Here is a 57,671-nt window from a genome sequence, read left to right on the forward strand (position 1 = left end):
TTTTGCTCGCTCTTGACGTACTGTCTCCGAATTTGCTATAGTTTTCGGGCATTGCAAATGCGCTACGGTGCCTGTAGTTCAGTGGTAGAGCGCCAGATTGTGGATCTGGTTGTCGTGGGTTCAATCCCCACCAGGCACCCGCTTTTATAAAAATTAATAAAAAAGACGCCGCCGATTGCCTGAACGCTCGCGGCTTCGAAATCCTTCCGAAAGCGTTTATAGCTCAACTGGATAGAGCAACGGACTTCGAATCCGTAGGTTGCGTGTTCGAGTCACGCTAAACGCAATTTTTCCACCCTGCACTGTCTTCGTCGCTTCCCGTCGCATTCGAGTGCCTGCAAAAAATCGCATAACGTACTTGCCATTTTATTTTATTTTTGCTATAGTTATAACATTCAGCCACTGTCGTGGATTGAGTACGGGCCATTAGCTCAGCTGGTAGAGCAACAGACTCTTAATCTGTGGGTCGTCGGTTCGAAGCCGGCATGGCTCAAGCCTTGTGTGAGATGAGAAGGCACGCACTCTTTATGCGAGAGTGGTGAAACGGCAGACACGCCGGATTTAGGTTCCGGTGCCTTACGGCGTAAGGGTTCAAGTCCCTTCTCTCGCAATTCCGATGCCTGAGGTGTTGCGACATACAGATTTGCGGGAATAGCTCAGTGGTAGAGCGCCACCTTGCCAAGGTGGATGTCGCGGGTCCAACTCCCGTTTCCCGCTCGAGTACCGAAGCTTACAGCGCCGGAAAACGCAAAGAATTATTTGCGGGAATAGCTCAGTGGTAGAGCGCCACCTTGCCAAGGTGGATGTCGCGGGTCCAACTCCCGTTTCCCGCTTAAAAGTAAAAGCGATTCGGAGCAATCTGAATCGCTTTTTTTATTCGTACGGAGATTACTGGTAAGGAGCGAAGCGTGGAACTCAAAAAAGAATTCACCGACCTTGAAAAATCGGCGGTAAAACTCACCGTCACCGTTTCACAAAAAGACGTCGCGGCCGCATACGCGGAAACGCTCGGCAAATATCTAAAGCAGGCGCAGATTCCTGGCTTCAGAAAAGGCCACGTGCCGGCGAATATTCTCGAACGCAAATTCGGAGAGGGCATCAAAGCCGATACGGTAAGCGATATAATCGACAAAGCGCTCAACGAAATCTTTGAAGACGATGCGGAAAAGGCAAACCGTCCGCTCCCCTACGCTCAGCCCGTCATGGAAAAAATGCCGGAACTCGACGCTGCCGAAGATTTAAGCTTTTCTCTCACCTATGACGTGTATCCCAAAGTCGACGTCAAAAACTTTTCGGGCATTACGATAAAAGAGCCGCAGGTCGTAATCGGCGACAAAGAGATCAATGAAGAGCTCAAAGCCGTGCAGGAGCGCAATGCGGTCGTCATCGACAAAAAAGACGACGAAAAAGTCGAAAAGGACAATATCGTTACGATCAATTATGCCGAACTCGACGAAAACGGAAACGAAATCGCAGGGACAAAGCGCGAAGATTTCGTCTTTACGGCGGGATCGAACGGTACGTTGTACCGCATCGACGACGACGTCATCGGCATGAAAAAAGGCGAAACGAAAACGATTACGAAAACCTACGCAAAAGACGACAAAGACAAAACGCTTGCGGGCACGACGAAAAAAATCGGCGTAACGGTTACCGCAATCAAAATACGCAACCTTCCCGCACTCGACGACGAACTTGCGCAGGACGTGAGCGAAAAATACAAAACGCTCGACGACTTAAAAAAAGCCATCATAAAAAATATGGAAAGCGCGAAGGAACGGCGTATCGGAGAAATTAAAAACAACGAACTGCTTTCCCGGCTTGTCGAAAAAAATCCCTTCGATATCCCTTCTTCCATGCTCGACACGGAACTCGAAAACCGCTGGTATTCGATGGCGCAGCAGTTTCAGACGACGCCGGAACAGCTTGAAAAGATGTTTTCGTCGGCAAAACAGACGAAAGCCGATATACTCAAAGAGTGGGCGCCCGCAAGCGAAAAAATGCTTAAAAGCAGAATTATCGTAGACAATTTGATCCGCGCGCGCAATATTTCCGTTACGCCCGAAGATGTCGAAGCGCGCTATAAAGAAATCGCCGACAAGGGCGGCATAAGCGTCGACGAAGTGAAAAAGCACTACGAAGACGCAAAAGCAAAAGAATACCTCATCGACGACACAAAAGAGCAAAAACTCTACGACGAACTGTATAAAGAGGTGAAAACGGTAAAGGGAGATGCGATATCGTTCGCCGATTTGTTTAAAGGGGAAAGCAACTGAACCCACGCCGCCTCGTTTTTTTAGTATATTGTAGTAATACAGGATGTGACTATGAATGAACGGATGAACACGCTCGTCCCCTCCGTCATCGAGCGGAGCGGAAACGTCGAGAGATCCTATGATATTTTTTCACGGCTGCTCAAAGACAGAATTATCTTTATCGACGGGGAGATAAACGACGTTACGGCGGACTTGGTCGTCGCGCAGATTCTCTTTCTCGAATCGGAAAATCCCGATAAAGACATCAGCATATACATAAACAGTCCCGGAGGATCGGTTACCTCAGGTCTTGCGATCTACGATACGATGCAGTACGTCAAGTGCCAAATCCAGACGATCTGCATGGGACAGGCTGCAAGCATGGGCGCAATCCTCCTTGCAGGCGGTACTGCGGGAAAAAGGTTCGCCCTTCCCTCTTCGCGCGTTATGATCCACCAGCCGTGGGGCGGAGTGCAGGGACAGGAAAGCGACATTTCGATTCAGGCAAAAGAAATCGTGCGTTTAAAAAAATTGACGATCGATTATTTTGCGCATCACACGAAAAAAACGCCCGAACAGGTTGCTTCCGATATGGAACGCGATTTTTATATGTCGGCCGAAGACGCGCTTGCGTACGGCATCGTCGATCACGTTATGCCGGGGAGAAAAAAGCAATGAAACGATTCGGAAGCGACGCGCAGTTTTGTTCGTTTTGCGGCAAACCCGCAGACGCATCGCGTCATCTCGTAGGAGCGCCTTCAGGCAATATCCACATCTGCAATCAGTGCGTCGCCGTCTGCCAAAGCATGCTCGATCAGGAAGAAGGAGAAGTCGCGCCGATTACGATGAACGACGTCCCTACTCCGAAAGAATTCAAAGAATATCTCGATCAATATGTCGTCGGACAGGACGAAGCAAAAAAAACGCTTTCCGTCGCCGTTTACAACCACTATAAGCGCATGTCGGTTCCAAAAAGCATGCGCAAAGACGACGACGTGCTCATCGAAAAATCGAACATACTGCTCATGGGGCCGACCGGAAGCGGAAAGACGCTGCTTGCGAAAACGCTCGCGCAAAAACTCAAAGTACCCTTCGCCATCGCCGATGCGACGACACTCACCGAAGCGGGTTATGTCGGAGAAGACGTCGAAAACGTGCTTTTAAAATTGATAAACGCCGCAAACGGCAACATCAAAGCCGCCGAGCGCGGTATCATCTTTATCGACGAAATCGACAAAATTTCGCGCAAAAGCGAAAATACGTCGATCACGCGCGACGTGTCGGGCGAAGGCGTACAGCAGGCGCTTTTAAAAATCATCGAAGGTACGCACGCGAGCGTTCCGCCGCAGGGAGGACGCAAGCACCCGAATCAGGAGATGATCGATATCGACACGACAAACGTCCTCTTTATCTTGGGCGGCGCTTTCGTCGGTCTTGAAAAGATCATCGAACAGCGCACTGCAGAGCGCGCAATGGGCTTCGGCAGCAACGTCGGTATGATGAACGAAGAAGACCGCATGAACCTGCTCAACCGCTGCACTCCCGACGACCTCGTCAAATTCGGCATCATCCCCGAACTGATCGGACGGATGCCTATCACCGTCGCACTCAAAGAGCTCACGCGGGACGATTTGGTGCGCATCCTCACCGAACCGAAAAACGCGATCACAAAGCAGTTTCAAGCATCTTTCGCCCTCGACAACGTCAAACTCGAATTTACTGATGAAGCGATCGGGGAAATCGCCGACGAAGCCGTCCGCCAAAAAACCGGCGCGCGCGGACTTCGCAGCATCGTCGAAAAAATGCTGCAGGATATCATGTACGAACTCCCGTCGATCAAAGACCGCGAGCAAAAAAAGCTCGTCGTTTCGAAAGATATCGTGCAAAATAAAACCCATCTCGACGTAGGATCTCTTTTGACGGCGTAGATGTAAAGCGCAGACGATCGCATCGCCTGGAAAGCGCAGACGATTTATCGCATTATCCGCGACTCGCATTTCATCATATTGTCCGCGAATCGTACTGCGTTTTCATATACGAAAATCGCATATATCTTTTACAATTTTCATTTCTATCTTGACATAATTAGCGGTTTTTGTCAGAATAAAAAAACCGCACGAACGCCGATTTTGCGGACGGTATATCCGCTGCGGCGCGATGATTATTTTACGGAGTAAACCCGATGAACACGAGTAAAACGATTGAAAAGATCAAATCACTTTTTGAAAAAGATGCGGCGGAAAAGCTGCCGCATAATATACCGCTTTTGCTTCGCTCCCGTGCCGAAGCCTATCCCGACTATACGTTGCAAATCGTTAAAAACGAAGTCGGCGAATACGAGCACTACAGCTACAAGCGCGTTTACAACCGCGTCGTCGAAACGGCGTGCGCGCTGCAAAAGATCGGCGTAACGCGCGGAGCCTTTGTCGGTCTCATGTGCGACAACCGGCGCGAATGGTTTATCCTCGATCACGCGATTTTGTCTCTCGGCGCAACCGATATTCCCCGCGGACTTGATTCGACGGGAACCGAAATGGCCTTCATATTGAATTTCATCAAATGCGAAATCTGTATTTTTGAAAATCAAAAGCAGCTGCAAAAGCTCTTCGACTGCGGAGTTGACGTGCCGACGCTGAAGACGGTTATCCTCATCGATTCGCCTACGGACGATGAGATAAAAAAACAGGCGAAAGCGCGCGAAATCAAAATTTGGAAATACATCGATCTTGAGGACAAAGGACGCCACGCTTCCGAAAAAGAGCGAAAAGCGGTTGAAGCTGAAATGGATAAAACGGGCGCCGACGAAACGGCGACGATCATCTTTACGTCGGGAACGACAGGAACTCCCAAAGGCGTTATGCTTACGCACGACAACTATATCGCGCAGTGCGAAGTGGTAAAGCTCGCCCTTCCGACGACGAAAGACGAAGATATCTGGCTGTCGGTGCTTCCCGTATGGCACAGTTTCGAGCGCGCGTTTCAATATTTTATCGTCGCGCTCAAAAGCAGCATCGCGTATTCGAAACCGTCGGCCGCTATCATGCTTTCCGATATGGCGAAAGTTCATCCGACGTGGATGTGCGGTGTCCCCCGCCTGTGGGAATCGCTTGCAAACGGTATTTTCCGCCAGATGAAAAAAGAAAACAGCGTTACGCAGTTTTCGTTCAACCTTGCGATCAAAATCGGAAAAGCGTTTTCGTGGGCGAGCGACCGTGTGAGGGGCCGTGTGTGCCGCTACAGAAACGGCACGCGCATCTTCGACGTTTTATACGGCATCGTTCCGTTTATCCTGCTCGCCCCGTGGTACGGTATCTGCAAAGTCGTCGTCTTTAAAAAGATCCGCGCAGTGCTCGGCGGTCACATGGTCGCGGCGATCTCCGGAGGAGGAGCGCTGCAAAGCGATATCGATTCGTTCTATCACGCGATCGGTTTCAATCTGCTCGAAGGCTACGGCATTACCGAAGCGGCTCCCGTCCTTTCGGTGCGCAATCCTTTAAAGCCGCGCTCCGGCTGCGTCGGCGTCGTATTCCCTGCGGCCGAAGTGCGCGTCGTTTCGCTCAACGAAGACGGCTCGCTCGGTACCGAAGCGCTTCCGCCCGGCAAAAAAGGCATCGTCGAAGCGAGAGGCCGCCAAATCATGAAAGGCTACTACGAGCGTCCCGATTTGACGGCTCAGGTTATCGATAAAGACGGCTGGCTCAACACGGGCGACATCGGCATGATGACGCAGGACAACGAAATCAAAATCACGGGGCGCGCAAAGGATACGATCGTATTGCTCGGCGGAGAAAATATCGAACCCGCGGTTATCGAAGCCTCTCTTTTGAACAGCCCCTACATCGAACGCGTCATGATCGTGGGGCAGGATAAAAAATATATCGCAGCCCTCATCGTTCCGGCAAAAGACGTGCTCACCGAGTGGGCGAACACCTCTCTTGTCATGTACAGTTCGTGGGAGAGCCTGCTTGAATCGAACGAAGTGCAGATGTTTTTCCGCGAAGAGATCGAGCGCCGCGTAAACGAAAAGACGGGCTTCCGCACCTGCGAGCGCATCAACCGTTTTGCGCTGCTTCCGAACAGCTTTGAAGCCGGAAAAGAAGTCAATGCAAAAGGCGAAATGATGCGCTATAAGATCACGAAGATCTACGCAAAGGAAATCAAATCCCTTTTTGCGTAAAACGACTGCCGCCTACAAAATATCTTTTGCCGCCTGAGCTCCGGCGATTCTTCCGAAAATGAGGGCTGCGGAAAAATTTGCGCTCGTATCGGTGACTTCGCCAGCAGCATAAGCACCGGGAATAATCGCGCCGCCGGCATCGAGGCACTGCGCGTTTTCATTGCACACGACGCCGCCCTTTGTCATGTGAATGGCGGATTTGATATTCAGCGCATAGTACGGACCTGCAGCATTAAACGGACGCGAGGGTTGTTTTTTGCGCAGCGCGTCTTCAATTTCGCCGGCGGCGGCTCTATTGTAGTCGTTCACCGTTTTAACAAAATTACCTTTGTTTACGCCGATTTTTTCAGCCAGCGCTTCCATCGTATCGGCTTTGACGCCGAGTCCTTTTTTAATATGATCGCCGATACGGAACGAAAAATCGACCATCCCCTGATCGAAAATCATCCAGCAATTTTTACCCTCTTGTTTGAAAATATCCAGTCCTCGCGCAAGACCGTAGGCAACGAGTTCGTTTGTAAAACGCTCACCGTTTTTATTTACCAAAATATAATCGTATTTTTGCGGCGCAACGCGCTCACCGGTAAGTTCGCGACCGTGACTGATCATAAAGCCGAACACAACGGTTTTATCCATGTGACCGAGCTGAAAACCGTGTTTTTCAAAAAGCGGAACCATATCGCCGGTTGCGCCGATCTGATTGGATGAACGAAGCTTTGCCGTACCCACCGGAGTATATTTTTCGAGCAATGCGGGATTTTGGCAAAAACCGCCCGTCGCGATGATAACCGCATCGGCCGTGATATCGTAGTATTCGTTTTTATGTTTTACTTTCATGCCTGCAAGGCGATTTCCTTTCATAATAAAATCGTATGCCGCCGTCTCCGTCCGCGTTTCGATGCCGAGAGAGGCGATGCGTTTTTCAAGACCGTCGAGTATTTCTTCGCCCGCATACGCATTCGATTCTGCCATGTGGTCGCGATACTCAAACACGTAATTCAAATCGATGCCCATCTTGCGGTACCAGTCGTCCATTTTCACCGTCATATTCGTTTCGGCCGCGAGTCGCGCTTCGGAATCCCACGCCGTCTTTTTGCGGGTTTCGAGAAGCTTTGCAGCGCTGTCTTCCCGCCCGATTTTTTTCTGTGCAAGGCTCGCCGCATGATAAAAAAGCACCATATCGAATTTGCCGTTACCGCCGGTGATTCCCTCTTTTTCGATTATTAAAATATCCTTTGCTGCGACGCCGCTTTCCACAGCGGAAATCGCCGCAGCTTCGCCTGCGGGGCCGGATCCGACGATGAGTATTTTTTTATGCACGGCCGGGAGGTCTTTGCGTTTTCCCGTATCGCCGCTTTTAAAAGCGACGGGGCCCACATCGGTGCCGGCTTTTTTCAGCGCAGCGGCGACTGCCGATTTAATCGAATACGAACTGAAACTCGCCGCGCTGACGCTGTCTACCTGCGGCGTTTGCGCTTTTAGGATACGGGATATGATTATCGGAAACGCACGCTTTTTGACGGGCGACGATTCGTGGTCGGAAACGATACGGATCGCGTCAATTGTTTTTTTCCCCGTAATATCGACTTCGACGACCATATCGCCGTTATACCCGTGCACGGTTTCGGTATACGTTACCGATCCGTCCTTTTTGCCGCCGCTTGCACCGAGCAGTATCAACGCCGCCAATGCAATCGGCACAACCGCATTCTTTTTCATCTTCTTCCTCCTTAATATCATACATATATACCGCATTTAACAGTAGCACATATTTCCGATATGTCAAGAATTTTCTAACGGTACGTTCAACCGAATTCTTTTTCGGTTTTCGCTTTAATCGATGTCGCATACTCCGTCGGCGACATGCCCGTTTCATTTTTAAACTGGCGTGAAAAATAATGGATCGACGAATAACCGAAATGAGATGCGAGTTCCGAAACGTTCATAACCGAATTGCGTATGAGCGTCTTTATCTCATCGATGCGCATACGCGTAAAGTATTTCATCGGGCCGCAGCCGAACCTTTTGGAAAAAATGCTTTTGAGCAGATCGTAGCTGACGTGTACGGTATCGCAGACTTCGTCGGAACGGAGCATCCGAAACATATTTTTCATAAAATAATCGAGCGTCGCTTTGACGATTTCGTCTTCGTACGATAAGCGCGCGTAAGAGCTCACGTGCGTCTGTTTGGCAGGCTCCCGTTCGATGTGCGTTCGATAGAGCGACAGCAAAAGCAGTTCGAGGTTGCTTACGATAAGCTGCGCTTCCCACGGAAAAGCCGCAGTCCGCGCTTCCATTTTCGGAACATAGGGATCATCGAGCGGAGTGGCGAACAGGCTCCGCGCGTGAGCGATGATTTCGGCGAGCAGCGACTGTTCCTTTTGCGTATACGAAAGCGTTTTATCTCTAAAAAAATCGATCGCACAAGACGCGCAGATAAACGAAATGACGATGACGTTCGGGGAGTCGATGCCGTTCGCTTTCAGCGCGTGGAATTCGTTCGGCTTGTGAAATTTGATCTGTCCGCGGCGAAGAAGCGACCAAGCTTTTCCGTTGTATATTTCGATTTCTCCTTTGTCGACGCAGACGAGTTCCCAAAAATCGTGACGTTCTCCCGCAAATGAAAACGTATTTCGGTATTCAAAATAATGGACAGTTACGATCGCATCGACGGAAATCAATTTTTGAGGATAAAACGGCGTATAGTATGCAGTGTTGTCGATATCCATAGTTCGATTATACATCGATTTTTCTAAAATAACAAATTTTACACCGTATTGTGCAAATACAACCGAAAATTCACATGATACACTTTTACAACTACGGTATTATCGAAAATTATATTTTCCGTTATACTGCATTTTGAGGTTTTCAGCATTTTCAACTAGGGGGATATATGAAAAAATCGGTTACAGCGGTATGTGCGGTTTTTATGTGCGCAGCGCTTTTTATAAGCTGCGGCGGCAAAAAAAACGAAAAGCTTGTATATTGGAGCATGTGGAACGAAGCGGAGCCGCAGGGTAAAGTCATTGCTGAAGCGGCTCGGGAATTCGAAAAAGAAACGGGTATCAAAATCGAAGTCAATTTCAACGGCAGAGAAATCAGGAAAACGCTTCAGCCGGCGCTCGATGCAGGGGAAACGATCGATATCTTCGACGAGGATATCGAACGGGTCGCCAAGACATGGGGAAAATACCTTTTGCCGCTCGATTCGTTTATCGATAAAAGCTATCCGACGACGGACGGTAAAGCGTACAAAGACGTCGTAAATACTCTGCTGCTTTCCGTTGCTCGTGAATTAGGCGACGGAACGGTAAAAAATATTCCGTACCAGCCTTCGACCTTTGTCACTATGTACAACAAAGACCTCTTTGCAAAGGCCGGCATCGCTTCTCCTCCCGCGACATGGGATGAAATGCTCGACGCGTGCGCAAAGCTGAAAGCGATCGGAGTATACGGTATCACCGTCGACGACGCATATATGGCAGCTCTGTTCGGCTACTGCATGGATCGCCTCGTCGGTAAAGACGCCGCGCTTGCAATGGTAAAAAACAACGATTTCACCGGACCGCAAGTGCTTGAGTTCGGAAAGATTTGGGAAAACATGGCGAAAAAGGGCTATATTATCCCAAAAGCCGCATCGAATATTTTTCCTGCGGGACAGGTTGAAGATATTGCGACGGGAAAGGCTGCGATGTATCTCAACGGAACGTGGCTTCCGAATGAAATCAAAGGGAATGCACCCGATATGAACTGGGGAGAATTTGCGTGGCCGGCCATCGCGTCAGCGGGCGACGGTATCGAAGCCAATCACTTCGGTTCGCAGAGTTTCGGCATCAATAAAGATTCAAAGCACGCCGAAGAAGCGTTTCGCTTTATCGTCTATATGACGACCGGCAAATGGGATGAAACTCTTGCATCCGAAAGCATCGGTATTCCCGTCGCAAACGATTCGGAGTGGCCGATGCAGCTTGCCGATGCAAAACTTATCGTCGATTCGACAACGAAGCGGCTTCCGTATGCGTGCGGCATGGAAGACAATTCCGACGTAAACGCAAAGATAAAAGAAAATTTTGCAAAGCTCATCGTCGGCACGCATACGGCGCAGTCGTTTGCGGATGCGATGACAAAATAATATCGGATATTTCCAGCATGCGGGAAGGCGTCGGCGATTCTGAAAGGGATAATCGACGCCGGCCTCAAAGTCTTTTTAGCCAGGATAATTTGCGATGCTCAAAAAAAATAAAACGATGATCGCCGTATTTTTAACTCCGGCGCTTATATGCTATGTGCTTTTCTTTTTATATCCGACAATCAGAACCTTCGTCATGAGTTTTTTCCGTATCGAAAGTATTTCCGATCCCGTTTCAACATGGAAATTTTTCGGTTTCGGTAATTATAAAAAGCTGTTTTCGACCCCTATTTTTTTGCAGTCGATGTACAATATCGCGCGCATTTGGTGTATCGGCGGGCTCGGTACGATGTTCATGAGTTTGCTCTTCGCTTTTATCCTGTCGAGCGGCATACGCGCAAAATCGTTTTTCAGAAGCGCCATATATCTTCCGAATGTCGTGAGCGCAGTCGCGATGGGAACGATGTGGATCAATTACATCTACAATCCGGATTACGGTTTACTGTACACGGTGCTGCACAAAATCGGCATTTTGGATGGAGCGGAAAAGATATTGTGGACGGGACCGGGAAACTTGTTTTGGAGTATGCTCGTCGCATACTGTTTCGGTATGGTCGGCTATCACATGCTCATCTTTATGAGCGGTATCGAGCAGATTCCGCGCGATTATTACGAAGCGGCGCTGCTCGACGGATGCAACGGCTGGCAGCGTTTTCTCCATATAACCGTTCCGTTTTTGCGCGGAGTCGCGCGCACGAACCTCGTCATGTGGACGGTGTATACCGTCGGCTTTTTCGTGTGGGGACAGCTGTTCAGTCCGGTAAATCTTTCGAACGATACCGTCGCTCCGATGAATTATATGTACGAACTCGTGTTCGGCTCTTCATCTTCGGCGAATACGGCACGCGATACGGGAGCGGGAGCCGCAATCGGCATTATCATGATGCTCATCGTTATCGTCGTGTTTTTGTTGACAAGCCGCATCGTTAAAAACGACGACACGGAAGTATAAGGGGAGGCGATACGATGTCCGAAGTTAATACATTGCATACGGGTAAATCGAATGTCGGAAAACGGTATTCCGTTGCTGCAGGGTATACGCTGGTAGGGCTTTGGGTTTTGTTTACGTTTATCCTTATCAGCTGGGTAGTTTTTGCATCGTTTTCGACGTCGCAGGAGATTTTCTCCGATCACATGTTCAAATTCGTAAGCGGTTTTCATTTCGACAATTACGTAAAAGCGTGGAGCACGCAAAGGGTTTCGGTGTTTTTTATGAACTCGCTTTTGTATACGCTCGCATCCTGTACGGCGATCGTCGTCATTTCCGCACCCGCAGCCTATGTGCTTTCCCGTTTTAAATTCAAAGGAAACGCACTGCTGCAGAATATGTTCGCTACGGGGCTCGGCATACCGCTCATAATGGTTATCATGCCGCTGTTCGGGCTCGTGTCGCAGCTGCATTTGACCAATAACCGAATCCTTATCATTTTTTTGTATACGGCGATGAATATTCCGTTCGGTGTGTTTTATCTTTCCGCCTTTTTCAGAAATTTGAGCCCCTCGTACGAAGAGGCTGCGGCTATAGACGGCTGCAATCCGATAGCGGCGTTTTGGATCATCATCTTTCCGCTTGCCCAGCCGGGCATCGTTACGGTGAGCATCTTTAATTTTATCACCGTATGGAACGAATATTTTATGTCGCTCATATTCGCAAACAGAACCGCCGTACGTCCCGTCGCCGTCGGTTTGTACAGTATGATTCAGTCGATGCGCTACACGGGAGACTGGGGCGGTATGTTTGCAAGCGTCGTCATCGTATTTTTGCCGACGTTTATTTTGTACCTGTTCCTCTCCGAACGGGTTATCGCCGGAGTTACGAGCGGCGCGATTAAAGGCTGATCGGTAAGGGGCTTATCGCTATGATATACGCTTCGACCGAAAAAATCTCTGCCGCGCTTTTACAGGGGGAAAATCCGCTGCCGCATTTCCGTTCGCGCGAACACGATATGCGCGTCGAGTTTTGCAAAGGAACGCCGCCCTTTTGTTTGAGCGGAGCGGGTTTTTCATGCGGTTATCGGATTTTACCGTATACGGTGCAGGACAGATACGACCGTAACAGAAAGGAATGCGATATCCGCACGATCGTCATGGAAAACGATTTTATCAAAGCGGAATTTCTTCCCGATTGGGGAGGACGGCTTTGGTCGCTCGTCGACAAAACGGAGGGGCGCGAGCTTTTGTACAAAAACGAAGTGCTCCAGCCGGCAAATCTCGCCATACGCAATGCGTGGTTTTCAGGCGGCATCGAATGGAATGTGGGACAGTACGGGCACGCGTTTACAACCTGTTCGACCGTCGGCTTTGCGTCGGTGCGCGCATCGGACGGTGAAGAATTTCTGCGCATGTATTCGTATGAGCGGTGCAAAGATTTTTTTTGGCAAATCGATTTTCATCTTCCCTCATCCTCGCATTTTTTGTACGCGCATCCGGTTATCTTCAACATAAACGACGAGCCGCTTTCCGTTTATTATTGGACGAATATCGCAGTGCCGCAGACGGACTCGTCCCGCGTATTCGCTTCTTCCCGTCATGCTCTGTATAAAACGCCGGATGATCATAACGGCAGACCGACTTTCGGTTACGGCAGTATGCCGTTTTTTCCCATAGCTCCCGACATCGACCTGTCCTATCCTGCGCGCATACCTTTTTCGAGCGAATACTTTTTTAACTGTACCGACGAATCCCATCCGTGGGAAGCAGCCCTCGAAAAAGACGGCTCAGGTTTGTTCGACGTTTCGACCGGAGAGCTTTCCTACCGTAAAATGTTTTGCTGGGGAAACTGCCGCGGCGGCAGGCATTGGGGGAGTTTTCTCGCAGGGGAAGCCGAAACGTCGCTTGGCGCACGCGAAGGGGAAGAGGAAAGTGCCGACTGCCGCTACTTTGAAATACAGGCGGGGCTTTCGCAGACGCAGCTCCACGGCGTCAGTATGCCCCCGCGCGACAGGTGGGAGTGGACGCAGGCTTTCGGACTTCTTTGCGTATCGGCAAGCGATGCCGCATCGAACGATTGGAACCTCGCCGCGAGCGCCGTCGAGCGCAGCGTACGCGATTCGATCGATACGTCAAAGCTCGATTTGCTCGACGCATCCTATGCGGCTGAAGCCGATCTTCCGATTTCAAAAACGCTTTCCGATGCGGGAGAATGGGGTGCGCTCGAAAAAGAGCGGCGGATGATGCAGGGCGAAAGCGATATACCGCCGTCTGCGGCCTTTTGTTTTTCGGACGGGCAAAACCCATGGCGGCTTTTGCTTACGGAAGGAAGCTTTCCGTATCGCGCCCCCGAAGACGGTCCGGGTCAATTTATGACAGGGAGAAAATGGCAGGAACTGCTCGAAGCATACATAGCCGCTTCAAAAGAGATGCCCCCGTGGAATGCATTCTATCACTTGGGCCTTATGAAAATGGAAAACGGCGATGAAAAAGGTGCCGCATCGTGTTGGTTCAATGCCGAAAAAGCGTGCAGCACCGCGTGGACGCAGAGAAATCTTGCGCAGCTTGCGCTTTTCAAAAACGATATTACCGGAGCGCTTTCGCATTATGAGCGCGCGGTGCAGGCTGCAGGATTTTACGCGGACGTCTCCGTCGCCGAAGAATACGCAGCCCTCCTCGTACAAACGGAACGCTATGAAAGAGCGATCGAACTCTATAGCTCGCTTCCCGATGCGTGGAAAAACAGCGACTCTCTTGTCATCGCGTACGGCAGGGCATGCGCATCGCTCGGAAAAAAAGATGAAGCGTACAAAACGCTTTCCCGCAACTTTGCGAATATCCGTGAAAGCGAATCCCCTCTCGCCGATATTTGGAGCAGAATGCACGCTTCGCCGCCGCCCTTTTGCCTCGATTTCAGCATGAAATCTTCCGGCGGATCAAACGATCGAAAGGAGGTACGATAAAAAGCGCCGTCTGAAATATCGCCGTCGCTTTTTATCTCGAGTTTGCACGGATGTTTGCAGAAGAAGTGTATGTGTATCGTTTTGATAAAAACAGAATAGATATGATATACCGTATTTCGCAAACTCGACTATTCAACGTGTGCGCTTACGCGCACGGCTAAAAACTTTTTCGGATGTCGAAACATCCTGCAAAAGTTTTTATGGGAGTCCTTATGACCGGCGAAAAAGCGAATACGGAAATACGCGATATCCTCTCATCCTATCCGTTTTCCGGAGTCTGCCGCTCGTGCGTCCGCTTCGGAAGCGGCCACATCAACGACACTTTTTTTGCAACCTATGACAACGGCGGAAAAGAAAATCGTTATATCATGCAGCGTATCAATACCGACGTATTCAAAGACGTTGACGCGCTCATGGACAATATCTGGCGCGTTACTTCGTTCCTTGCAGAAAAAATTATTAAAAACGGAGGAGACGCGTCGCGTGAAGCGATGACCTTTATTAAAAATAAAGAGGGTGCTCTCTATACCCGAAGCAAAAAAGGCGCGTGCTGGAGGGCGTATCGTTTTATCGAAGACGCGCTGAGTATAGACGCCGCGCAAAGCGAAGCCGATTTTTACAACGCCTCTTATGCGTTCGGCACATTTCAATATCTTCTCTCCGATTTTCCGGCATCTTCTCTGCATGAAACGATTCCCGCTTTTCACGACACGCCGAAACGCTACCGCGATTTTATCGATACGGTAAAGCGCGACGCGTGCGGCAGAGCGGCATCCGTTCGGGACGAAATCGATTTTTATATTTCGCACGAACGCGATATGCGCGTATACGCCGACGCATACAGCGCAGGCGTCCTTCCCCTCCGCGTGACGCACAACGATGCGAAGCTCAATAACGTGCTCCTCGACAAGGAGACGCGTAAAGGTTTATGCGTTATCGATTTGGATACGGTGATGCCGGGTTTTGCCGGTTTCGATTTCGGAGATGCGATACGTTTCGGCGCGAGCACGGGTGCCGAAGACGAAAGGGATCTGTCGAAGGTGTGCCTTGACGAAGGTCTCTTTCGCGCCGGTGCGGAGGGATATATCGCAGGCTCGCGCGGTACGCTCACCGAAAGCGAGCTTCGCCTGCTTCCTGTAGGAGCAAAGATTATGACGCTCGAATGCGGCATGCGCTTTCTCGCCGACTATATCGAAGGCGACCGCTATTTTAAGACAGACCGTGAATCTCACAACCTCGACCGCGCCCGCACACAGATAAAACTCGTCCGCGAATTCGAAACGCGGAAGGATTCGCTCGAAGCGATTGTGCGCTCCGTAGCCTGCATCTACTGATTATACGGCGGCTTTAAGCTTAAGCGCGTTTACGGTTTCGATCATAAAGTCGGCGATATTCGCGCCGGCTTTGCCTTCGTACATCCACGCGGTCTCTTTCGCTTCTCTGCGTGCTGCGGCGAGAGAAGGGCTGTCGCTCGCGTTCTGAATGACGTCTTTGATCGCCGGAAAATCCGCTTCTTCAAGTTTGATGCCGATCTTTTTCAACATTGCAAACTGCCACAACTCTTTTTGCAGATCGTAGGCGTCGTAGGGACGCAGATCGATATCGGCGTTGACGTACATGACCGGTTTATCGCATAAAAATGCATAATCGAATATGATACCTGAAAAATCGGAAATCATGATATCGGCCTTTTTCATCGCGTAGATATTGTCGCGATTGTAATCCCACTCGACGTTTTTGCTGTCTTTGTAGCGCTTTTCGAGACGGTCGAGCATATCGGCTTCAGACTTTTTCGACTGCGGGTGCGGACGCACGATAATACGCCATCCCGTCGCGGCAAGCGGATCGAGGAGGCGTTCGCCGTATTTTTTCAAAACGCCGACATCTCCCCACGACGGAGAGACGAGCACCGTAAAGACGTGATGTTCTTCTTCGGGAATCGCTTTGATCTTTTGCGCAAGCACGTCGAGATAGGTACAGCCGACGGTGGCGAGCTCTTTTTTTGCGATGCCGCGCTGAGCTTCGAGCGTACGGATGTCCGCTTTTTGATAATCGCCGGTGAGCAGCACGGAATCGAAGTAGTCGAGGCCGAAGAGGCGGTACGTTGTCGCGTCGTTCGGCATGTGGAGCACATGCGAATAGTGACCTACATTTTTGCTGCGCTTGAGCTGATACACGTTGAGACCGGGCGTCGTCATCAAAACAATGCCTGCGCTTAAGAGATTGAGGCGTGCAAATGCGGCGTTTCCTTCGCCGATATATTCCGCTTTAACAAATTGATACTGCTGTTCGAAAACAGGATCGTCTTCGGCCGATGTGTAGTAAACGAGGGGAAGCCGCCGTTTTTCGAATTCGTCCGCGACGGGTTTAAAGACGTTCCAATATTGCTTTCCTTCGCAGTAGACGACGTACTGTTTATACGACGCATCGGCGGTTTGCACACCCTTGCCGCGTTTTCCCGAAAAAAACAATTTCAGTTTTAAAAGCGCCGCTTTGCCGAGAAAAAAAAGCGTCGCAGCCGCTCCGATGAGGATCGAAAAGAGCATACTGCCCGTTCCCGGATCTATATATAAAAATAAAGTCGTCTGCATAATTACTCCCATAAAAACTTTTTTGTGCGGATAAGTATTATTTTATCACGGATCGCCGTTTCAATCAATAAAATATCCGTCATTTACAAATTTTTTCTCTGTTATAAATTTAACATATCACAATAATAAATCGCTTCCTTGACAGTATGCTGCGAACCTGTTAAAATATATTATTATATTCGATACTTATAATCGTTTGGGCGGTTAACTCAGGGGTAGAGTGCTACCTTCACACGGTAGAAGCCATTGGTTCAAATCCAATACCGCCTATATGCAGGCCACTACGCTTTCCGTCACTTTTCCGTCAGGCAAAACACTGTGTGTGCCTTCCGGTACGCCGCTCAATACGCTGCTTCCGCACTTTTCCGAAAACGTGGAGCACATTCTTGCCGTAAAAGTGAACAACGGAATCGAGCCCTTCGACAAACCGCTCGAAATCAATTCCTATCTCGAACCCGTCCTCGACTCGAGCAAAGACGGTGCGCAAGTGTACCGCCGATCGCTGTGTCTCCTGCTGGCAGCCGCGGCGCACAAGCTTTTTCCGCTGTCACGCCTTTTATGCGGCCACAGTCTCGGAAGCGGCTATTACTATACGCTCGAAACGGGAAAGCCTATAAACAAAGAACAGATCGAAGCGCTTGAAAAAGAGATGCGCCTCCTCGTCGCAAAAAATCTTCCGATAACCGTACAGTTCCTTTCCTACACGGATGCGGTTTCGCTTTTTGAAGCGCTCGGGCGCGTCGAAACGCGACTGCAGCTGAACTATTTTTGTCCGCCGCGCGTCAAAATCAATTCCCTCGACAATTTTTCCGATCTCTATTTCGGTCCCCTTGTTCCGTCGACGGGCTTTTTAAAAACGTTCGGTCTCCTACCCTACGGCAAAGGTTTTTTGCTGCGCTTTCCTCAGCCGTCGGCCCCCGACGAACTTCCCGAATTCGTCGACCAGCCGCAGCTTTTCGAAATCTACAGCCGCTACAAAGAGTGGGGAAAACGCATCGGCGTGACATCGGCGGCAACTTTAAATAAACTCGTCAACGAACGCAAGATAAACGATTTTATCGATATCGCGGAAACCTTTCAGCAGCGGCAGTTTGCCGACGTCGCCGATCAGATCGCAAAGCGCGAGCGGGTGCGCGCCGTACTCATTGCAGGCCCGTCGAGTTCCGGAAAAACGACATCTGCAAAAAAACTCGCGCTCGAACTCGAAGCTATCGGCTACCTGCCGCACGTGCTCAGCCTCGACAGCTATTATGTCGGACGCGATAAAAATCCGAAAGACGAAAACGGCGATTACGATTACGAATGCCTCGAAGCCCTCGACATCGATTTGCTCAACGACAATCTGCTCGACCTCTTTGCCGGAAAAGAAATACGCATCCCGTCGTACAACTTTCAGCGCGGCGAACGCTATTACGAAGATAAAAATACGATGAAGCTCGCCGACAACGAAATTTTAATAATCGAAGGCATCCACGGCTTAAACGATAAACTGACCTCTCGTATTCCGCACGAGCTCAAATTTAAAATCTACCTGTCCGCGCTCACGCAGCTCAACCTCGACGACCACAACCGCATTTCGACGAGCGATAACCGCCTCATCCGTAGAATCGTGCGCGACTCGCAGTTCCGCGGCAAAAGCGCCGCCGAAACGATTTCGATGTGGCCGAGCGTGCAAGCGGGAGAGCAAAAACACATCTTCCCGTTTCAAATCAATGCCGACGCGATGCTCAACACCGCTCTCGACTACGAACTCGCAGTCCTCAAAGTCTACGCCGACCCGCTTTTGCGCTGCGTCAAGCCGACGCAAAAAGAATACGGAGAAGCGTGCCGCCTTTTGAGTTTTTTATACAACTTTTCGCCCGTTCCACCGACGGCCGTTCCGGCGCGCTCGATCATGCGCGAATTTATCGGCGGCAGCGCATTCCATTATTAATTAACCACTTTCCCTCGCCGCGCGCGCGTTTGTCACGTCGTCGGCGATATCGTTCGCTTCGTTCATCTCCGCATCTTTGTACGCTTTGAACTGCCGATCGCGCAGCTTACGGAGGCCTTCGGTTTTTTGCATCGCTTCCTGCATTTCTTTGCGCCTTTGCTCGGAAACGAGCTTCGCTTCGGCAAGCTTTTCCAAAAGATAAGTTTTTTGCTGGTCGAGGAACGCATAAAAATCGTTTGCCCGCGCTATGGCGTTGAAATCGATCGAACCGCGCATCTTTTCGGCGAGAGAAGCATATTGAGAAGCGACTTCGTCGATGCGCATTTGAATATCGTGTTCGACCGCCATCGCTTTACCGAGCGCGAGTTCCGCTTCGTTTTGCAGATACTCGCGGTATTTCATCACGTCTTCGAGAGGAAACGCAAATTTTTTCATTCGGATTCTTCGGCAATTTGGGCTGCGCCGAGGGAAGGAACGACGGGAGCTTCTCCGTATTCTTCAATCGGAATTGCAACCCCTGAAAGCTCGGAAAGTTTTTTGAGCGTTTCGTCAAGCGGGCACTTTTCGTATTCTTCCTGCATTAAAAAATCTTCGATACCGGTATGCTTTTCGATTGCGGCATCGATTTCAGCCGAATTTCCTTTTTGATAGATACCCGTCGTGATCATCATTTCGTTGTTCGCATAAGAAGCCATAAGCGTACGCAGTATGCCGACGGCTTTTTGCGTTTCGCGCCCGGTAACGCGTTTGGAAAGGCGGCTTATCGACTGCAGCACGTCGATCGCGGGGTAATGATAGGCTTGAGCGAGACGGCGGTTTAAAATGATGTGCCCGTCGAGCGTTCCGCGCACTTTGTCGGTAATCGGCTCGTTGAGATCGTCTCCGTCGACGAGCACGGTGTAAAACGCCGTAATCGATCCCTTATCGTTTGTGCCGGCTCTTTCAAGCAGCTTCGGGATCATATCGAATACGCTCGGCGGATAACCGCGCTGAGCAGGCGGTTCGCCGTTTGCAAGTCCTATTTCGCGCTGAGCTTGCGCAAATCGCGTTACGGAATCGAACATGAGCATGACGTCTTTGCCTTTGTCACGGAAATATTCGGCGACCGCGGTCGTCACATAGGCTGCGCGCAGGCGGCAGATCGACGGCTGATCGCTTGTCGCCATAACGACGACCGAACGGGCCAAGCCTTCTTTTCCCAAATCGCGGTTTATAAAATCGAGCACTTCGCGGCCGCGCTCTCCGATCAAACCGATAACGTTGATGTCGGCGTCGGTATTGCGCGCTATCATGCTGATGAGCGTCGATTTTCCGACGCCGCTTCCGGCAAAGATACCGAGCCGCTGCCCCTTACCGACGGTGAGCATCGCATCGATCGCACGCACCCCTGTCGCTACCCGGCGCACGACGGGAAGACGCTTCATAGGATCGGGAGGAGAAGCGACTGCAGGATAATACATTTCCGGCACGATTTCGCCGAGCCCGTCGCAGGGTTTTCCCGTCGCATCGATGACACGGCCCAAAAGGGATGAACCGACGGGAACGCGCAGCACGGAACCCGAAGCGACGACTTCACAGCCGACTTCGAGCCCCTTCGTGTCTCCGTATGCGGTGAGCTTTACCGTCGTACCGTCAAGGGCGACGACTTCGGCCGCAAGCGTTTCATTTGAATCCGGCATGCGGATCGTACACATTTCGCCGATGACCGAACGCGGACCGCGGCTTTCGATTTCGAGACCGTTGACCGCCGTCACGTGTCCGATGTATAAAATCGGATCGATCGTTTCAGCCGTTTTGAGGTATTTTGAAAAATCGAATTCTCCCGTATACGATGAACGCATGTCCCCACCCGCGCCGATTTTATTAATCTAAGAAGACGGTTCGATCACGTCGGATTTTGCAAGCGTCTTTACCGGTGAGATTTCCATGACGCGATTTTCGAGTTCGCTGAGCTGGCTCGAAATGCGCGCGTCGATAGCGCCGAAGTCGGTTTCGACGATGCAACCGCCCTTTTCCACCGTCGAATCTTCGACGACCGTAATGCCGCGTATGTTTTCGACCCGCTTGATAAAATCGTCTATGTGCTCCGTCGTGAGTTTGACGTCTTCGAGGTTGACGCGAAGCGTCACTTCGCATCTGCCTTTTACCTTTTTCAGAGCAGCGAGTACATTGCTCATGATGACGCTCTTTTGATTTTCGGAAATGATTTTGACGACTTTGCGCGTCATCAAGATGACGAGTTCTACGATCTGCGTTTCGGTATCGCGCAAAATCTCTTCGCGGCGGTGCATAACGGCTTCGAGCATCGCGTGCATGCGCTCGATGAGACGGTTCGCTTCGGCTTCTCCGTCGCGGTAGCCGCTTTCGTGTCCTTCGTCGAAGCCTTTTTTATGCGCGTCCGATTCGACTTTTTGCTGCTGCGCCGTCGCATCGCGGATCAATTCCTGCGCCGATTCCTGCGCTTTTTTTACGATCTCTTCCGCATTTTTTTGTGCATCGGCTTTAATAATATTCGCTTCGTCGGTTTGACGCTTTACTTCGGCAAAGGCCGCCTGTTCCGCCTTCCGGACGATTTCATCCGCCGATGCCTGCGCTTCGTCGAGCATCCGCTTTTTTTCCGCTTCCCAATTTTTTTTATACTCTTCCGCTTCGCGCCGCAAATCATCGGCCGTCGGTCCTTCGTATTCGGGCGCTTTTTCGACTTTTTTTTCTTCGGCCGGCTTAAAGTCGTGGACGAGCTTCAGCATGACTTCGCCCTTTTGCGATTTGACTTCATTCGGGCGGAAAACGGTTTTTGCCATCTGCTTCCTCTATGCTAAATCAAGTTACGAGTTCGTCTTCACCGGAACGCGCGATGACGATTTCACCGGAATCTTCAAGGCGGCGAATAGTCGAAACGATTTTTTGCTGCGATTCTTCGACATCTTTAAGGCGTACCGGCCCCATGAACTCCATATCCTCTTTTAACATGCTCGCCGCGCGCTTGGACATATTGCGGAAAATTTTATCCTGTACTTCCGTATCGACGGATTTGAGCGCTTTTGCGAGTTCCTGCGTATCGACTTCGCGCAGCACTTTTTGAATGGCGCGGTCGTCGAGCATAACGATATCTTCGAAGACGAACATTTTCTTTTTGATCTCTTCGGCCAAATCGGGATCTTCTTCTTCAAGCGATTCGATGATTGCCTTTTCGGAAGAGCGGTCGACGAGGTTCAAAATTTCTACGATGCTGTCGACACCGCCGGCTGCAGTGTAATCTTCGCTTGAAAGCGTCGAAAGCTTTTTTTCGAGCACGCGTTCGACTTCGCGCAAAACATCGGGGGAAGTTCTGTCCATCGTCGCAAGGCGCTTCGAAACTTCCGGCTGCATTTCTTCCGGCAGATTCTGGAGTATGACGGCGGCTTTGCCCGGTTCGAGATACGCGAGGATGAGCGCGATCGTCTGCGGGTATTCCTGCTGAATAAAGTTCAGCAAGTGCGCAGGGTCGGTTCTCCGTATAAAATCGAAGGGGCGCACTTGGAGCGAACTCGTGAGGCGGTTGATGATGTCGATCGCTTTTTGGCTTCCGAGCGATTTTTCGAGGAGTTCGCGCGCATAGTCAATACCGCCGGTCGTGATGAAATTCTGCGCGTTCATCAACTCTTGGAATTCTTCAAGAACGGCGTCTTTAAATTCCGCATCGATCGTTTCCAAACGCGCTATTTCAAACGTCAGCGTTTCGACTTCGTCTTCGCGAAGATGCTTCATGATTTCGGCGGAAACGTCGCTGCCGAGCGATACGAGGAAGATTGCGGCCTTTTGCCGGCCGGTTAAACTCTTGTAATCTTTTATGCCTTTTTTGCCGCCTACCGACGTCGGCGTTTTTAAGCTGCCGGGCTTCGGAATCGGCTTCGGATTGTTCGATTTTGCACCTGCGCCCTTCGCTTCTTCTGCCATACTGTCACTCCTCCATCAGCCACGTGCGTATGAGCATCGCGACGTCTTCCGGATGTTCTTTTGCCATCGCGATCGCGTTTTCCTGAAGCTCCGCCATCCGCGACTCTTCGACGGACATCGTAACGCCCATACCATCCTCTTTCGCGTCCCACAGCGCCTGCTCGCGGGCAGCCTGCTGCTGGCGCAAAAGCTCTTCTTCGCGAAGACGGCGCCGCCGTTCGATTTCCCGCATAATGAGGCGGATGACGATGAACAGCACGAGCACGAGCGCAACTGCGCCGAGAGAAATCATAATCGCAAGACGCCGCCTGATGCCCGCAAAATACGCTTCGTCTTCTGCGGCAAACTGCGCGGTTCTGTCGTACGGAATATTCGTCACCGTTACGATATAATTTTTGCTCACGTCGTAGCCGACAGCTCCTTGAATATAGTTCGCCGTCTGCACGAGCGTATCCGTCGGAACGGGCGTATACACGCGCTGGATCCTGCCCGTTTCCGGATCTATAACCGGCTGATGGGTTTTCGGATCGAGCTGCGTCGTCCACGTACCGTCGACGTTCGCCGCAACCGAAACGCGGTCTATCTGCGGACTCGTCTCTTTGTGCTCCTGAGTAGTGTTGACGACGTTGTTTTGCGTAACGCCCGTTTCGGTAGAACGCCCGATGACGTTCGACATATCGGAATACACGGGCGGCGTCTGACCTTCGGTGCCCGCAGGTCCTTCGGGATTAAAACCCGTACCCTGCCACTCTTTCGTAACGGTCTGCTGCGAAATCGTCAGCGAATCGCGGAGCTCCGAATCGTCGTAGGGAGTGCGCGGATTGTCGGCGCGGATTTGAATCGGCGTGTAGATCGTAGAATCGCTCGTACGCTTCGACATATCCATATCGATTTTGATATTCAAATCGCGCATGCGGTCTTCGGTATACGTACTCTGAAGCGATTTTAAAATCTGCGCACGGTAGTAGGCTTCGAGCTTTTGAATCTCGCGCTGCTGGCGCGCAACGAGATTGACGGTATCGATCGCATCCATCGCGGCGAAATCGTTTAAGACATTGCCGTCGGCGTCGGTGATCGTAATGTTTTCGGGACGCAATCCTTCGACCGCCGTCTGCACGAGGCTTTGGATGCCGCGTATGCGCCTGGGATCTTGCAGCAGAGAACTCATAGGCTTTACGCGCAAAATGATGCTTGCAGTTACCGGATTTTGTTCGGAAATAAACAGAGAGTTGTCCGGCAAAACGATGTTGACGTCGGCCTTCGTTATGTCGTCGATCGCTTCGAGGTGCTGCTTTACCGTCTGCGTGATTGCGTTTTTAAGGCGCACGTTTTGTTCGGCGTCCGTCGTCGACCAGCTTCGATTGTAAAACGAAGCGAACGGATCGATATTCGACGGAACAAGCCCCTCGCCGATAAGTACATCCCTCATGCGCCGCGCGGTGCGTTCGTCTCCGACGGAAATATAACCGTCGTCGGTCACGTACGCTTCGACGTTTTGTTCGCTCAATTTGTCGAGGATTCTCGTCCGCGCCGTCTCGTCGGTAACCGGTGAATTGAAAAGCCGCACCGTCGTCGGACGCGACGAAAGAGATGCCGCGAGCACGATTGCAACGATGACGAGCGCAACAAGGGCAAAGAGCACGACCTTTTGTACGACCGTTCCTTTTGCCCACAAATTTCGTATAGATTCAGTAAGCCTTTTGAGCCATTCGTTCATCTACCCCTCCCGTGAACGAATACGTAAAACGGCAAATCGCACCGTTAAAGTATAGGGAATTATACCATATTATTATATTTTTGAAAAGAGAAAATTTTATAAACGCTCATCGCCGCCTCATGCCGTGCACGCAGGTACATGAAGCGAACCCTTACCGCGTCGTTGTGATTTCGTTCCAACCGGAAACGATACGATCGATCACGTTTTGCGCAAGGCCGAGCGACATCCGCGCTTTCGCCATCGCGATCGTCACGTCCTGCGGATCGACCGATTCGGGTTCGGTGAGAATCTTTTGTTCGAGCGCGTTGACGTCGAGCTGCTCGGCATTCATCGACTTTACCGCGTCGATGAGGTAGGATTCGAAATCGATTCGCTTTTTTTCAAGCGCATTTTTTGCAGCGGACGGAATGCCGTTCAGCGGAGCGCCCGCTATATCCGAAAGATTTGCGCGGCCCGTGTGAGCGGAGAGCGTGCGGTTCATCTGCAATGTGCCGAATTCCGGTATTTTCATAATTTTCCCCTGCGCTCAAATCGTCCGAGCGCTTTTACCCGCTGTCATTATAGCGCTTTTACCGTCCTATTTCCAGTGCGGAAGCAAACATATCTTTTGCGCCTTCGATGACCGTCGAATTGGCTTCATAGGCGCGCGAAGCTGCGATCAAGTCGACCATTTCGTTGACGATGTTGACGTTCGGATATTCGACGTATCCCTTGTTCGGTCCCGACTGTATCGCGTCGGGATGCGTCGGATCGTAGACGAGGCGGCCTTCGGTATCGGTATCTTTTACGATCTGTAAAACGCGTACGCCCTTTCCCGGACCCTCGTCCAAGTCTTCGGGACAAAACGGCATACGCCACTGCACCGATTTTTCGCCGATCGCTTGGAGTATGACGCGCGAACGTTTAAAGGGGCCTCCTTCCTGCGTCCTCGTCGTAGAAGCGTTCGCGATATTGTTTGCGATGACATCGCTTCGAAGACGTTCGGCTGCCATCCCCGTCGCGGCAACGTTTATACTTGAAAAAAGTCCCATACAATACTCCCGTAAAGTGCGCGCCTCTTACGCGCAGTTTAAGCTATAGTTTAGAAGTGCCTATCACCCTTTTTGCATCGCAGTGTTCACTTGCGAAAATTCGAAATTGATAAGAGAAGCCATCATGCGATACTGCATCTGCGACTGCAAAACGATCATCGCTTCGGTTTCCGCATCGACGTTGTTGCCGTTCGGCTTCGCAGTCGTCGTATAATCGAGGACGCGCCTCGGCTCGACGTCGCGGTAATCATAGGGCTCGTTGAGCGCCAAATGCCTCTCGTCGGTTCGTGTCAGCTGAAAACCGTTTTTCGCCTTTTCTTCCGATTCGAACGCGCGTTTGAGTTCGCTTTCAAAATTGACGACGCTGCGTTTGAAATTCGGCACGCCGCTTGCGGCCATATTGTTTGCCGACACTTGATAGCGCAGCGTATTGACATCCATACCGCGGTGCAGTAAATCGACCGCCCTCGTAAAGGTACTCATACTACAAATTTCGGCAGATAGCGGAAAGGGGTTTAGCGGAAAATAAGGGAGAATCGGCGGGGCGTATAAAAGAGGATTCCCGCCGAAAAGATATTTCGGCGGAAAACTCGCTGTACAGCCTTAGAGTATATAGCGCGACATATCGCCGTCGGTGACGATATCTTTGAGCTTGTCGTCGACGTATGCCGCATCGATATCGATCGTTTCGCCTGCATGTTCATCCGCGGTAAACGAAATATCGTCGAGCACTTTTTCCATGATCGTGTGAAGCCGCCTCGCGCCGATGTTTTCGCTCTTTGCGTTTACGTCTTCGGCGAGAAAGCTCATACGGTCGATCGCATCCTCGGCAAAACGTACCGTCACTCCTTCCGTTTCGAGGAGCGCAACGTACTGTTTTGTAAGCGCGTTTTTCGGCTCGGTGAGGATTTTTTTGAAATCGTCTTTTTTGAGCGCATCGAGTTCCACGCGCAGCGGAAAGCGTCCCTGCAGTTCGGGAATCAAATCGCTCGGAGCCGAAACGCTGAACGCTCCGGCCGCGATAAACAAAATATGAGAGGTATCGACGACGCCGTACTTCGTATTTACATTGCTGCCTTCGACGATCGGAAGGATGTCGCGCTGCACGCCTTCGCGGGAAACGTCCTGCCCGCGCGATTCTCCGTTTTTCGTCGCGATCTTATCGATTTCGTCGATAAAGATGATGCCGTTTTGTTCGACCCGTTTTTTCGCTTCGGATGCGACTTTATCGCGGTCGATCATCGTGTCGAGCACTTCTCCGCTTATGATTTTCCGCGCTTCGTGGATCGTCACGGTTCTCCGCTTCGCTTTGTTTCCGCCCGAAAACATACCGGCGATGCTCTGCATACTGCTTTCGAGATCTTCCATATTGCCGCCGGCGATGATTTCCATACTCGGCATTTGAAACTGAGGATGCACCGTAAGCTCCACTTCCCTCTCTTCGAGCTTTCCTTCGCGCAGCATCGTGCGGAACTTTTCCCGCGTCGAGCTTTCTTTTTGCCGGCTTTCACTCTGCGCTTCCGCATCGGATGCCCCACACCCCTCCGATACCGCATCGTATGAAGCGGATCTTTCCGATGACGCATTCTGCGCATCATCTTTTTCCGAAGCTCCGCCCGATTGATCGGGAAGATACACCGCCTTTGATTCCGCACCGCTTCCTTTTATGAACGTAAAAATATTTCCGAGGACAGCCGCATCTTTTTTTTCGTTCGCTTTTGCAGCCCTGTCTTTTTCGGCGGAACCGGGGAGCAGGAGATCGAGAAGCCGGTCTTCGACGAGGGGCACGCTTTTTTCGCGCAAACGTTCTTCCATTTCCGCTTTGACGTCGTTGAAACCGACCGCCATCAAATCGCGTATCATCGATTCGACGTCGCGCCCGACGTAGCCGACTTCGGTGTACTTCGTCGCTTCGACTTTTAAAAAGGGCGCCGAACACAGCTTTGCAAGCCGCCGCGCGATTTCCGTTTTGCCGACGCCGGTCGGTCCTATCATGAGGATATTTTTCGGCGCAACTTCGTCGCGGATATCTTCGGGGAGTTTCAAACGGCGGTAGCGGTTACGCAGCGCAACGGCGACCGCGCGCTTCGCCTTTTCCTGTCCGATGATGTATTGATCGAGCCTGAGGACTATTTCCTTCGGCGTCAAATCCGTGTGTACTTCTGCCGGTACGTCGCTCATGCGTTTATGCCTCCTCTACCGTCAAATTGCCGTTCGTATAGATGCAGATTTTGCCCGCAATTTCAAGACTCTTTTCCGCAATTTCCGAAGCGCTCATATCGGAGCTTTCGAGATACGCGAGAGCCGCCGAATACGCATAGTTTCCGCCGCTTCCGATCGCGCACACGTCGTTTTCCGGTTCGATGACGTTGCCGTCGCCTGAAATGAGCAGTATCTTCGTTCCGTCGGCGACGAGAAGCTCGGCTTCGAGCTTTTGCAGCGAACGCTCGGTACGCCACATTTTGGCAAGCGCGACGGCGCTGCGCATGATGTCGCCCGAATACTCTTTCAATTTTTCTTCGAATTTATCGAACAGCGTAAACGCGTCCGCAACCGAACCTGCGAATCCGGTGAGCACTTTTCCGTCGTATATTTTGCGCACTTTGCGCGCGTTGCCCTTTACGACCGTATTGCCTGCGGTCACCTGTCCGTCACCCGCCATAGCAACCTTTCCGTTCCGGCGGACGGCGATAACCGTCGTACTGTGAATTTTTCTCGCAGCCATATACACTCCAACAAAAACAAAAAAATAAACGGCACGGCCGTTTTACACCGGCGCATTTACCGCCGCTTCGCAATCGATTCGATTCCACACACAATTAACAATCACACATTATTAATTTTCTTTTATCGTTTTCCGTGCGGATGCGCTTTTTCATACAATTCGATAAGGCGCTCCGTCGTGATATGCGTATAGCGCTGCGTCGTCGAAATGCTTGCGTGTCCCAAAAGCTCCTGCACGACACGCACGTCCGCACCTTGTGAAATCATCGCAGTCGCAAACGTATGCCGAAGCGCGTGCGGCGAAATATGGCGAGCCGTCCCTTCCGCACCCGAATAGCGCGACAGTATCCAGCGGATGCCGTGCGCACCGAGAGCGGTGCCTCTCCTGTTGACGAATATTTCGCTCACGTTGTCCGTCATGCGTTTTTTTGCAAAAAACTTTTTCCTGTCGGCAAGATACGCTTTGAACGCTTTTTGCGCATCTTCTCCGAAATACACGCGGCGGTCTTTACTGCCCTTTCCGGTGACGAGAGCGGAAGAAAAATCTTCCGACATATCGCTTAAGCGGACGGAAGCGAGCTCCGAAACGCGGCACCCCGACGAATAGAGCATTTCCAAAATAGCGCTGTCACGAGACGCCCACAGGATTTCTTTTTCTTTCGGTACGGCGCACAGCTCGTCGACTTCCGCGCCGGTTAAAAAGCGCGGCACGTGATGCGGCATCTTTACCGTTTTGATTTCCTCTGCGGGATCTGTATTAATATACTCAAATTTTTTGCAATAGGCAAAAAAAGTTCTGCACGCAGCGATAAAGCGGTTTACGGTTGCGCTTGATTTTTTTTCTTTTGAAAGAACTCCGATGCAGCTTCTGATATCTTCGGCGGACGCTTCCTTCACGTCTTTTTCCGCGCCCAAAAAAGCCGAAAGGCGGCGCAAATCGTTTCGGTACGCACAAACGGAATTGAGCGAAAGTCCGCGCACGGCTTCGAGGTAGAGCAAAAATTCGTCTATCGCATCCGAAAGGCGCATCGGTTTACCCTGCGCTATTGCCGAGACTCGGGAGCGCCTTCCGACTCTTTTTCAAAAGCCGCAGCATCGTCGGCGGAGTGCAAAAAGGTACAGTCGGGATTGATGCACGATTTATACGTGCCGTTCTTTTTATCGTATTTTTCAACGAGGAACCATCCGCACTTCGGACAATACTGATCGATCGGTTTGAAATGCGAAATAAAATTGCACTTCGGGTAATTCGTACAGCCGTAGAATTCTTTGCCCCTTCCCTTCGTTTTCCGTGCGACGATCTCTCCGTCGCAGCCGGGCATCGGGCACTTCGCAAGCGGGATCGAACGCGTGTTGCGGCATTCGGGAAATCCCGAACAGGCGAGAAAGTATCCGAAGCGGCCGAGTTTTTTGACCATGGGCTTTCCGCACTTTTCGCACACGATATCGGTTTTTTCGTCGAGAAAGCCTTTGACGCTTTCCTGCGTTTCCATCACGTCGTCGACGCGTTTTTTGAACGGGCCGTAAAAATCTTTTATCATTCCGTTCCACACGAGAGCGCCCTGCTCCACTTTGTCGAGATCGTTTTCGACTTCCGCGGTAAAATGTTCGTTGATGACGTTCGGAAATGATTCGACGAGGATTTTGCATATCATGCGGCCGAGGACAGTCGGCACGAGCTGACGGTTCGTCCGCGTTACATAATAGCGGTCGAGCAAAACCGAAATGATCGGCGCATAAGTCGAAGGTCTGCCTATCCCCTTTTCTTCGAGCGTTCGAACGATGGACGCATCGGTGTAGCGCGCGGGCCCTTGAGTAAAGTGCTGTTCGGGATAAAATTTTTCGCACGCGATTTTTTCGCCTTCTTTCAGCGAAGGGAGATTTCCGGTTTTATCCTCTTTCGACGAAAGGAGTTTGATGACATGATAAAAACCCTTGTCGACTATTTTGCTTGCGGATGCGCGGAAAATCGCATCGCCCGAAGCGATTTCAACGCTCGTCGTCCGCGTCTTCGCGTTGTTCATCTGACTCGAAACGAAGCGCTCCCAAATGATCGAATAGAGGCGAAGCTGATCGCGCGTCAAATATTCTTTTATCGAATCGGGCGTATACGACACGTAGGTCGGGCGGATGCCTTCGTGCGCGTCCTGAGCCGCTTTTCCGACTTCATACTTTACAGGTTCGGCAGGCAAGTCGTCGGGATAATTTTTTGAAAGCCACGAGCGCACTTCGTCGAGGGCGGTTTGCGAAATGCGCACGGAATCGGTGCGCATATACGTGATGAGACCTACGCGGCTTTCACCGACGTTGACGCCTTCGTAGAGCTGCTGCGCGATCTGCATGGTTTTCCTCGACGTGTAACCGAGGCGGTTTGCGGCCGCCTGCTGCAATTTCGACGTCGTAAACGGCGCTTTCGGTTTTACCGTTTTGTCGGTCGTCTTTACGCTTACGACCGTGCAGTCGGAATTTTTTATCAAGTCGATGATTTTATTGACTTCGGCTTCGTTTTTCAATTCAGCCTTTTCACCCTTGTACGAAACGAGCTGAGCGGTAAACGTCGTTTTGCCTTTTACAAAATCCGCATCGAGCGTCCAATATTCTTCGGGCAGAAAATTTTCCACTTCTTCTTCGCGCTCGCAGATGAGACGAAGCGCGACCGACTGCACGCGGCCGGCCGAAAGACCGTTTTTCACTTTACTCCACAAAAGCGGACTTAAATTGTAGCCGACGAGACGGTCGAGCACGCGCCGCGCTTTTTGCGCGTTCACTTTGCTTTCGACGATTTCGTCGGGATGCTTGACCGCTTCTTTGATCGCAATCGGCGTGATTTCGTTGAACACGATGCGGCTGATCGGAGCGCTCGTCTTTTCTTTTAGCGCCTTATTCAAATGCCACGCGATTGCTTCTCCTTCGCGGTCGTTATCGCTTGCGAGCAGGACGGACGTCGATTTTTTCGCATCCTTTTGCAGCTCTTTTAATAATTTTGCCCTGCCTCTCACGGTGATGTATTCGGGCTGAAAATCGTGATCGACATCGATCGCAAGGCGCGATTTCGGTAAATCGATCAAGTGTCCCATGGACGCTTTTACCGTATAGCCCGGGCCGAGATATTTTTCGATCGTATGCGCTTTTGCCGGAGATTCGACAATCACGAGCGTCGATTCTTTTGTTTTTGAAGCACGTTTTTTTGCTGCATCAGCCATAGCCTTCTCCCATAAAAATTTTAACGCGAGAGTGCGGCGTTCCGCGCCGCACCCGTAGTACAATTAAGGAAACTGTCCAAAAACTTCAGTTTTTGGACAGCCACGTATAAGGGCATCTTAAAAAACTTGCCCTCAGCGATTTTTTCAAAATTTTCGCCCCTCTTAAAAAAGAGAGGGCTCGCCGCTTCGCGCACCGGGGGATTCCGAGCGGCAGCGGCGGTAATCGGCATAATCTTTTATAACCGGAGCGCCGTCGACGACGTATTTTTCCGCCGTACGTTCGGCCTTTCCTTTTGCGGCCTCTCCCCTCTCGATCTTTTTTTCGAGCTCGCACTTCGCTTGCCGCGAAACCGCCTTTGCAGAAGCGGAAAACGCCGCTTCGTGAATCATCACGTCGCGGTTATAATCGAGGGCGTACTGCGCCGTAATGAGCGCGCCGCTTCCCGGGGGCGATTCGACGACGACGGTCGCAGGCGACAGAGCCGCGATGATGCGGTTTCTGTGCACAAATCTCCACGCTTCGGCAGGGACTCCCGGAAGATATTCGCTTACGAGAACCCCGCCCGTTTTAATAATTTTTTCCGCAAGCCTTTTATGCGAAGACGGAACGATCATATCCGCTCCGCACGGAAGGATCGCCGCGGTCTTTCCGCAATTTTTTTCAGTTCCCGCTTCCATCGCATCGAAACAGGCATCGACGGCTCCCGCGTGAGCCGAAGCGTCGATTCCGTACGCGAGACCCGACACGACCGTAACTCCGTTTCGAGCGGCATCGCACGCAAACGAAAACGCCGCTTCTTTTCCTTCTCTCGTCATGCGCCGCGTTCCGACGACGGAAACCGTTTCGCCTAAAAGACAGGATGCGTTTCCGCGGCAAAACAACATAAAAGGCGCATTTTCCGCTTCCGAAAGGAGGGCGGGATACAAAGCATCCCCGTTTAAAATCGTTTCGATGCCGAACGCTTTAATAATCCGCTCGGCCTTTTCCGCTTCGCGTACGCACGAAGGGCCGTTCCACACCGCGGCTCGAAAAGTTCTTCCGACAAGCGTTGCGATATCGTCTATAGACAGTAGCGCAAGGGCGGCTGCGCTGTCAAGGTTCTCGAGTAAAATATTTTTTTCGCGCAGCGTCAAAAACGATACACCCGCGAGACACAAAGAAAGAAAATAGTTTTCCTTTTCAACGCCCATAGGCCGCATCCAAAGCGATTTTTTTATTTGCTTCCGCGAGCGCCTTTTTTTCTTTATCCTTTGTCGTTTTAATAATGGAATCGTACATAGCTGCCGACGCTTGAAAATCTCCGGTACGGAAATACGCGTTCGCAAGAACGGATTTTGCATCGGTGTGTCCCGTGTCGATAGTCAAAAGCGTTTTAAGATAGGGAATCGCTTTTTCGCTTTCGTCGAGTTCGAACACATAGAGTACGCCGAGCCCGTAGAGCGCACGGACATAGCGGCTTTCGATCGCGATCGCGCGGAGATATGCCGACTCCGACAATTTCAAATAATTATATTTTTTTGTCGTACTGCCCGTCGCATCGTAATCGAGCGCCGAATGCGCCATATAACCCGCGCACACACCGACGTAGTAATAGAGGTTTTGATTTGTCGGATAATACTCGATCGCCTTTTGATAACACGAAAGCGCTTCGCCCCACATTTTCAAATCGATATAGCGCGAGCCGAGTATCTTATACCAAATGCCGATTTGCTCGTTCGCAAGCGTTATATCCGCAACGCGCTTTTCGTATTTTGCGATAGCCTCTTTGTATTCGTCGATCGTCGTCGGAGACGAAACGCCTTCTTCCGTCTGCTGCAGACGTTTGACGGCTGCATTCGACGATCCGCATGAAACGAACATTAAAATTAATAATAATAAACTTACCGTTATATGTATTTTTTTCATAGCAACCTCGATTTTCGAATCTTTCCGTATCAATATAACAATATATAATAAAATTGCAAGAACAAGGCAATCGAAAGGCAAAGACGACGCACATCGCGCACGGATACGTTTTATTTTTGCCGAACGCCCGCACTCCCGGCAGCAGTGCGGCAGCAGCACATTAGGGCGCGGATACGTCGCCTTTTGCCGCATGACCCGGAAAATATTTTTCGTGATTTTTCCGAAGCTGCTCGTCATCGACGTGCGTATAAATCTGTGTCGTCGAAAGATCCGCATGCCCGAGCAATTCCTGAACGGAGCGCAGATCAGCCCCTCCTGCGAGCAAGTGCGTCGCAAACGAATGGCGCAGCGTGTGCACTTTTGCACGAACGCCGCTTTTCGCTTCATACCCGCAAAATCGCTTCCACAAACCTTTTCGCGAAAGAGGATCGCCGCGGTAATTGACGAAAACTTCGGCGACCGTTTTTTTTCCGACAAGAAGCGGCCGAGACTCGGAAAGGTATGCGGAAAGTTTTACCTTCGCCGCATCTCCGAAGGGCACGATACGCTCTTTATCGCCCTTACCTCGCACGAGGATTATGCGTTCGTTCAAATGCACGTTTTGCATGAGAAGAGAAGCCGCTTCGCTCGCGCGAAGCCCGCACGAATAGATAAGTTCGAACAGCGCCGCATCGCGAAGCCCCAAAGGCTCCGACGTATCGATGGACGAAAGAAAAGACTCGATCTGAGAGACTGAAAGGACGCGCGGCAGCGGACGGGCGGCTTTCGGCCGGTCGAGCGCGAGGGCAAAATTTTCGCTCCATATACCGAGCCTCGTGAGATAAGATCCGAAAGCGCGCAGCGCTGAAATATCTTTTGCGATCGTAAGCTCCGTACAGCCTTTCGTTTTTTTCCAAACGAGATAATACGTGAGTTCGCGAAAATCGATATCGTGCAGCTTTATTTTTTTTTCGACGCACCACGACAAAAACTCGCTCGCAGAAAGCCGATAGGTTTCCGCCGTTTTCTGCGAGCGCCGCAACACAAGCACGATATCCGTGTAAAAACGCGAGAGTATGACCGGAATCGTCAATTTTTCAGCCATACGGATTCCGTATTAATCCTGCAGTCTGATCGTCCGCGACAATTCTCCGCGGCCGCTCGCCCGCCAGCACGCCGGCTGAGAGATGTCGTTGCCGCCGGTAAATCCCGCAGGCGGTTTTATACCGCTCGGCGAATAGCGGGGGACGGAAGCCGAAAGCGCTTTTCCGAGCGAGCCGATTTTTTGATTTACCTGTTCGCGGACGGAAGGAGCGCCGACCGCAACGGGAACTTTTTCGGCATCCGAGTCGACGGAATCGAAAAGGCTCGTTTCCGCGGCGGATGAAAGCTTTTGCCGCATACTCTCGAAACCGCGGCCCCCGAGTATGTCCGAAAATTCGTCGCTCGTGACGACGGACGAATCGTGTACGGCGGAAGAAGACGAAAGCGCATCTTCCGAAGCTCCTCTTTCAAAGCTTGCATGAAATCCCGTCGCGATAACGGTAACGCTGACGTTTTCACCGAGTGAGGGATCGATGGCTTGTCCCCACAAAATATTTGCGTCGGGATCGATCGAAGCTCTGACGACTTTCATGATTTCCGACACTTCGAGCATGGAAATATCGCCGCTCGAGCAGATATTTATGAGAACACTCTTCGCTCCGTCTATGCTCGTATCTTCGAGCAGCGGATTTTTAATCGCCTTCGTCGCAGCGTCCACGGCGCGGTTTTCACCGCTCGCATGACCAACGCCGAGAATCGCTTCTCCCTGTCCGAGCATAGTGTTTTTGACATCGGTAAAATCGCGGTTGACGTCTCCCGGTTTTGTGATGATATTCGAAATGCCTTCGACGCCTTGCCGCAAAACGTCGTCCGCGACGAGGAAAGCTTGGCGTATGGGCATATTTTTATCGACGACTTTTAAAAGCTGCTGATTCGGAATGACGATGAGCGAATCGACGTTTTCGTGCAAACGGTTGATGCCTTCGCGCGCTTGACGCATGCGTACCGGCCCTTCGAATTCGAAGGGAGTCGTAACGACGCCGACGGTGAGTACGCCGAGACTGCGCGCGATGCGTGCGACAACGGGAGCCGATCCCGTACCCGTGCCGCCGCCCATACCGGCCGTGATAAAGATCATGTCGGTGCCTTCGAGCAAATTGGCGATCGCCTCTTTGTCTTCTTCGGCGGCTTCTTCCCCCACTTTCGGATTGCCTCCGGCGCCGAGTCCCTTTGCAACCTTTCGTCCGATAGCCAGCCGCGTCTCGGCTTTCGATCGGTTCAAATCCTGCACATCGGTATTCAACACGATAAAGTCGACGTTCGCGATATCCGCATCGATCATTCGGTTTACCGCATTCGAGCCGCCGCCCCCGCAGCCGATGACTTTAATAACCGCAGGGCTCACCGCATCGAGGGCAGTGCCGCTTTCATTGATCACCGAAAAATCCATCATGTTTTCCTCCCAACCCTTTTTCCCCTCAGAAAAACGATTTTTTTAACCTTGTCAACAGATTCTCTTTTTTCCCGCTCTCTTCCGACGAAAAAAGTTTTTTATTTTTACGGCTGTTCTTTTCCTGAACAGCATTTTTATTCGCAATCACGAGCCCTATCACCGTAGCGAATTCGGGGCGCCGGTATTCGGCTTCCGCGCCTCCGAGTTTTTCAGGCGTGCCGATCCGCACCGCACTCGTTCCGAAAACCGCCTGCGCGCATTCGACCACGCCTTCCATCTGCGCGCCTCCTCCGGTCAGGATGATATTGCCGGAAAGACGGCGGATATTCGAATTACTGATGACGGCGCTCCGCACCATCGAAAAAATTTCTTCGACGCGCGGCTGAATGATAGTGCACAGTTCGGTCTGCGTCGTAAGCTCGGGATCCCTTCCGCCGACACCGGGGATTATCACTTCGCGGTCGATTTCGATATTGTCGATAAAACAGCATCCCGATTCGATTTTGATCTTTTCCGCAGCCGATACCGGTATGCCCTTTACGATCGCGATATCGTTTGTGACGAGGTTGCCGCCGACGGGGATGGACACCGTGCATACGGGCGCCCCTCCCAAAAGCACGAGTACGTCGGTCGTTCCCGCACCCATATCGATGAGGATCGAACCGAGATCCATTTCGTCGTCGTGGACGACTGCCTGCGTCGCAGCGAGCGTTTTCAACATAATGCCCGACGCTTCGTAGCCTGCGCGGCTCACACAGCGTTTGATGTTTTGTATCGTCGTCTTCGACGCGGTGATCACGTGGACATCCGCTTCAAGGCGGGCGCACATCATATTCGTCGGATCTTTAATATTTTTCAAACCGTCGACGGTAAAAGTCTGTGCGACGACGTGCAGCAATTCTCTGTCTTGAGGAATAAAAACCGCGCGCGCATTGTCGATCGCCCGCTCTATGTCGCCCCTCGTCACTTCTCTCGGAGGCCGACCCGGTTCGGTCACAGGCGTTATGCCCCTCTGATTCAAACCTTCGATCTGCGTGCCTCCGATGCCGATCGCACACTTGGTCACTTCGGCTCCGGCCGTTTGTTCGGCGCTTTCGACCGCTTCTTTAATCGCGGCGGCGGCATCTTCGATATTGACGATGACTCCGTTTCGAAGCCCCGCCGACTTTCTCGAAGCCGTCCCTGCGATTTCTATGCCGCCCGAATCGTTCAGTTCTCCGATCGCGACGCGTATATGGTTCGTACCGATATCAAGACCGACAATCATACCTGCTCATCCTCGCTTCAGCGCGTCCGGTAAGAAACGGAGCCGTAACGCAGATCGATTTCCGATACGTCAGGCTCGATCGAATTGACGACGTCGAGCACAACCATCATATACTGTAACGCGTCTTCGTTCAATGCGCGGTCGGTCAGCACGCGCATCCTCGTGTGCGCAGGGATAAGCGCGAGTTCGTAGTTTCCGTATTCTTTCGGAACGACGCAGATTTCCGCGAGAGCGGCGAAATAGCGCCTGTCGCGGTTTTGAATTTCCGAAATCTGTTCGATGAGCGTGCGGTACTTTGCGGGAATCCGCATGCCTTCAGACAAGTGTTCTATCGGCAAACCTGAGATGATCGGAACGGCGCCGCTTTTTCTGTCGACTTCCGCATCGTCGAAGAGTACGCCGTTTTTATCGATACACACGGGAATGCTCCTTCCTGCAGATGAAACGAAAGTCATCGCAACGCTTTCGCGTTCTGCGATGCGCACGAATATTTTATCGGGAAAGCGCTTCGATACGGTAACCGAATCGATCGCCGGCACCGACGATAAAATCGAAACGGCTTCTTCGGCGTTGAATGAAAACCAGTTCGCACCGTGCATCGGCTGCAACAGAGAAAGCACTTGTTCGTCGGAGAGCGAGCGTTCCCCGCCGATGACGATCTTCGGAGCATGCATGCTCGGAAGGGCAAATTTATAGACGGCGATTTCGATCAAAAAAATTACGCAAAAAACAAAAAAGAGTGTGACGACGATCTTCGTCTTTACATCGCTTTTCGTTTCGGTCTTTTCGGCGGCAAAGCTCGCCATGCTCACATCACTCATCCTTTCCCTCATAGACGGTATCTTCAAATTCGTTTTCGTCTTCTTCCGTCGTACAACGCGACGCGTTGACGATAAAGCCGCACATACAAAGCGTTACGATTATCGACGAACCGCCGAGCGAAAAAAACGGCAGCGGTATGCCGGTTGCCGGAAGCGCCCCGCAGACGACGGCGCAGTTCATCAGCGACTGCAGCGTTACGGCGGAAATGCAGCCGAAGGACGCGTAGGCGGCAAAACGGTTTTTGCAGACGAACGCCGACCTCAATCCCCGCCATGCGAAAGCTGCGAGCATGACAAAGTACAAAAGCACGCCGAAAAAGCCCATCGCTTCCGCCCAGCCGGCGAATATGTAGTCCGCCTGCACTTCGGGAATACTGTTTATCCAAACGAGACCGCTTCCGATGCCGCTGCCCCAAAATCCGCCGGAACTGATCGCGCGCTTTGCCGCAATGCTTTGATAATTGTACGTGCGCACGTGTTCTTCCGGCCGCAAAAATCCGATAATGCGTTCGATCCGATACGGCTCCTGCAAAATCATAAAGACGACTGCGGGAACGATAAGAAGGAGCGCAGGCGGCAGCCACGTGAGCTTTGCGCCCGACGCAAAAAACATGAGAAGGCCGACGCAAAAAATAAAAACGCTCGTCGAAAAATCGCGTTGGAAAAACACGAGGAGCGAAACGAAAGTCAAACCGATGACGGCCGGCAGCACCGACTTTTCGTCGGGATTTTCGATACGCGCCTGCTTGTCGAAAAAATTTGCAAGAAAGAGGATGAGCGCAAATTTTGCGAATTCGGACGGCTGCAGCGTAAACGCAAAGGGCATGCGTATCCAGCGATGAGCGCCGTTCCTTTCAACGGCGATGCCGGGAACAAAGGTCAAAAGACAGAGTACGATCACACCGAGCACGAAGATCGGCAAAAAATTTTTAATAATTTTTATACGCATGCTTGCAAACAAAAAAAATCCTGCAAGCGCGGCGACGATACTTACGAGCTGGCGCTTTACAAAATAAAACGGATTGCCGAACATGCGTTCGGCGTAATTTTGCGAGCATACGAAAAGCGCAAAGATACCGAGTCCGCACAAAAGGATGACGCACGCGATAAAAGCCGAATCGCTTTTTCGGTACGACGAAACGGGCTTGTCGGCGAGAAAAAGATAATCACGCATCGCACCCCTCCGCCGTAATAAGAGGAACGATCCGCTCGAGCGCCATACCGCGAGAACCTTTCAACAGGAGCAAATCCCCGTCGGAAGCGTTTGCAAGGATGAAGTCCGCCGCGCAGCTCATCGCTTTTGAGGAAGAGCCGGCAATATACAGCGCGCCCGTAAAGCCCGAAGCGAGGGCGGCATCGTAAGCGTATTTCATCTCCGTGCCGATAAATACGATTTTATACGCATTCGCTTTACACGCATCTCTGCCCGCTTTTTCATGTACGTCGCGGGATACGTCTCCGAGTTCGAGCATATCGCCGAGTACGTATATTTTCCGCTCGACGTCTTTTGCAGACGCGCAAAACGACAGGACGCTCGCAGTCGATTCGGCATTCGCGTTGTAACAGTCTTTGACGAGCGTGACGCGCTTACCGTTTTTCAATGCGATATGTCCGCTTTCGCTCCTTCCCGAAACGCCGCCGAAAGACGAAAGCGCCGTTTTGATTTCGGCATCGCTTACGCCGAAATATTTTCCGACGGCGACGGCTGCAAGAGCGTTTTCATAATTGTACATGCCCGGAAGCTTGAAATGTACGCGCTCCCCTCCGACGGAAAAAACCGTCCCTGCAAGGCCGTCGTCGGACACGAGAGAGGCGCCGCTTTTTTCGGCGACATCGTTTCCGAAATAGACGATTTGTCCTTTGCAGTTTTCGATTAAAAACGGTGCGAATGCGTCCGATGCGGGAACAAAGGCCGCACCGCTTGAAGGAACATAATCGAATATTTTCCGCTTTTCGGCGGCGATATTTTTTTTGCTGCCGAGTATGCCTATGTGCGCGCTTCCGATATTCGTGATGAGGGCGTACTGCGGTTTTAAAACGCGCGCGATTTCCCCGATTTCGTTCGGCCGATTCATGCCCATTTCGAATACGCCGATTTCATCCGTATCCCTGATTTTAAAAACGGAAAGCGGCAGCCCCGTTTCGGAATTGAAATTGCCGTCGCTCGAAACGACTCGATATTTTTGTTTTAAAACCGCAGCGACGAGTTCTTTTGTCGTCGTCTTTCCGCTCGAACCCGTAATGCCGATTTTTTTTAAGCGCGGAAATTTCGCAACATAGGCGGCAGCGGCATCCTGCAGTGCATACAGCGTATCGGAGACGATTACAAAAAAGGCCAGAGGATATTTTTCCGCCAAAAGCAAATAAAAGCGCTCGTCGCTTGAATATTCGCTTTCGTTAATGAAGACAACAGATGCTCCCTTTGCAAGAGACTCGGAAATATAAGCGTGCCCGTTTTGCACGGTGCCGACGAGCGGTACAAAGAGACTGCCCGGGACGACGAGGCGGCTGTCGGTCGTAACTGAGGAAAAACAAAATCGGCTTTCGGCTGCACTGTGCCCGACACCTTTACCGCGGACGGCAGCGACGAGCTCACTTCGCTCCATCAGACTTTGCACTGCCCTTCCCCTTCATCTCCACACGGACGATATCGTCCGTCTGCGCTTTATGCATGCCGAGTTCGTTTTCGGCTATCTTTTCGATGCGCTCCGTACTCGCCAAAAGACTGATATCCGTAACGAGTTTTTTATTTTCTTCGACGAGCGATTCCTGCTTTTTTTCAAGCGCCGTAACTTCGTCCGACAGATCTTCGTATTTTCTCGACTGCATGCCGGCTGCAAGCAATAAAAGCGGAATTGAAAGCGCGATAAGGCAGACGACAAGCGTTTCGCGCATACGGCTATATTTTCGTTTCATACCCACTCCCATAAAACTTTTGCAGAAAATTGCAATTTCCGAAAAAGTTTTCACTCGTGCGTAAGTGCGCACATATTTACCGGCTCCCGATTACACGGCAGTGCTTAAGCACCGCGCATCTTCGGCATCGCGCAGTTTTCGTACGACGCGAAGCTTCGCGCTCCGCGACGGCGAATTGCCTGAAACCTCGTCCGCCGAGGGACTTACGGGTTTTTTCGTAAGCACTTCGGCGCACGGCGTCCCTCCGCAGCGGCAAGCCGGAACCTCGGGCGGACAGACGCAGGACTTTCCGAGATTTCGGAAATAATTTTTTACGATGCGGTCTTCGAGCGAATGGAACGTAATCACGCCCATCTTTCCGCCCGCCTTCAAATCGTTGAACGCATCGTGCAGCGAGCGCGGAAGCCGCGCAAGCTCTCCGTTTACCGCAATGCGGAGCGCTTGAAACGTACGCGTCGCCGGATGTATCAATCCGTGCCGGTACTGAAGAGGCACCGCATCGTAAATAATATCGGCGAGCGCTTTCGACGAACGGATTTCCCCGCTCGCCCTCGCCTTCACTATCGCACGCGCTATGCTGCGGCTCAGTTTTTCTTCGCCCCAGCGGTATATCAAATCGGCAAGCGCCCCTTCTTCCGTACCGTTTACGATATCGGCGGCGCTTTTTCCTCCCGACGGCGTAAGGCGCATATCGAGCGCTTCGTCGTGTCGAAACGAAAATCCCCTGCCCGACAGTTCGTAGTGGTACATCGATATGCCCAAATCGAACAGTATGATATCGGGCTTCGGAAAATCCGCAGGGTACGACGCGTAAAAATCGTCGAACCAACCGTTGTAAAACATCGTCCGTTCGGCAAAGCATTCGAGCCGCTCTTTTGCACGCGCTAAAATGCCCGCATCGGCGTCGATGCCGATTACCTTAATATTCGGGAATTGCGAAAGAAATGCGAATGAATGGCCGCCTTCGCCGAGCGTCGAGTCGCACATGACCGCTTCGGCGCCGCACGGGGCAAGCAGTTCAAGACATTCCTGCAGCAAAACAGGCGTATGAATCGCTTCCATGCGCTTTCCTCCCCTGCGCTAAAAAAAGATCGAGCCGAGCTCTTCCGCAGCCCCGCGGAACGACGCTTCGCTTTCCTCGATATAGTGCCGATAGCTTTCCGCGTCCCACAGCTCGATGTATTTACTGACGCCGAGCAAAACGCAGTCTTTGGAAAGCGCGGCATATTCGCGCAGACTTTGGGGGATCGAAAGCCGCCCCGATTTATCGAACTCAAGTTCCTGCGCCGGCGCGACAAACCTCCTGAGCACGAGGCGGTTTTTTTCGCTGAACGGAGACGCGGCTTCCATGAGTTTCGAAGAAACGGTTTTCCATTCTTCGGGAGTAAAAAGCCATAGGCAGCGGTCAAGAGCCTGCGTCACGATGAGCACATTTCCGGCAAGTTCGGAACGCAGTTTGGCGGGAAAGAGAATTCTTCCCTTTTCGTCAAGCGTATTCCGAAATTCTCCTGTCAGCATACTCATGCCACTGCCTACCACTTTTCCCCAGTAATTCCCACTTAGCAACTATTTTATAATAAAAACACCGAATGTCAACGGATAAAACGCCATTTTTTACAAAGAAATTTGCAATATTCGCCGATTAGCTATATAATTGTATTGTGGAATTCAAAAAATAATGATAAATACGCTCAACGAAAGCTCTCTCCACCGCTCTTTGAAATCGCTCTATGCGCTCGAAAAAGGATGTATGACGGAAGTGAATATCGACGGAAAAATTTACGATGTCGTCGACGCCTTCGGAAATATCACCGAAATACAGACGAAAAACCTTTCGTCGCTGCTCGTAAAAACACTCCGTGCGATGAAAAGCGGGCATAGCGTTAAAATCGTCTATCCCGTCGCGAGAGTCAAATACATCGAAGTCTATGATGAAACAGGTGCGCTCGTGTCAAAGCGCAAAAGTCCCGTCCGCGCTTCGATCTACAGCATATTCCGCGAACTCACCGGCCTCTATCCCGTGCTTTTAAAAAAGCGCTTTTCGCTCGACGTGCTCGAAATCGCGATGAGCGAAATCCGCACGCAAAGCGAAACGCCGGTACAGTCTCCGAACGGCCGCCGCCGCTTTTTAAAAAACTGGAACAAAACCGACAAAAGGCTCGAAACGATATTCGAAACGCACACGTTTACAAAAGCGGCCGACTACCTTTCGCTCATCCCCGAATCCTGCCTTCCCCGTTTTTGCGCCCGAGACATTGCTTCTTCCCTCGCCGAAAACAAGGCTCTTCCCGCTTCCGCAAAAGCGCAAGCCAATCTCATGCTGTGGGTGCTTTCACACATGAACCTCATCGAAGCCGAAAACGACGTTTCCCGCCCGAGATATTATAGGATCAGATAAAAAAAGCGGCACCCCCGCAAGATGCCGCCGTATAAAAATCGGAATTTATTGCACGCGAAAGCGCTTACCAGTTATCGGACATATCGTCTTCATCGCGGTACTGCAAATCGTACAAGTCGGTGACGACGCGGAGCGCATCGAAATATACATAGTATGAACCGCGAGCGAGCATCGGATTACAGTCGATTCTGAAGCCGACGATGCGTAAGCCCGGGCGGCTGTTGTAAAACGCGCTTTGCTGTACGATGCCGTGCTCCCCGTCGGGAGAAGGCGGAACGACCGCAGTCATTTTTTTCCAACCGCCGAAACCGAGCGAACCCATGTACAGTTCGTAATTGCGTCCGAACATATCCTGTACGAGCACCCACAGATTGTGATCCTGATTTCGTCCGCACACCCACACGCTGATCGTCTTTGCAATGCCTTCGACGGGCAGCGGGCGCACCGACGTGATGTAAAAGGAATTGACGCCGCGGCGGAAGAATTCGACTTTGACGCCGAAAACGAACGTGTCTTCGTCTTCTTTGCCCTTATCCTCTTCGAGCGCGTCTTTCATCGCGGGATTTCCGTCAAAAAGGCGCGACGTGATAAAACCGTAATCCGAAGAAATCGTAACGTCCCACGAACCTTCGCGCTCGAATTTGTCGACGTTTATTTCGCGGAGCGCCATAGCGGCGGAATCGGCTCCTATCGTTTCGGGCGTCGGTTCCAAGAGGCTCGAATTCTGAGCAAAAGCCAAACTGCCGGCAAGCACGGCACAAATCGTCAATATGCTTTTTTTCATTTATTTGCCCTCCGAATTGCCGAAGTCCGCTTCTTTCAGTTCGTAACCGTCAAAGATATTCGCAAGCGCCCTCGTAACGTATTTCATTTGATCGAAAAAAATCGTATACGAATCGACGAACTCTTCGGGGCTCGTACGGATTCTAAAACCGATAAACGACATCGCATCCCGGCCGCTGCTCGACCTCGAATGCTGTCGTATCCAGCCGGGCACCGACACAACGACATTTTTCCATCCGTCGAATGCAAGATTGCCCGCAGGAAGCACGTGAACGCGTCCGTCGGCATCTCTGACAATCACGTCGAGAAAATACATATAATGCGCCCCCCACACCCAAAAATCGATCTGCGTCACCGTTCCGACAAAGGGGATTTCATACGCTTTTCCGTCTTTTACCGGATATACTTCAAACCAGTTGTCGCCCTTTCGCTTAAACGCGATCTGCACGCCGAGCACTTTTTGATTGTCCTTGCCGTCTTTGAGCAAGTATTTCAGCGAATTCGGAATACCGTCGAAGTACCCCGTCTTCGGATAACCGTCGGCAACATAGCGGCTCGCACTGACGTCCCACGTCCATGCGTTTCCGCTTTCGTTGTTGAAATTGTCGATCATAAACGACTCGGTACTCTTTTGCGTCTGCATCGCTTCTTGACTAAAAGCCGGCGACGAAAACAGCAAAAGCAGCCCAAAACACATACAGACCACTAAGCCCTTTTTCATGCAAAACTCCTATAAAAACTTTTGCAGAAAGCATCAGCTTTCGAAAAAGTTTTTAGTCGTGCGCGAGAGCGCACACGTTAAATACACGAGTTTGCAACGCAAACTCGAAATACGAAACGACGGCGCTATTTCAGCCGGCGTTTCGTAACAACTCCTATAAAAACTTTTGCAGAAAGCATCAGCTTTCGAAAAAGTCGGAAATTGTCTGACCATACAGACTACCATACTCTATTATCGGACGATTTTGTAAATTTAATTACACCGAACGATATTATATTTTGAGATACGCGCTTTGTCAAATCGATCGCGCGGCGCCGATTGTCAAATCATTTCGGCAAACCTGAACGGCAAAATCAAAAAGCCCCTTATATTGCAAAGCTTTCGCCCGGCACCTTCAGTTCCGCGGTTTTATAAACGAAAAAAAGCGATGCGATGCGGAATCGCGGGCTTGATTCCACGGTTTTTTGTACTTCTTTAATTTGTCATGTTCAGGCGGATATGCCGTCAGTATGAGATTGCCGTTCACATATTCTCCCAAAAACACATCGCTGTATTTATCCAATCCCTGTTTTTTAATTTCTTCAAGCAGCCATTCCTCATCCTTGCCTATCACGTCCAGAATATCCTCTTGCAGCTGCCCGTCCGTTATCAGCGGGAACTTCGGGTTGGCTTCTCCGTGATGTATAACGATCAATTGACCGTTTTGCTCCACAAAAGCTCTTTTTACGTCTTTTGTCGAATAAACATTCTTTGTTCGAAGTTTAAAAGAAATATCATGAGCGGATAAACCCGCCTTTTCACAATTTTCAATATTAATTTTACCGTCATCGATAATTATTAATGCTTTTCCGTCTATGACCTGTTTCGCTTTTACATTATGCGTTTTGATCCATTTCAAAGTCAATATAAGCACACACCAAATACATAAAACACCTATATAATCCAATAATCGAATATTATTATTATAAATCACGCCGCCGATAATACCGCCGAGCACGTAATTTTGCACTTGATCACTGGCAGATGAAGGTGCTAAATTTCCCTTGCCCGAAATATTTATTATCATAATTAAAGCAAAAAAACCGATTAATAATTTTATTGCCACTAAAAAAAATCCGTTCATAATTTCCTCGTCGGTATCCGTATTTTTTCTCCGAACCGCACTGTATCACAATCGCTGCTTTTTTTCCAGCACGCTTGCAATGTCGCCGTCTATGGGAATCCTCTATGCGAACAAAGTTGCAGGCAAAATCGATGTTTCGCCAAAGAGTTCGTGATCATGGCGATAGGCGCGGATTCGCTGACGGTGAGCCACGCAAACGATTCGTTCTTTTGGGTCGTTTCACTGTTTGTACATTAATAATTGCTACGATGAAGGATCCGTCGAAAAAGTAACCGGCTTTGAGACTGCCCCTTCCGTGCAGATCTTATCGCAGCGCGTCGATATTCGCTTTGCCCGGCAAAACGAAGGGCAGCACGTCTTCCGCAGAATCGATTTCGATGCGCACTAAAAACGGTTTTCGTTCCCGCTTCGGGGAAAACGCTTTTTCGTACCACTTTTCATCTTCGGCCGCATCGACGGCATCGATGCCGAAACCTCGTGCGATCTCAACGAAATCGACGCGGCGGGAAAATTCACTCGCAGCGTAAGTTCCGCCGAAGAGGTATTTTTGCTGCTGATATACCATGCCGAGCGTACCGTTGTCGAAAACGATCACCGTCACTGCAAGATTTTGCTCGGAAAGAGTTGCAAGCTCCTGAATGTTCATGAGGATGGAACCGTCGCCCGAAACGCACACGACGCGGCATTCAGGGTGCGCGAGAGAGGCTCCGATTGCGGCGGGCAGTCCGAATCCCATCGTACCGAGCGAGCCCGACGTAAGAAATGTTCTCGGCTTTTCGACGGGATAATACTGAGCCGTCCACATTTGATGCTGACCGACATCCGTCGTAACGATGAGTTTGTCGCGCCTCATACCCGCTTTTTCAGCGAAAAGCGGAATCGAAGCGATAAGCTCGCGGGGATTGCCGTAGGACGATTTTTTTGCCGCACCGCAAAGGGGTGAAAACGTTTCCGTTTTTAGCTTTATGATCTTTTCAAGCCACACGGCGCGCGCTTCCGCATTTTGCCAATTCGATGCGAAAAGCTCCTGCTTTCGGGACGCAAGCTGCACGAGGATCGGAAAGACGGATCCGACATCGGCGACAACCGAAATATCGGCGTCGATGATTTTATCGACTTCAGCCGCATCGACGTCGATGTGCACGACGCGCGCTTTCGGACAAAACTTCGACACGACGCCCGTCGCCCTGTCGTCAAATCGGACGCCTGCGGCGATAACGAGATCGGCATCGTGCATAGCGACGTTTGCCGCGTAAGAACCGTGCATGCCGACCATACCGGCAAACATTTCAAACGAAAACGGCACGCAGCCTATCCCCATGAGGCTCGTCACGACGGGAAGACGGTAAGTTTTTAGGAATTTTTGCAATTCCTTTGCAGCCCCTTCCGAATTACAGCCTCCGCCGCAAAAGAGCACCGGTCGCTTCGCTTCGGCAAGCGCATCGGTTATGCGATCCATGCTCGAAGCGTATTCTGACGGCGGCGTATGAAAGCGTATATCGTGTATCGTAACGGACGCGATATCCGGCCACGAATCGAATTCGCAAGAAGAAAGCTGTACGTCGCGCGGCACGTCGACGAGTACCGGCCCCGGCCGCCCGTTCGCCGCGATTGCAAAGGCTTGGGGAATAGCGCGAAGCAGCTCTTCGGGAGATTTTACCATGATGCTGTGCTTTGCGATCGGAAAGGAAAGGCCGAAGGTGTCAGCTTCTTGAAACGCATCGGTGCCGATAAGGGATGTGTTCACTTGCCCCGTAATCGCAACGATCGGAACGGAATCGCTTCGTGCGTCGGCGACCGCGGTAAGGAGATTCATCGCGCCCGGCCCGCTCGTCGCAAAACAAACGGCGACCTTTCCTGTGCTCCGCGCCATACCCTGTGCAATAAAACCCGCCCCCTGTTCATGACGGGCGAGCACGTGACGGATCGAACTTTTCGCAAGCGCATCGTACAGCGGCAAAACGGAACCGCCGGGAATGCCGGAGACAACGGTGATTCCTTCCATTTCGAGCAGCTTGACGATTATTTCGCTTCCCGTCTTTTTCATAAACATCGATTACAGTTCAAACTGATCGATCTGCGAGCCGATCTTTTGTATGGCATCTTTCATCCGCGACGAAATATTTTCCAATGCGGAACCGACTTCGTTTATCTGTCGTGCACCCGTCGCCATCTCGCTTATGCCTTCTTTCATACCGGACGCACTGTTTTGCAATTTATTAATTTCGGTAAGAATCGATTTGTTGCCGGTCGCCATTTCGCGCGATGCATCCTGTACGCTCGACGTATTATCGTTTACGACGCGCAGCGACGCATCTATCTGTTTCGATCCTTCGTTCTGTTCGTCCATCGCCTGCTTGATGTACAAAACGAATCTATTAGTGACGTTTAATTCGTCGGAAAGCGATTTAAACACTTCGCTCAATTCTGCCGATGCGCCGACAACGCTGACGATCGACTGATTGACATTGCTCAGCTCTTCTCCGATACGCTTCGACTGCACGGCCGACGATTTTGAAAGCTTACGGATCTCATCCGCGACGACGGCAAAACCTTTTCCCGCTTTGCCCGCATGCGCGGCTTCGATGGACGCGTTCATCGCAAGCAGGTTTGTCCTCGTTGCGATATCCGCAATTATCGTATTGGCTTCCTGCAGCATATTGGATTGACTTTCGATCTGTTTGATGCGCGCGTTGACGTCAGTCTGTTTAATAAAACCGTCCTGCGCTTTATCGCGCAGCATTGAAAAAGATGTGACCATTTTGTCAACCGATTGATTGACCGACGCAATACTGACGATCATCTCTTCTATCGCAGCCGACGCTTGCGTCACGCTGCTCGATTGATTTTGAATCATCCGTTCAAGCGAGTCGATATTCGATGCGATTTCATTGACGGCGCCAACTGTTTGCGTAACGCCCGTCTCCTGCTCATCCATCTGAGTGTGTATACTTTCGATATTTGCGATGATCTCCGTGATGGCGCTCGACGTATCGTCGGCGCTGCCGGTCATATCTTCTCCGGCCGTGACAAGGGTCGCCTTGCTTTCTTTTACGTCTTTAACAATCGCATGCAGCTTTTGAATAAATTTATTAAAGCCTGCGACGAGCATACCGATCTCATCGTTCGACGGAACATCGATTTTGACAGCGAGGTTTGCATTTCCTTCCGACAGTGCGATAAAGGACTGCGACACTTTTTGAAGCGGCCGCATAATCAAACCGAACACGCGGTGGGCGATAATCGAAACGAGGATGACAAGCAATACGACAACCGCCGCGAGGATTTCAAGCATTCTGATACCGATCGTTTTTCCGAGCTCCGCTCTCGCAGCGGAAAAATTGCTTGCGAGCGCCCACATACCCGCAGGCTTACCTGCAACGTCGAAAACCGGCCAATAGACGACATAGTACCGGCTCTTTCCGATTGTATCCATTTTAGCATAGCTTTCACCCCGCGCGAGCACCGCTTCGGCACAATCGTCGCTGACCGCAGCTGCGAGCATTTCGTTTTTTTCATCTGCGATCGTCGAAGCGACCGCTTCCGTACCGTCGTAAAGCATAACATCGCAGCCGAATGTTTTGTACGCCTTTTCCAAAAAACCGGCGGACGAAACGTTGAAACCCGAAACAACTGCGCCGATAATCCGCCGTTCGCTGTCGTATACGGGACATCCCGCTCTGATCGCAAAACGGACAAGCACCGCCTTTTCATATGAATACGTCGCGCGTCCCCGAACCGCTTCCCTGACGGCTTTTTGATTGATGATGTTATCTCCGAAACGTTCCGAATGCCCGCGCGCGATGATGTTGCCGCTCGTATCGGTTAAAACAATAAAATCGACGCGCATCTGCTTATTGAGTTCGGCAAGAATTTTATATGCGTCGGCATGACTGCGGCTGCGAGCGGCCTGCACGACATCGGGACGACCGGCGATCGACGCGGCAGCTCCTTCCGCACGTGAGCCGAAGTCGTCGAGTAAAAGTTGAAATCCCGTCACGCTCGCCTTTGTCGATTGCTCATGTTGAGCCGTCAGTATGCGGTAAAAGAAAACGGCGAGTGCAAGACCGCAGACGATTACCGTAAAAAATACCGTAACCCTGTTGACGCTGCTCAATTTCCGAACAAGAGACGATCGTTTACCGATTGCAGAAAATTGTTCGGAAAAACTGTTTTGTTTCATGTATACTTGCTCCTCTGTATTTTCTCTTCGTTTTAATATCTTCACGCATTGTACCTGTTTTGTCAATTATAACGGTGACGATTTGCGGCACTCATAATTCTGTTTATTAAATTATTACATTTCGATACGCGAGAGGTAATTGAGCCGTCGCTTTTGCCTCGCTGCGAAAAAAAGTACAAGCGCCGCATAAAAAAGCGGAACGAGTATAAAGGCGACGACGAGCGTTTTTTTCCTCGCGGCGGAAAAAGATGCGGCGTCGGGCGTTTTGTATAAAGTGCGCACGCTTCCTTTGTTTTGCAGTTCGGCAAGTCCTTCATCGCCCGTAAGTTTTAAAACGACGTGCGTCAAAAAATCGAGATTGCGATAATCGCCCGTTTCTCCTCCGATATACGAAAGCGGAAGGCTTGCCGCAAAATATTGATCGGCAACGACGGCGATGCGCGACGCTTCTTTTTTTTCGGGAACATACATACCCGAAAGCTCGCCGTCAAAATATGCACCGGCGGCATAGGATTGTAGCCTATCCGGTGCGACTTTTTGCAGCGAAAAAGGATTCGTTTTAAATAACGGGCCGCCTGAAAGATTTTCGCGGACAACCCACGACGACGGACTTGAAACCAAAAGCGGTTTTGCGGATGCGTTTTCGATTTTGACGGGGCTCGCCCAAAAGAGCGTGAGTCCCCTCTTCGCTTCGTCCTGAGACGAAATCGATATCCAAAGCGGATAGCCGATACTCTCGAACTGCCCTGTTCCCTGCCCTGCCACTCCGCTTGCAAGCGTAATGTGCGCGCATGCGGTCGACGAAACGAGGGCGGATTCGAACGATATGCCCCAAAACGAAAGCAAATCGATGAGCGCGGTATTTTCCGGCCGCTCTATACTCCACGTCGATTTGATATCGGCATCGTAAGGTGAAACGGCAAAAAGCGCACTCCCGCCTGAAAGCACAAAGGCTTCGATCGCCGCAGCATCTTTATCCGAAAGTTTCGACGCGCCGAATACGATGAGGATATCGCCGCCTGCATAATCGGAAAGCGTTCGAGCTTCGATTTCGATACAGTCAAATCCCTGCAGTGAAAGCCACGGCACAACGTATGAATAATCTTCCGAAAGCGTCATTCCGTTTCCCGTAAGGATGAGTACGCGAGGACGGGATCCGTCGACAAAATTTTTGATGCAGCGAGTCAAATCGTATTCGATTCTGTCTGCAGAAACGATAAAGGGTATCGTTTGAATCTTCCCTTCGTATTCGAAAACGAGGGCGGAAAAAAGCGAAACTTCATCCCCTTTTCCCGAACGGAAAGTTTGCGGCAAAATTCCGAAGCGATTTAAAACATCGGAAACGCCGGACGCATCGGGATCTTTTGCGGCGACGTTTACCGCGGAGTTTTCACGCGCATACATTTTGACGTATTCGTATACGTCGCGGGAAGAAGGATAGACGCTTGCAATGCGCGGAGATCGGTAATAGGTGATCGTAAGCGGAGACGTAAGACGGGAAAGCGTTTTTTTCCCGTAATCGGAAAGGCTGAAAGTTTTATTTTTCGTTAAATCGATCCGCGCATAATATCTTTTTCCGTTCAAAGACGCAAAGACAATAATTAATAATATAACGACATGCATGCATCGCTCGTTCCGAGGAAAAAAAATCCTGCGTTTTTTTTCCGACGCGATAAAGGCTGCGAACAAAAAAAACGCCGAAACCGTACAAAAAAAGACGATATCGCGCGTATCGACGATACCCTTTGCCGCAGCATCCGCACGGTATGCAAAACTCAAAGGACGAAGCGTCTCCGAAAGGGACGCAAAACCGGCAAAGGCAAAAAACGCGGCGGAGACGATAAAAGCTCGGTGCGGAGAAAATACCGTGTAAAAAAATACCGAAAGCGATACGGCGGCCGCTCCGTAAAAAAGAGAGATCGCAAAGCCCGCTATGATTCCGCTTGTATCGATATCGCCGAAAAAGCCGGTGCACAGCGGCACGAGCACAAGCGGCAGCAAAATAAGCACAAAGCGCACAAAGGGAAGAATAAAATCGAAAAACGTGCGGGCGAAAGGCGAAAGCGGCAGAGCATCGACAAAGCTTTTATCGCCGAACGGAAAACACAAAAGAGGGATAACGACGATGGAAACATAGGGAAAGGCGGCGAAAAAAAAGCGGATATCGGGAACGGCGTTTCCTGAAAAAAAAACTGAGACAAAAAAATAATAAAACGAGCACGCCGCAGCAAATAAAACCGCACACAAAAAAAAGATCGGGCTGCAGACGGAACGTTCGAGCGAGCGGCAAAAATGCACAGCCGTCCGCCCCGTCATTCGACGTAGGGAATGTCGAAGTGCATACGGTCTTTTGTAAGTTCCGCGGCGGGAAAGATCGTGCGCGCTTCATCGAGCAAAACGGAAAGCTCCCTGTCGGTATAACGCGGGCTGTAGTGAATCATCGCCATGCGTTTGACACCGGCGTCGCGAGCGATCGTCGCGGCCTGTTTTGCCGTCATGTGTTTTTTTTCTCTCGCCTGATCGATGAGCGCTTCTTCGAACATACCTTCACAGATCAAAAGATCGCTTCCGCGCACTTCATCTGCAATCGACGGTTTATAGAGCGTGTCGGTCACATAACTGAACTTTCTTCCGCTCCGAGAAGGACCGAGCACTCGGTCGGGCGTAACGGTTTTTCCGTCGGAAGCCGTAACGCTCTCGCCTTTTTGCAGTTTGCCCCACAGCGGCCCCATCGGCACTTTGAGCGCTTTCGCTTTTTCGGGACTGAACTCACCCGGCCGGTCGAGTTCTTCAAGCGTATAGCCGACGCAGGTTTTCGTGTGCGCGAGCGGAAAGGCGCGGATATAAAATCCCTCCCCTCCGTGCACGACGCAGGGAGCCGTAATCTCTTTTACGACAACGGGATAATTGATAAACATGTCGAGCACTTTGCGGCTCGTTTCGATATATTCGGCGATCTTCGGGGGGCCGTAGATATACAGCGGTTCGGTGCGGTCTACTTGCGAAGAGAGCATCATGATACCGGGCAGACCCGTTACGTGATCGGCGTGGGTGTGCGAAACGAAAATCGCATTTATCTTTTTCCATTTGAGGTTGAGACGCCTGAGCGACACTTGCGTTCCCTCTCCTCCGTCGAATAAAAAGAGCTCTCCTTCGCGGCGCAAAAGCACCGACGTGAGGTGGCGGTACGGGAGAGGCATCATTCCGCCGCAGCCCAAAACAAAAGCTTCCATATTCATAAGGCACGACCTGCAAGAATTTTTTTGATTCGTTTATGATAAAACGCTCTCGCGCTTTCGGCAAACGCATAGGGCGCATAGAGCGGCGAAAGCGGAAAATCGAGGGATCCCGGCCGATGCACGATGCGTCCGCCGAATCCCGTTTTAAAAAGATAGAGACCGTACATCGGATGATTTTTATCGTCGGACGGCGGCATACCGTAAAAATCGTAGACGGCCGAACCGTAAGATTTCGCATCGCATATCGCAGTCCACTGCAAAAGATAGGCGGGCATGAGGTTTCGTTTGGCGTTTGAAGAAGCGCCGTAGAGATAGACCGCTTCGCTTTTAGAAAAGAGCGTGATGATCGACGCGAGGTTTTCCCCTTCGTGCGATGCGATATAGACCGTGATGAGCGGGGCGTCTTTATGTGCCGCACTCAAAGCGAAAAGGTCTTCATAGTATTTTTTTGCGTGGATCGCAATGCCGTCGCGGCTTGCCGTCGTCTTATAGAGTTCGTAAAAAATATCGAGAGCACGCGAGGCGTCGGAATCGAGCGAAGAATTGTCCGCCTTATCGGTTCGCGCGCGGTATGCACGGACGACAACGCCTTTTTTTTGTGCAAGACGGATATTGTAACGCCATTTGCTCCGCATCGCAGAAAGGAGTTCATCTTCCGATTTTGTCAAATCGATAAGCGTCGTATCGGGCGGCTGAATATCGGTTTTCGTTTTAACGATCGCCAGTTTTTCCGAAGCGGCCGCTTGCTTCAGCTCTGCGACAAAAAAATCGCGCGAAGATATCGAATAAAAATCGAGTGAGGAATCAAAGCGTATGCAAAGCGTGTACTTGGGGAGAAAGTCTTTGAGAGACTCTGAAAACTCCGCCAAAAACTGCGCATACGAGGCGGCATCCTCCTGCCGCACAACGCTTCCGTTTTCTTTTTCATCGGCTTTTGTCGAGAGGTTTTGCAATGTACCGTCGTCACTGCCGGTGTCGCCGTAAAAAAAAGACGGCATCATCGGAATATACGCGATGGAAAAATATTTTGCAAAGCGCCGCACGAGAACCGAAACGGTAAAAGCACCGCCCCCTTCCGATCGGACATCGAAAAAGAGCGATTTCCAGCCGTGCAGGGATTTAAACGCCGCCCAAAACGGCGACTGCAAAAAACGCTCTCCTCCGTCGGCAAGAAAGCGCGGAGAGAGCGGCGCAATCGTAAAAGCAAACACTTGTTATGCTACTCCGCCGTTTACGGTTTTTTCCGTCGTAAGCGCTTTTCCGTCCGCCGTGAGTTTTTTATCCTGAATGACGACCTCTCGGTCATGCACTTTTATTTCGATTTGAAAAAACACGTCCGCGCTTATCTCTTTTTCTTTTTGCACCGAAGGATCTTCTCCTTCAAGCACGACGGGAGTACCGGGAGCCGCCCACGGAGCCGTTACGAGTTCGACGCATTCTTTGCCCGCTTCATCGGTGTAATCCGCCGCAAGGAGCATACCGCGGCTTTCAATTCCGCGCATTTTCCGCGGAGCGAGGTTATCGACGAGGATGATGTGCTTTCCGAGCAGTTCGTCTTCTTTTAAATACGGCACGAGTCCGCTTTGAATGACGCGCTCAGTACCGCTTCCGTCGTCGAGGTGTTCTATATAGAGCTTATCGGATTCGGGATTGCGTTCGACGGAAACGATCTTTGCGACTTTGAGCGAAACGAATTTATTAAAATGTGCGCACATATCGGCTGCGAGGGCAGGCTCTTTTTTTTCAACCTTTGCCTTTTGCGCATTCGGCTTTCCGAGCGTCCCTTCTTCGCGCGATTTTTGATTGCCCGAAAAACGCTCTTTAAAAGCTTTCATCGTCTTATCGTCCATCGGCGTAAAGTATACGCTCGTCGCACCGATCTCCGAAAGACCCTCCGTTTTTCCGAGATCGCTCCACCTAAGCGCACCTTCCGGATCGTCCGCTCCGATACGCTTTTCGGTAATCGTTTTGCCGAAAAACGAAGCGACTTTTTGCGCATACTGCGGGAGATAGGGTGCCGTCAATATCATCAAATCTTTTATGACATAGCACAAATTGTGTATGAGCTTTGCCGCTTTTTCAGGATCGGTGTTGCGCGTTTTCCACGGCTCGGCCGCTTGGAACGCTTTGTTTCCGATATCGCTTATCGCAAAGATTTCGCGGAATGCGTCTTTGAGATTCGCCCATTCGAGCAGTTCGGTAATTCTCCGCTCCCGCACTTTTACTTCCGCCCACAGCGCTTCGTCTTCAGGAGCGTCGGGGATTTTGCCGCCGTAGTATTTGTTGACGAACAGCAGCGTACGGTTTACGAGATTGCCGAGATTTCCGATAAGTTCCGCATTGTATTTTTCCTGAAAATCCTTCCATGTAAATTGATAATCGGATTTTTCCGGACGGTTGTAAAAGATGTAAAACCGCCACGCATCCGCGGGAATACCGCTTTCCTTCGCATCCGTTCCGAATACGCCGACGCCCTTCGACTTCGAAAATTTGCCGTCTTCGTAATTTAAAAATTCGGTCGAACTCATGTGAAAGAGCTTTGTCCAATCGCGTCCGCTTCCGAGCAGACTCGACGGAAAGACGACCGTGTGAAAGGGGATATTGTCTTTGCCTATAAATTGAAAAAGCTCGACGGGCATTTTGGCCGCCGCTTCATCGGATTCGGACGGAAGCCACCAGCTTTTATAGTCAAAGGATTTTTTTCCCGCCGCAGCGAGTTCGTTTGCGAGCTGGAGCGTTATCGAAATATAGCCGATCGGCGCGTCGAACCACACGTAAAAGACTTTGTCTTCGTAGCCTTCTTTCGGCACGGGTATGCCCCATTTCAAATCGCGCGTGATCGCACGTTCATTTAAGCCGTCTCTTATCCACGCCTTTGTCATTTGAATCGCGTTTGCGCTCCACTTTCCTTCGACGCTTGCCTTTTCCATCCACGCTTCAAGACGCCCCTCAATCGCAGGCAAATCGATGTACAAGTGCTTCGTCTCCCGCACTTCGGGGGAAGAACCGCAGGTAGCGCATTTCGCTTGTACCAAATCGGTCGGATCGAGGAGGCTGCCGCAGGTTTCGCACTGATCGCCTCTCGCGTCTTCGCTCCCGCATTTGGGACAGGTGCCGCGCACATAACGGTCGGCCAAAAACATATTGCAGTGCGGACAAAAGAGCTGCTTTGTCACGTGCTCTTTGATAAAGCCGTTCGCATCGAGATCGTTAAAAATTTCCTGCGTAACGTCTTTTATCTCTTCGTTCGACGTGCGTCCGAATTTGTCGAAAGCGATGTGAAACCAATCGTATATTTCCGTGTGCAGTTTATAATAGTGATCGCAGAGTTCGCGCGGCGTTTTGCCCTCTTCGAGCGCTTTCGTCTCGGTCGCCGTGCCGTATTCGTCGGTACCGCAGATGTACAGCGTATCGTAGCCCCTGCTTCTGCAAAAGCGTGCAAAGACGTCGGCTGAAAGCATTTGAATGAGATTTCCGAGGTGAGGAACGTTGTTGACGTACGGAAGCGCCGATGTGATGAGTTTTCTGTTCATAAGTTTTTATTATAGCCGGAACGGAAGATTTTGTACATTGGGCATAAAGCGTTGTAAAGCGTTCTCGCCGCTAAAGATGCGAACGCCATCTAAAAACTGCGGCTTTCAGATAGCGTTCCAAATGCCTTACCGCCCTTTCAAAAGTTCCGATATCGATGCGAGCGCACCTGTGTCGGGAGAAGAAGCCGCTTTGTTTTCTTTTTGAATCGCTTTGAACACTTCTTCGCGGAACACTTTGACGCTTTTCGGCGCTTCGATTCCGACTTTGACTTGATCGCCGCGGACTTCGATGATCGTAATCGTTATATTGTCACCGATTTTAATCTGTTCGTCGACTTTACGCGAAAGGATAAGCATGTCACTTTCCTCCGCGTTTTTTTAGCGCATCGAGTATCGCGTGTTTTGTCGTCCAGCGGCCGTCGCTCAAAATCACTTGCACGCACAGGTTGTTTTTTTTGTTGATAACGATCGGCCCCTGCAGGTTTGCGGTAACGGCGCTCCCGTCGGACGGAACGGTGACGACCGCCATAACGATAAGGTCTTCGGGAGAGCGCACATCGATTTTTTTTAAACTTTCGTCGTCGATGTCCGCTTCGTAATCGTCGCAAATCAAAAACGGATCGATGAGCAAAAACGCAAGGCGCTCGTCGTCG

48 protein-coding genes and 7 tRNA genes (1 of these 55 running past the window's edge) are annotated in these 57,671 nt (G+C 51.0%); 18 read left to right on the forward strand and 37 right to left on the reverse strand.

The window, feature by feature from the left end:
* Nucleotides 1–67 precede the first annotated feature (67 nt).
* The 10 genes from HMPREF0860_RS01105 to HMPREF0860_RS01150 all read left to right on the forward strand — a co-directional run bounded on the left by HMPREF0860_RS01105 (nucleotide 68) and on the right by HMPREF0860_RS01150 (nucleotide 6,432).
* A tRNA-His gene (locus HMPREF0860_RS01105) sits at nucleotides 68–139 on the forward strand.
* Between the two features lie 73 nt (nucleotides 140–212).
* A tRNA-Arg gene (locus HMPREF0860_RS01110) sits at nucleotides 213–286 on the forward strand.
* A gap of 134 nt (nucleotides 287–420) precedes the next feature.
* A tRNA-Lys gene (locus tag HMPREF0860_RS01115) sits at nucleotides 421–493 on the forward strand.
* 36 nt (nucleotides 494–529) lie between these two features.
* Nucleotides 530–610 (forward strand) — tRNA-Leu (locus HMPREF0860_RS01120).
* Nucleotides 611–645: 35 nt separating this feature from the next.
* Nucleotides 646–717: transfer RNA gene (locus tag HMPREF0860_RS01125), tRNA-Gly, on the forward strand.
* A gap of 44 nt (nucleotides 718–761) precedes the next feature.
* Nucleotides 762–833: transfer RNA gene (locus tag HMPREF0860_RS01130), tRNA-Gly, on the forward strand.
* Nucleotides 834–908: 75 nt separating this feature from the next.
* Nucleotides 909–2,276, forward strand: coding sequence for a trigger factor (gene tig, locus HMPREF0860_RS01135; RefSeq protein ID WP_021331359.1), 1,368 nt, complete (start codon nucleotides 909–911; stop codon nucleotides 2,274–2,276).
* Between the two features lie 51 nt (nucleotides 2,277–2,327).
* Complete coding sequence (locus HMPREF0860_RS01140; RefSeq protein ID WP_021331397.1) at nucleotides 2,328–2,933, forward strand: ATP-dependent Clp protease proteolytic subunit; 606 nt, start codon at nucleotides 2,328–2,330, stop codon at nucleotides 2,931–2,933.
* Nucleotides 2,930–4,183, forward strand: coding sequence for an ATP-dependent Clp protease ATP-binding subunit ClpX (clpX, locus tag HMPREF0860_RS01145; protein ID WP_021331373.1), 1,254 nt, complete (start codon nucleotides 2,930–2,932; stop codon nucleotides 4,181–4,183). The genes HMPREF0860_RS01140 and clpX overlap by 4 nt, the downstream gene beginning before the upstream one ends.
* 254 nt (nucleotides 4,184–4,437) lie before the next feature.
* The gene (locus HMPREF0860_RS01150) at nucleotides 4,438–6,432 is read left to right on the forward strand and encodes an AMP-dependent synthetase/ligase (protein WP_021331393.1); all 1,995 of its coding nucleotides are present in this window, start codon (nucleotides 4,438–4,440) and stop codon (nucleotides 6,430–6,432) included.
* Nucleotides 6,433–6,444: 12 nt separating this feature from the next.
* Here the strand turns inward: HMPREF0860_RS01150 and HMPREF0860_RS01155 are convergent, their stop codons facing one another.
* Nucleotides 6,445–8,151: an FAD-binding protein gene (locus HMPREF0860_RS01155; protein WP_021331349.1), complete on the reverse strand. Its 1,707-nt coding sequence runs from the start codon at nucleotides 8,149–8,151 to the stop codon at nucleotides 6,445–6,447.
* 86 nt (nucleotides 8,152–8,237) lie between these two features.
* Complete coding sequence (locus HMPREF0860_RS01160) at nucleotides 8,238–9,161, reverse strand: AraC family transcriptional regulator (RefSeq protein ID WP_021331375.1); 924 nt, start codon at nucleotides 9,159–9,161, stop codon at nucleotides 8,238–8,240.
* Between the two features lie 167 nt (nucleotides 9,162–9,328).
* Here HMPREF0860_RS01160 and HMPREF0860_RS01165 point away from each other — a divergent pair, with 167 nt between their 5' ends.
* From HMPREF0860_RS01165 to HMPREF0860_RS01185, 5 genes are all read left to right on the forward strand, one after another.
* Nucleotides 9,329–10,567, forward strand: coding sequence for an ABC transporter substrate-binding protein (locus HMPREF0860_RS01165; RefSeq protein ID WP_021331404.1), 1,239 nt, complete (start codon nucleotides 9,329–9,331; stop codon nucleotides 10,565–10,567).
* 94 nt (nucleotides 10,568–10,661) lie between these two features.
* On the forward strand, nucleotides 10,662–11,576 hold the full coding sequence (locus tag HMPREF0860_RS01170) for a carbohydrate ABC transporter permease (protein ID WP_021331411.1): 915 nt from the start codon (nucleotides 10,662–10,664) through the stop codon (nucleotides 11,574–11,576).
* Nucleotides 11,577–11,590: 14 nt separating this feature from the next.
* Complete coding sequence (locus tag HMPREF0860_RS01175) at nucleotides 11,591–12,463, forward strand: carbohydrate ABC transporter permease (RefSeq protein WP_021331357.1); 873 nt, start codon at nucleotides 11,591–11,593, stop codon at nucleotides 12,461–12,463.
* 20 nt (nucleotides 12,464–12,483) lie between these two features.
* A complete protein-coding gene (locus HMPREF0860_RS01180) occupies nucleotides 12,484–14,517 on the forward strand; it encodes a DUF5107 domain-containing protein (protein ID WP_021331400.1) in 2,034 nt (677 codons plus the stop codon).
* A 212-nt stretch (nucleotides 14,518–14,729) separates the two neighbouring features.
* Nucleotides 14,730–15,851, forward strand: a complete 1,122-nt coding sequence (locus HMPREF0860_RS01185) for a phosphotransferase enzyme family protein (RefSeq protein ID WP_038081780.1) — start codon at nucleotides 14,730–14,732, stop codon at nucleotides 15,849–15,851.
* On the opposite strand, the gene HMPREF0860_RS01190 is transcribed toward HMPREF0860_RS01185, so the two are convergent.
* Entirely contained in the window at nucleotides 15,852–17,108 is a 1,257-nt protein-coding gene (locus HMPREF0860_RS01190) for a CDP-glycerol glycerophosphotransferase family protein (RefSeq protein WP_021331390.1), read from the reverse strand.
* Between the two features lie 198 nt (nucleotides 17,109–17,306).
* Here HMPREF0860_RS01190 and HMPREF0860_RS01195 point away from each other — a divergent pair.
* Nucleotides 17,307–17,378 (forward strand) — tRNA-Val (locus HMPREF0860_RS01195).
* A gap of 1 nt (nucleotide 17,379) precedes the next feature.
* A complete protein-coding gene (locus HMPREF0860_RS01200; RefSeq protein ID WP_038081782.1) occupies nucleotides 17,380–19,041 on the forward strand; it encodes a nucleoside kinase in 1,662 nt (553 codons plus the stop codon).
* Here the strand turns inward: HMPREF0860_RS01200 and HMPREF0860_RS01205 are convergent, their stop codons facing one another.
* The 23 genes from HMPREF0860_RS01205 to mraZ all read right to left on the reverse strand — a co-directional run bounded on the left by HMPREF0860_RS01205 (nucleotide 19,042) and on the right by mraZ (nucleotide 42,562).
* The gene (locus tag HMPREF0860_RS01205; protein ID WP_021331379.1) at nucleotides 19,042–19,476 is read right to left on the reverse strand and encodes a flagellar export protein FliJ; all 435 of its coding nucleotides are present in this window, start codon (nucleotides 19,474–19,476) and stop codon (nucleotides 19,042–19,044) included.
* Nucleotides 19,473–20,882 carry a FliI/YscN family ATPase gene (locus tag HMPREF0860_RS01210; RefSeq protein ID WP_021331370.1) on the reverse strand — a complete coding sequence of 470 codons (1,410 nt, stop codon included), beginning with the start codon at nucleotides 20,880–20,882 and terminating at the stop codon, nucleotides 19,473–19,475. The genes HMPREF0860_RS01205 and HMPREF0860_RS01210 overlap by 4 nt, the downstream gene beginning before the upstream one ends.
* 27 nt (nucleotides 20,883–20,909) lie before the next feature.
* Nucleotides 20,910–21,842 carry a flagellar assembly protein FliH gene (gene fliH, locus HMPREF0860_RS01215; RefSeq protein WP_021495416.1) on the reverse strand — a complete coding sequence of 311 codons (933 nt, stop codon included), beginning with the start codon at nucleotides 21,840–21,842 and terminating at the stop codon, nucleotides 20,910–20,912.
* Between the two features lie 19 nt (nucleotides 21,843–21,861).
* Entirely contained in the window at nucleotides 21,862–22,977 is a 1,116-nt protein-coding gene (fliG, locus tag HMPREF0860_RS01220) for a flagellar motor switch protein FliG (protein ID WP_021331386.1), read from the reverse strand.
* A 4-nt stretch (nucleotides 22,978–22,981) separates the two neighbouring features.
* Nucleotides 22,982–24,694, reverse strand: coding sequence for a flagellar basal-body MS-ring/collar protein FliF (gene fliF, locus HMPREF0860_RS01225; protein WP_021495422.1), 1,713 nt, complete (start codon nucleotides 24,692–24,694; stop codon nucleotides 22,982–22,984).
* A 151-nt stretch (nucleotides 24,695–24,845) separates the two neighbouring features.
* The gene (fliE, locus tag HMPREF0860_RS01230) at nucleotides 24,846–25,205 is read right to left on the reverse strand and encodes a flagellar hook-basal body complex protein FliE (protein WP_021331364.1); all 360 of its coding nucleotides are present in this window, start codon (nucleotides 25,203–25,205) and stop codon (nucleotides 24,846–24,848) included.
* 58 nt (nucleotides 25,206–25,263) lie between these two features.
* Nucleotides 25,264–25,725 carry a flagellar basal body rod protein FlgC gene (flgC, locus tag HMPREF0860_RS01235; protein ID WP_021331366.1) on the reverse strand — a complete coding sequence of 154 codons (462 nt, stop codon included), beginning with the start codon at nucleotides 25,723–25,725 and terminating at the stop codon, nucleotides 25,264–25,266.
* 63 nt (nucleotides 25,726–25,788) lie between these two features.
* Nucleotides 25,789–26,208 (reverse strand): flagellar basal body rod protein FlgB, encoded by a 420-nt coding sequence (gene flgB, locus HMPREF0860_RS01240; protein WP_021331391.1) that lies wholly within the window; start codon nucleotides 26,206–26,208, stop codon nucleotides 25,789–25,791.
* Between the two features lie 120 nt (nucleotides 26,209–26,328).
* On the reverse strand, nucleotides 26,329–27,906 hold the full coding sequence (hslU, locus tag HMPREF0860_RS01245; RefSeq protein ID WP_021495425.1) for an ATP-dependent protease ATPase subunit HslU: 1,578 nt from the start codon (nucleotides 27,904–27,906) through the stop codon (nucleotides 26,329–26,331).
* 4 nt (nucleotides 27,907–27,910) lie between these two features.
* A complete protein-coding gene (gene hslV, locus HMPREF0860_RS01250) occupies nucleotides 27,911–28,450 on the reverse strand; it encodes an ATP-dependent protease subunit HslV (protein WP_021331371.1) in 540 nt (179 codons plus the stop codon).
* A 122-nt stretch (nucleotides 28,451–28,572) separates the two neighbouring features.
* Nucleotides 28,573–29,478, reverse strand: a complete 906-nt coding sequence (locus tag HMPREF0860_RS01255; RefSeq protein ID WP_021331380.1) for a tyrosine-type recombinase/integrase — start codon at nucleotides 29,476–29,478, stop codon at nucleotides 28,573–28,575.
* 14 nt (nucleotides 29,479–29,492) lie between these two features.
* Nucleotides 29,493–31,652, reverse strand: a complete 2,160-nt coding sequence (gene topA / locus HMPREF0860_RS01260; protein ID WP_021331401.1) for a type I DNA topoisomerase — start codon at nucleotides 31,650–31,652, stop codon at nucleotides 29,493–29,495.
* Nucleotides 31,653–31,814: 162 nt separating this feature from the next.
* On the reverse strand, nucleotides 31,815–32,843 hold the full coding sequence (locus HMPREF0860_RS01265) for a DNA-processing protein DprA (RefSeq protein ID WP_021331351.1): 1,029 nt from the start codon (nucleotides 32,841–32,843) through the stop codon (nucleotides 31,815–31,817).
* A complete protein-coding gene (locus HMPREF0860_RS01270) occupies nucleotides 32,833–33,558 on the reverse strand; it encodes a tetratricopeptide repeat protein (protein WP_051169992.1) in 726 nt (241 codons plus the stop codon). The genes HMPREF0860_RS01265 and HMPREF0860_RS01270 overlap by 11 nt, the downstream gene beginning before the upstream one ends.
* A gap of 160 nt (nucleotides 33,559–33,718) precedes the next feature.
* Entirely contained in the window at nucleotides 33,719–34,642 is a 924-nt protein-coding gene (locus tag HMPREF0860_RS01275; RefSeq protein WP_021331418.1) for a tyrosine-type recombinase/integrase, read from the reverse strand.
* A 12-nt stretch (nucleotides 34,643–34,654) separates the two neighbouring features.
* Nucleotides 34,655–36,034: a cell division protein FtsZ gene (ftsZ, locus tag HMPREF0860_RS01280; RefSeq protein ID WP_021495423.1), complete on the reverse strand. Its 1,380-nt coding sequence runs from the start codon at nucleotides 36,032–36,034 to the stop codon at nucleotides 34,655–34,657.
* 25 nt (nucleotides 36,035–36,059) lie between these two features.
* A complete protein-coding gene (gene ftsA / locus HMPREF0860_RS01285) occupies nucleotides 36,060–37,301 on the reverse strand; it encodes a cell division protein FtsA (RefSeq protein ID WP_021331355.1) in 1,242 nt (413 codons plus the stop codon).
* A 17-nt stretch (nucleotides 37,302–37,318) separates the two neighbouring features.
* A complete protein-coding gene (locus HMPREF0860_RS01290; protein ID WP_038081768.1) occupies nucleotides 37,319–38,122 on the reverse strand; it encodes a cell division protein FtsQ/DivIB in 804 nt (267 codons plus the stop codon).
* Nucleotides 38,115–39,296, reverse strand: a complete 1,182-nt coding sequence (locus HMPREF0860_RS01295; RefSeq protein WP_021331408.1) for an FtsW/RodA/SpoVE family cell cycle protein — start codon at nucleotides 39,294–39,296, stop codon at nucleotides 38,115–38,117. The genes HMPREF0860_RS01290 and HMPREF0860_RS01295 overlap by 8 nt, the downstream gene beginning before the upstream one ends.
* Nucleotides 39,289–40,728: a UDP-N-acetylmuramoyl-tripeptide--D-alanyl-D-alanine ligase gene (locus tag HMPREF0860_RS01300; RefSeq protein ID WP_021331363.1), complete on the reverse strand. Its 1,440-nt coding sequence runs from the start codon at nucleotides 40,726–40,728 to the stop codon at nucleotides 39,289–39,291. The genes HMPREF0860_RS01295 and HMPREF0860_RS01300 overlap by 8 nt, the downstream gene beginning before the upstream one ends.
* Entirely contained in the window at nucleotides 40,715–41,038 is a 324-nt protein-coding gene (locus tag HMPREF0860_RS01305) for an FtsB family cell division protein (RefSeq protein WP_051169993.1), read from the reverse strand. Before HMPREF0860_RS01305 ends, HMPREF0860_RS01300 begins: the two co-directional genes overlap by 14 nt.
* Before the next feature lie 90 nt (nucleotides 41,039–41,128).
* The gene (rsmH, locus tag HMPREF0860_RS01310) at nucleotides 41,129–42,100 is read right to left on the reverse strand and encodes a 16S rRNA (cytosine(1402)-N(4))-methyltransferase RsmH (protein WP_021331387.1); all 972 of its coding nucleotides are present in this window, start codon (nucleotides 42,098–42,100) and stop codon (nucleotides 41,129–41,131) included.
* Between the two features lie 18 nt (nucleotides 42,101–42,118).
* Nucleotides 42,119–42,562 (reverse strand): division/cell wall cluster transcriptional repressor MraZ, encoded by a 444-nt coding sequence (gene mraZ, locus HMPREF0860_RS01315; protein WP_021331398.1) that lies wholly within the window; start codon nucleotides 42,560–42,562, stop codon nucleotides 42,119–42,121.
* Nucleotides 42,563–42,716: 154 nt separating this feature from the next.
* Here mraZ and HMPREF0860_RS13110 point away from each other — a divergent pair, with 154 nt between their 5' ends.
* Complete coding sequence (locus HMPREF0860_RS13110) at nucleotides 42,717–43,436, forward strand: DUF8091 domain-containing protein (protein ID WP_021331378.1); 720 nt, start codon at nucleotides 42,717–42,719, stop codon at nucleotides 43,434–43,436.
* 64 nt (nucleotides 43,437–43,500) lie between these two features.
* Here the strand turns inward: HMPREF0860_RS13110 and HMPREF0860_RS01325 are convergent, their stop codons facing one another.
* From HMPREF0860_RS01325 to fliW, 11 genes are all read right to left on the reverse strand, one after another.
* The gene (locus HMPREF0860_RS01325) at nucleotides 43,501–44,220 is read right to left on the reverse strand and encodes a flagellar filament outer layer protein FlaA (RefSeq protein WP_021331407.1); all 720 of its coding nucleotides are present in this window, start codon (nucleotides 44,218–44,220) and stop codon (nucleotides 43,501–43,503) included.
* The gene (locus HMPREF0860_RS01330) at nucleotides 44,221–44,940 is read right to left on the reverse strand and encodes a flagellar filament outer layer protein FlaA (RefSeq protein ID WP_021331384.1); all 720 of its coding nucleotides are present in this window, start codon (nucleotides 44,938–44,940) and stop codon (nucleotides 44,221–44,223) included.
* 394 nt (nucleotides 44,941–45,334) lie between these two features.
* The gene (locus HMPREF0860_RS01335) at nucleotides 45,335–46,063 is read right to left on the reverse strand and encodes a DUF421 domain-containing protein (protein WP_021331368.1); all 729 of its coding nucleotides are present in this window, start codon (nucleotides 46,061–46,063) and stop codon (nucleotides 45,335–45,337) included.
* Between the two features lie 304 nt (nucleotides 46,064–46,367).
* A complete protein-coding gene (ilvB, locus tag HMPREF0860_RS01340; protein ID WP_038081795.1) occupies nucleotides 46,368–48,110 on the reverse strand; it encodes a biosynthetic-type acetolactate synthase large subunit in 1,743 nt (580 codons plus the stop codon).
* A 9-nt stretch (nucleotides 48,111–48,119) separates the two neighbouring features.
* Nucleotides 48,120–50,246, reverse strand: a complete 2,127-nt coding sequence (locus HMPREF0860_RS13115; protein WP_021495419.1) for a methyl-accepting chemotaxis protein — start codon at nucleotides 50,244–50,246, stop codon at nucleotides 48,120–48,122.
* A gap of 114 nt (nucleotides 50,247–50,360) precedes the next feature.
* The gene (locus HMPREF0860_RS01350) at nucleotides 50,361–52,544 is read right to left on the reverse strand and encodes a GldG family protein (RefSeq protein ID WP_021495415.1); all 2,184 of its coding nucleotides are present in this window, start codon (nucleotides 52,542–52,544) and stop codon (nucleotides 50,361–50,363) included.
* A 14-nt stretch (nucleotides 52,545–52,558) separates the two neighbouring features.
* The gene (locus tag HMPREF0860_RS01355; RefSeq protein WP_021331358.1) at nucleotides 52,559–53,485 is read right to left on the reverse strand and encodes a ribonuclease Z; all 927 of its coding nucleotides are present in this window, start codon (nucleotides 53,483–53,485) and stop codon (nucleotides 52,559–52,561) included.
* On the reverse strand, nucleotides 53,482–54,696 hold the full coding sequence (locus tag HMPREF0860_RS01360; RefSeq protein WP_021331388.1) for a lipid II:glycine glycyltransferase FemX: 1,215 nt from the start codon (nucleotides 54,694–54,696) through the stop codon (nucleotides 53,482–53,484). The genes HMPREF0860_RS01355 and HMPREF0860_RS01360 overlap by 4 nt, the downstream gene beginning before the upstream one ends.
* A 3-nt stretch (nucleotides 54,697–54,699) precedes the next feature.
* Nucleotides 54,700–57,018, reverse strand: a complete 2,319-nt coding sequence (metG, locus tag HMPREF0860_RS01365) for a methionine--tRNA ligase (protein ID WP_021331382.1) — start codon at nucleotides 57,016–57,018, stop codon at nucleotides 54,700–54,702.
* Nucleotides 57,019–57,144: 126 nt separating this feature from the next.
* Nucleotides 57,145–57,375 carry a carbon storage regulator CsrA gene (gene csrA / locus HMPREF0860_RS01370; protein WP_021331414.1) on the reverse strand — a complete coding sequence of 77 codons (231 nt, stop codon included), beginning with the start codon at nucleotides 57,373–57,375 and terminating at the stop codon, nucleotides 57,145–57,147.
* 1 nt (nucleotide 57,376) lies between these two features.
* Nucleotides 57,377–57,671, reverse strand: partial view of a flagellar assembly protein FliW gene (fliW, locus tag HMPREF0860_RS01375; protein WP_021331399.1) — the 3' portion only. It continues 149 nt past the right edge of the window; 295 of the gene's 444 nt are visible here — the last part of the coding sequence; the start codon falls outside the window, past its right edge; the stop codon is at nucleotides 57,377–57,379.

Source organism: Treponema socranskii subsp. socranskii VPI DR56BR1116 = ATCC 35536 (assembly GCF_000468115.1).
Lineage (GTDB): Bacteria > Spirochaetota > Spirochaetia > Treponematales > Treponemataceae > Treponema_D > Treponema_D socranskii.

Excerpts from the sequence above, each read along its gene's own strand:
- HMPREF0860_RS01190 (WP_021331390.1), bottom strand. The coding sequence starts at position 17,108 with ATGCAGACGACTTTATTTTTATATATAGATCCGGGAACGGGCAGTATG.
- HMPREF0860_RS01205 (WP_021331379.1), bottom strand. The coding sequence starts at position 19,476 with ATGAAAAAATTTGCGTTTCCTCTCGAAGACGTGATGAAATACCGCGAG.
- HMPREF0860_RS01325 (WP_021331407.1), bottom strand. The coding sequence starts at position 44,220 with ATGAAAAAAAGCATATTGACGATTTGTGCCGTGCTTGCCGGCAGTTTG.
- ftsZ (WP_021495423.1), bottom strand. The coding sequence starts at position 36,034 with ATGATGGATTTTTCGGTGATCAATGAAAGCGGCACTGCCCTCGATGCG.
- HMPREF0860_RS01185 (WP_038081780.1), top strand. The coding sequence starts at position 14,730 with ATGACCGGCGAAAAAGCGAATACGGAAATACGCGATATCCTCTCATCC.
- HMPREF0860_RS01330 (WP_021331384.1), bottom strand. The coding sequence starts at position 44,940 with ATGAAAAAGGGCTTAGTGGTCTGTATGTGTTTTGGGCTGCTTTTGCTG.
- metG (WP_021331382.1), bottom strand. The coding sequence starts at position 57,018 with ATGAACAGAAAACTCATCACATCGGCGCTTCCGTACGTCAACAACGTT.
- fliE (WP_021331364.1), bottom strand. The coding sequence starts at position 25,205 with ATGAAAATACCGGAATTCGGCACATTGCAGATGAACCGCACGCTCTCC.
- HMPREF0860_RS01165 (WP_021331404.1), top strand. The coding sequence starts at position 9,329 with ATGAAAAAATCGGTTACAGCGGTATGTGCGGTTTTTATGTGCGCAGCG.
- HMPREF0860_RS01290 (WP_038081768.1), bottom strand. The coding sequence starts at position 38,122 with ATGAGTGATGTGAGCATGGCGAGCTTTGCCGCCGAAAAGACCGAAACG.
- HMPREF0860_RS01175 (WP_021331357.1), top strand. The coding sequence starts at position 11,591 with ATGTCCGAAGTTAATACATTGCATACGGGTAAATCGAATGTCGGAAAA.
- HMPREF0860_RS01270 (WP_051169992.1), bottom strand. The coding sequence starts at position 33,558 with ATGAAAAAAATACATATAACGGTAAGTTTATTATTATTAATTTTAATG.
- HMPREF0860_RS01160 (WP_021331375.1), bottom strand. The coding sequence starts at position 9,161 with ATGGATATCGACAACACTGCATACTATACGCCGTTTTATCCTCAAAAA.
- HMPREF0860_RS01300 (WP_021331363.1), bottom strand. The coding sequence starts at position 40,728 with ATGGAGCGAAGTGAGCTCGTCGCTGCCGTCCGCGGTAAAGGTGTCGGG.
- HMPREF0860_RS01150 (WP_021331393.1), top strand. The coding sequence starts at position 4,438 with ATGAACACGAGTAAAACGATTGAAAAGATCAAATCACTTTTTGAAAAA.
- fliG (WP_021331386.1), bottom strand. The coding sequence starts at position 22,977 with ATGGCAGAAGAAGCGAAGGGCGCAGGTGCAAAATCGAACAATCCGAAG.
- HMPREF0860_RS01295 (WP_021331408.1), bottom strand. The coding sequence starts at position 39,296 with ATGCGTGATTATCTTTTTCTCGCCGACAAGCCCGTTTCGTCGTACCGA.
- HMPREF0860_RS01140 (WP_021331397.1), top strand. The coding sequence starts at position 2,328 with ATGAATGAACGGATGAACACGCTCGTCCCCTCCGTCATCGAGCGGAGC.
- HMPREF0860_RS01210 (WP_021331370.1), bottom strand. The coding sequence starts at position 20,882 with ATGCGTTCATCGTATACGGGAGAATTCGATTTTTCAAAATACCTCAAA.
- fliH (WP_021495416.1), bottom strand. The coding sequence starts at position 21,842 with ATGGCAAAAACCGTTTTCCGCCCGAATGAAGTCAAATCGCAAAAGGGC.
- HMPREF0860_RS01355 (WP_021331358.1), bottom strand. The coding sequence starts at position 53,485 with ATGAATATGGAAGCTTTTGTTTTGGGCTGCGGCGGAATGATGCCTCTC.
- ftsA (WP_021331355.1), bottom strand. The coding sequence starts at position 37,301 with ATGATTGTCGGTCTTGATATCGGTACGAACCATATACGCGTCGCGATC.
- HMPREF0860_RS13110 (WP_021331378.1), top strand. The coding sequence starts at position 42,717 with ATGATAAATACGCTCAACGAAAGCTCTCTCCACCGCTCTTTGAAATCG.
- topA (WP_021331401.1), bottom strand. The coding sequence starts at position 31,652 with ATGGCTGATGCAGCAAAAAAACGTGCTTCAAAAACAAAAGAATCGACG.
- flgC (WP_021331366.1), bottom strand. The coding sequence starts at position 25,725 with ATGGGACTTTTTTCAAGTATAAACGTTGCCGCGACGGGGATGGCAGCC.
- HMPREF0860_RS01275 (WP_021331418.1), bottom strand. The coding sequence starts at position 34,642 with ATGGCTGAAAAATTGACGATTCCGGTCATACTCTCGCGTTTTTACACG.
- hslU (WP_021495425.1), bottom strand. The coding sequence starts at position 27,906 with ATGAGCGACGTACCGGCAGAAGTACACACGGATTTGACGCCGAAGGAA.
- HMPREF0860_RS01255 (WP_021331380.1), bottom strand. The coding sequence starts at position 29,478 with ATGCGCCTTTCGGATGCGATAGACGAATTTTTGCTCTACCTCGAAGCC.
- fliF (WP_021495422.1), bottom strand. The coding sequence starts at position 24,694 with ATGAACGAATGGCTCAAAAGGCTTACTGAATCTATACGAAATTTGTGG.
- HMPREF0860_RS01155 (WP_021331349.1), bottom strand. The coding sequence starts at position 8,151 with ATGAAAAAGAATGCGGTTGTGCCGATTGCATTGGCGGCGTTGATACTG.
- HMPREF0860_RS01265 (WP_021331351.1), bottom strand. The coding sequence starts at position 32,843 with ATGGGCGTTGAAAAGGAAAACTATTTTCTTTCTTTGTGTCTCGCGGGT.
- clpX (WP_021331373.1), top strand. The coding sequence starts at position 2,930 with ATGAAACGATTCGGAAGCGACGCGCAGTTTTGTTCGTTTTGCGGCAAA.
- mraZ (WP_021331398.1), bottom strand. The coding sequence starts at position 42,562 with ATGAGTATGCTGACAGGAGAATTTCGGAATACGCTTGACGAAAAGGGA.
- HMPREF0860_RS01305 (WP_051169993.1), bottom strand. The coding sequence starts at position 41,038 with ATGAAACGAAAATATAGCCGTATGCGCGAAACGCTTGTCGTCTGCCTT.
- HMPREF0860_RS01170 (WP_021331411.1), top strand. The coding sequence starts at position 10,662 with ATGCTCAAAAAAAATAAAACGATGATCGCCGTATTTTTAACTCCGGCG.
- csrA (WP_021331414.1), bottom strand. The coding sequence starts at position 57,375 with ATGCTTATCCTTTCGCGTAAAGTCGACGAACAGATTAAAATCGGTGAC.
- rsmH (WP_021331387.1), bottom strand. The coding sequence starts at position 42,100 with ATGGAAGCGATTCATACGCCTGTTTTGCTGCAGGAATGTCTTGAACTG.
- ilvB (WP_038081795.1), bottom strand. The coding sequence starts at position 48,110 with ATGAAAAAGACGGGAAGCGAAATAATCGTCAAGCTGCTCGAAATGGAA.
- HMPREF0860_RS01335 (WP_021331368.1), bottom strand. The coding sequence starts at position 46,063 with ATGAACGGATTTTTTTTAGTGGCAATAAAATTATTAATCGGTTTTTTT.
- HMPREF0860_RS01200 (WP_038081782.1), top strand. The coding sequence starts at position 17,380 with ATGCAGGCCACTACGCTTTCCGTCACTTTTCCGTCAGGCAAAACACTG.
- HMPREF0860_RS13115 (WP_021495419.1), bottom strand. The coding sequence starts at position 50,246 with ATGAAACAAAACAGTTTTTCCGAACAATTTTCTGCAATCGGTAAACGA.
- flgB (WP_021331391.1), bottom strand. The coding sequence starts at position 26,208 with ATGAGTACCTTTACGAGGGCGGTCGATTTACTGCACCGCGGTATGGAT.
- HMPREF0860_RS01180 (WP_021331400.1), top strand. The coding sequence starts at position 12,484 with ATGATATACGCTTCGACCGAAAAAATCTCTGCCGCGCTTTTACAGGGG.
- hslV (WP_021331371.1), bottom strand. The coding sequence starts at position 28,450 with ATGGCTGCGAGAAAAATTCACAGTACGACGGTTATCGCCGTCCGCCGG.